Origin of the sequence: Pseudomonas moorei, assembly GCF_042846945.1 — a bacterium.
Lineage (GTDB): Bacteria > Pseudomonadota > Gammaproteobacteria > Pseudomonadales > Pseudomonadaceae > Aquipseudomonas > Aquipseudomonas moorei.
Genome location: NZ_AP035776.1, coordinates 560,405 through 616,371, shown reverse-complemented (window position 1 = coordinate 616,371; position 55,967 = coordinate 560,405). Strand labels below are relative to the sequence as shown.

General features: G+C 61.3%; 55 protein-coding genes (2 of these 55 running past the window's edge). 32 read left to right on the top strand and 23 right to left on the bottom strand.

The genetic code is table 11. The features are described 5' to 3' along the window. Positions 1-145 carry the beginning of a DUF2796 domain-containing protein gene (locus ACGJAX_RS02975; protein WP_390957382.1) on the bottom strand. 440 nt of this gene lie to the left of the window's left edge, so 145 of the gene's 585 nt are visible here — the first part of the coding sequence; it begins with the start codon at positions 143-145; the stop codon falls past the left edge of the window. 135 nt (positions 146-280) lie between these two features. Here ACGJAX_RS02975 and ACGJAX_RS02970 point away from each other — a divergent pair, with 135 nt between their 5' ends. Next, positions 281-619, top strand: coding sequence for a hypothetical protein (locus ACGJAX_RS02970; protein WP_390957381.1), 339 nt, complete (start codon positions 281-283; stop codon positions 617-619). A 104-nt stretch (positions 620-723) separates the two neighbouring features. Here ACGJAX_RS02970 and trxA read toward each other — a convergent pair whose 3' ends face one another. From trxA to ACGJAX_RS02955, 3 genes are all read right to left on the bottom strand, one after another. Then, complete coding sequence (gene trxA / locus ACGJAX_RS02965) at positions 724-1,596, bottom strand: thioredoxin (RefSeq protein ID WP_390957380.1); 873 nt, start codon at positions 1,594-1,596, stop codon at positions 724-726. A 158-nt stretch (positions 1,597-1,754) separates the two neighbouring features. Beyond that, positions 1,755-2,411 carry a methyltransferase gene (locus ACGJAX_RS02960; protein WP_090325561.1) on the bottom strand — a complete coding sequence of 219 codons (657 nt, stop codon included), beginning with the start codon at positions 2,409-2,411 and terminating at the stop codon, positions 1,755-1,757. Beyond that, on the bottom strand, positions 2,408-2,872 hold the full coding sequence (locus tag ACGJAX_RS02955) for a hypothetical protein (RefSeq protein WP_390957379.1): 465 nt from the start codon (positions 2,870-2,872) through the stop codon (positions 2,408-2,410). Before ACGJAX_RS02955 ends, ACGJAX_RS02960 begins: the two co-directional genes overlap by 4 nt. 127 nt (positions 2,873-2,999) lie before the next feature. Between ACGJAX_RS02955 and nrdR the strand changes: the two genes are divergently transcribed. The 12 genes from nrdR to ACGJAX_RS02895 all read left to right on the top strand — a co-directional run bounded on the left by nrdR (position 3,000) and on the right by ACGJAX_RS02895 (position 11,731). Further along, complete coding sequence (gene nrdR / locus ACGJAX_RS02950; RefSeq protein WP_003228656.1) at positions 3,000-3,464, top strand: transcriptional regulator NrdR; 465 nt, start codon at positions 3,000-3,002, stop codon at positions 3,462-3,464. Further along, a complete protein-coding gene (ribD, locus tag ACGJAX_RS02945; protein ID WP_248915645.1) occupies positions 3,461-4,594 on the top strand; it encodes a bifunctional diaminohydroxyphosphoribosylaminopyrimidine deaminase/5-amino-6-(5-phosphoribosylamino)uracil reductase RibD in 1,134 nt (377 codons plus the stop codon). Before nrdR ends, ribD begins: the two co-directional genes overlap by 4 nt. Positions 4,595-4,641: 47 nt before the next feature. Further along, entirely contained in the window at positions 4,642-5,307 is a 666-nt protein-coding gene (locus ACGJAX_RS02940; protein WP_008059524.1) for a riboflavin synthase, read from the top strand. A 16-nt stretch (positions 5,308-5,323) separates the two neighbouring features. Further along, positions 5,324-6,415: a bifunctional 3,4-dihydroxy-2-butanone-4-phosphate synthase/GTP cyclohydrolase II gene (gene ribBA, locus ACGJAX_RS02935; protein WP_090325554.1), complete on the top strand. Its 1,092-nt coding sequence runs from the start codon at positions 5,324-5,326 to the stop codon at positions 6,413-6,415. 91 nt (positions 6,416-6,506) lie between these two features. Then, on the top strand, positions 6,507-6,983 hold the full coding sequence (gene ribE / locus ACGJAX_RS02930; RefSeq protein ID WP_003228649.1) for a 6,7-dimethyl-8-ribityllumazine synthase: 477 nt from the start codon (positions 6,507-6,509) through the stop codon (positions 6,981-6,983). After that, on the top strand, positions 6,980-7,480 hold the full coding sequence (gene nusB / locus ACGJAX_RS02925) for a transcription antitermination factor NusB (protein WP_008000432.1): 501 nt from the start codon (positions 6,980-6,982) through the stop codon (positions 7,478-7,480). Before ribE ends, nusB begins: the two co-directional genes overlap by 4 nt. 23 nt (positions 7,481-7,503) lie before the next feature. Then, the gene (thiL, locus tag ACGJAX_RS02920; RefSeq protein WP_390957378.1) at positions 7,504-8,469 is read left to right on the top strand and encodes a thiamine-phosphate kinase; all 966 of its coding nucleotides are present in this window, start codon (positions 7,504-7,506) and stop codon (positions 8,467-8,469) included. Beyond that, entirely contained in the window at positions 8,466-8,969 is a 504-nt protein-coding gene (locus ACGJAX_RS02915; RefSeq protein WP_390957377.1) for a phosphatidylglycerophosphatase A, read from the top strand. Before thiL ends, ACGJAX_RS02915 begins: the two co-directional genes overlap by 4 nt. 43 nt (positions 8,970-9,012) lie before the next feature. Next, positions 9,013-9,750, top strand: a complete 738-nt coding sequence (locus ACGJAX_RS02910; protein ID WP_390957376.1) for a substrate-binding periplasmic protein — start codon at positions 9,013-9,015, stop codon at positions 9,748-9,750. Positions 9,751-9,897: 147 nt separating this feature from the next. Then, a complete protein-coding gene (gene ribA, locus ACGJAX_RS02905) occupies positions 9,898-10,515 on the top strand; it encodes a GTP cyclohydrolase II (RefSeq protein WP_090325547.1) in 618 nt (205 codons plus the stop codon). Continuing rightward, positions 10,512-10,931, top strand: a complete 420-nt coding sequence (locus tag ACGJAX_RS02900; RefSeq protein WP_390957375.1) for an MFS transporter — start codon at positions 10,512-10,514, stop codon at positions 10,929-10,931. Before ribA ends, ACGJAX_RS02900 begins: the two co-directional genes overlap by 4 nt. After that, on the top strand, positions 10,931-11,731 hold the full coding sequence (locus ACGJAX_RS02895) for a helical backbone metal receptor (protein ID WP_390957374.1): 801 nt from the start codon (positions 10,931-10,933) through the stop codon (positions 11,729-11,731). Before ACGJAX_RS02900 ends, ACGJAX_RS02895 begins: the two co-directional genes overlap by 1 nt. A gap of 86 nt (positions 11,732-11,817) precedes the next feature. Here ACGJAX_RS02895 and ACGJAX_RS02890 read toward each other — a convergent pair whose 3' ends face one another. The 5 genes from ACGJAX_RS02890 to ACGJAX_RS02870 form a co-directional block, all read right to left on the bottom strand. Further along, positions 11,818-13,701 carry a TonB-dependent receptor domain-containing protein gene (locus ACGJAX_RS02890; protein WP_390957373.1) on the bottom strand — a complete coding sequence of 628 codons (1,884 nt, stop codon included), beginning with the start codon at positions 13,699-13,701 and terminating at the stop codon, positions 11,818-11,820. Positions 13,702-13,851: 150 nt separating this feature from the next. After that, a complete protein-coding gene (dxs, locus tag ACGJAX_RS02885) occupies positions 13,852-15,750 on the bottom strand; it encodes a 1-deoxy-D-xylulose-5-phosphate synthase (RefSeq protein ID WP_390957372.1) in 1,899 nt (632 codons plus the stop codon). 91 nt (positions 15,751-15,841) lie between these two features. Next, complete coding sequence (gene ispA / locus ACGJAX_RS02880) at positions 15,842-16,729, bottom strand: (2E,6E)-farnesyl diphosphate synthase (protein WP_248915638.1); 888 nt, start codon at positions 16,727-16,729, stop codon at positions 15,842-15,844. Next, positions 16,726-16,968 (bottom strand): exodeoxyribonuclease VII small subunit, encoded by a 243-nt coding sequence (locus tag ACGJAX_RS02875; RefSeq protein ID WP_007894317.1) that lies wholly within the window; start codon positions 16,966-16,968, stop codon positions 16,726-16,728. The genes ispA and ACGJAX_RS02875 overlap by 4 nt, the downstream gene beginning before the upstream one ends. Positions 16,969-17,077: 109 nt before the next feature. Beyond that, positions 17,078-18,238, bottom strand: coding sequence for a Fic family protein (locus ACGJAX_RS02870; protein WP_090325536.1), 1,161 nt, complete (start codon positions 18,236-18,238; stop codon positions 17,078-17,080). A gap of 277 nt (positions 18,239-18,515) precedes the next feature. On the opposite strand from ACGJAX_RS02870, the gene ACGJAX_RS02865 reads away from it, so the two are divergent. Genes ACGJAX_RS02865 through ACGJAX_RS02840 form a run of 6 tightly spaced genes read left to right on the top strand, consistent with a single transcriptional unit; the run spans position 18,516 to position 28,683 of the window. Then, positions 18,516-19,307: a YfaP family protein gene (locus tag ACGJAX_RS02865; RefSeq protein ID WP_248915637.1), complete on the top strand. Its 792-nt coding sequence runs from the start codon at positions 18,516-18,518 to the stop codon at positions 19,305-19,307. 35 nt (positions 19,308-19,342) lie between these two features. After that, positions 19,343-21,055, top strand: coding sequence for a DUF2138 family protein (locus ACGJAX_RS02860; RefSeq protein WP_390957371.1), 1,713 nt, complete (start codon positions 19,343-19,345; stop codon positions 21,053-21,055). Beyond that, positions 21,040-21,690 (top strand): DUF1175 domain-containing protein, encoded by a 651-nt coding sequence (locus tag ACGJAX_RS02855; RefSeq protein ID WP_090325533.1) that lies wholly within the window; start codon positions 21,040-21,042, stop codon positions 21,688-21,690. The genes ACGJAX_RS02860 and ACGJAX_RS02855 overlap by 16 nt, the downstream gene beginning before the upstream one ends. Further along, complete coding sequence (locus ACGJAX_RS02850) at positions 21,687-26,246, top strand: MG2 domain-containing protein (RefSeq protein WP_390957370.1); 4,560 nt, start codon at positions 21,687-21,689, stop codon at positions 26,244-26,246. The genes ACGJAX_RS02855 and ACGJAX_RS02850 overlap by 4 nt, the downstream gene beginning before the upstream one ends. Position 26,247: 1 nt before the next feature. Further along, positions 26,248-27,867: a DUF2300 domain-containing protein gene (locus ACGJAX_RS02845; RefSeq protein ID WP_390957369.1), complete on the top strand. Its 1,620-nt coding sequence runs from the start codon at positions 26,248-26,250 to the stop codon at positions 27,865-27,867. 3 nt (positions 27,868-27,870) lie between these two features. Beyond that, positions 27,871-28,683, top strand: coding sequence for a DUF2135 domain-containing protein (locus ACGJAX_RS02840; protein ID WP_390957368.1), 813 nt, complete (start codon positions 27,871-27,873; stop codon positions 28,681-28,683). A 377-nt stretch (positions 28,684-29,060) separates the two neighbouring features. On the opposite strand, the gene ACGJAX_RS02835 is transcribed toward ACGJAX_RS02840, so the two are convergent. The 9 genes from ACGJAX_RS02835 to ACGJAX_RS02795 all read right to left on the bottom strand — a co-directional run bounded on the left by ACGJAX_RS02835 (position 29,061) and on the right by ACGJAX_RS02795 (position 38,516). Beyond that, on the bottom strand, positions 29,061-29,807 hold the full coding sequence (locus ACGJAX_RS02835; RefSeq protein WP_390959798.1) for a S24 family peptidase: 747 nt from the start codon (positions 29,805-29,807) through the stop codon (positions 29,061-29,063). A gap of 229 nt (positions 29,808-30,036) precedes the next feature. Then, complete coding sequence (gene ppa / locus ACGJAX_RS02830; RefSeq protein WP_003228599.1) at positions 30,037-30,564, bottom strand: inorganic diphosphatase; 528 nt, start codon at positions 30,562-30,564, stop codon at positions 30,037-30,039. 111 nt (positions 30,565-30,675) lie between these two features. Further along, positions 30,676-31,488, bottom strand: coding sequence for a zinc-dependent peptidase (locus tag ACGJAX_RS02825; protein ID WP_090325528.1), 813 nt, complete (start codon positions 31,486-31,488; stop codon positions 30,676-30,678). Positions 31,489-31,494: 6 nt separating this feature from the next. Beyond that, positions 31,495-32,151 carry a DedA family protein gene (locus tag ACGJAX_RS02820; RefSeq protein WP_090325526.1) on the bottom strand — a complete coding sequence of 219 codons (657 nt, stop codon included), beginning with the start codon at positions 32,149-32,151 and terminating at the stop codon, positions 31,495-31,497. Between the two features lie 269 nt (positions 32,152-32,420). Beyond that, the gene (locus ACGJAX_RS02815; RefSeq protein ID WP_390957367.1) at positions 32,421-32,882 is read right to left on the bottom strand and encodes an N-acetyltransferase; all 462 of its coding nucleotides are present in this window, start codon (positions 32,880-32,882) and stop codon (positions 32,421-32,423) included. A 116-nt stretch (positions 32,883-32,998) separates the two neighbouring features. Continuing rightward, positions 32,999-33,823 (bottom strand): ethanolamine ammonia-lyase subunit EutC, encoded by an 825-nt coding sequence (gene eutC, locus ACGJAX_RS02810; RefSeq protein WP_390957366.1) that lies wholly within the window; start codon positions 33,821-33,823, stop codon positions 32,999-33,001. Positions 33,824-33,831: 8 nt separating this feature from the next. Then, complete coding sequence (locus tag ACGJAX_RS02805) at positions 33,832-35,226, bottom strand: ethanolamine ammonia-lyase subunit EutB (RefSeq protein ID WP_390957365.1); 1,395 nt, start codon at positions 35,224-35,226, stop codon at positions 33,832-33,834. 133 nt (positions 35,227-35,359) lie between these two features. Further along, positions 35,360-36,730, bottom strand: coding sequence for an ethanolamine permease (eat, locus tag ACGJAX_RS02800; RefSeq protein ID WP_247254599.1), 1,371 nt, complete (start codon positions 36,728-36,730; stop codon positions 35,360-35,362). A 265-nt stretch (positions 36,731-36,995) separates the two neighbouring features. After that, complete coding sequence (locus ACGJAX_RS02795; RefSeq protein ID WP_390957364.1) at positions 36,996-38,516, bottom strand: aldehyde dehydrogenase family protein; 1,521 nt, start codon at positions 38,514-38,516, stop codon at positions 36,996-36,998. Between the two features lie 299 nt (positions 38,517-38,815). On the opposite strand from ACGJAX_RS02795, the gene ACGJAX_RS02790 reads away from it, so the two are divergent. The 4 genes from ACGJAX_RS02790 to ACGJAX_RS02775 all read left to right on the top strand — a co-directional run bounded on the left by ACGJAX_RS02790 (position 38,816) and on the right by ACGJAX_RS02775 (position 43,124). Continuing rightward, positions 38,816-40,729: a sigma 54-interacting transcriptional regulator gene (locus tag ACGJAX_RS02790; RefSeq protein ID WP_390957363.1), complete on the top strand. Its 1,914-nt coding sequence runs from the start codon at positions 38,816-38,818 to the stop codon at positions 40,727-40,729. Between the two features lie 139 nt (positions 40,730-40,868). Next, a complete protein-coding gene (mpl, locus tag ACGJAX_RS02785; RefSeq protein WP_390957362.1) occupies positions 40,869-42,218 on the top strand; it encodes a UDP-N-acetylmuramate:L-alanyl-gamma-D-glutamyl-meso-diaminopimelate ligase in 1,350 nt (449 codons plus the stop codon). Next, complete coding sequence (gene ubiX / locus ACGJAX_RS02780; RefSeq protein WP_095057270.1) at positions 42,215-42,847, top strand: flavin prenyltransferase UbiX; 633 nt, start codon at positions 42,215-42,217, stop codon at positions 42,845-42,847. Before mpl ends, ubiX begins: the two co-directional genes overlap by 4 nt. Further along, positions 42,840-43,124 carry a YceK/YidQ family lipoprotein gene (locus ACGJAX_RS02775; protein ID WP_090325509.1) on the top strand — a complete coding sequence of 95 codons (285 nt, stop codon included), beginning with the start codon at positions 42,840-42,842 and terminating at the stop codon, positions 43,122-43,124. Before ubiX ends, ACGJAX_RS02775 begins: the two co-directional genes overlap by 8 nt. Before the next feature lie 54 nt (positions 43,125-43,178). On the opposite strand, the gene ACGJAX_RS02770 is transcribed toward ACGJAX_RS02775, so the two are convergent. The 3 genes from ACGJAX_RS02770 to ACGJAX_RS02760 all read right to left on the bottom strand — a co-directional run bounded on the left by ACGJAX_RS02770 (position 43,179) and on the right by ACGJAX_RS02760 (position 46,134). Then, positions 43,179-43,820, bottom strand: a complete 642-nt coding sequence (locus ACGJAX_RS02770) for an oxidoreductase (protein ID WP_090325507.1) — start codon at positions 43,818-43,820, stop codon at positions 43,179-43,181. Between the two features lie 27 nt (positions 43,821-43,847). Continuing rightward, a complete protein-coding gene (locus tag ACGJAX_RS02765; protein ID WP_390957361.1) occupies positions 43,848-45,566 on the bottom strand; it encodes a C13 family peptidase in 1,719 nt (572 codons plus the stop codon). Positions 45,567-45,678: 112 nt separating this feature from the next. Continuing rightward, positions 45,679-46,134: a MaoC family dehydratase gene (locus ACGJAX_RS02760; RefSeq protein ID WP_090325503.1), complete on the bottom strand. Its 456-nt coding sequence runs from the start codon at positions 46,132-46,134 to the stop codon at positions 45,679-45,681. 194 nt (positions 46,135-46,328) lie between these two features. On the opposite strand from ACGJAX_RS02760, the gene ACGJAX_RS02755 reads away from it, so the two are divergent. From ACGJAX_RS02755 to ACGJAX_RS02745, 3 genes are read left to right on the top strand one after another with little or no spacing between them, the layout of a single operon-like run. Beyond that, a complete protein-coding gene (locus ACGJAX_RS02755; RefSeq protein WP_390957360.1) occupies positions 46,329-46,694 on the top strand; it encodes a CidA/LrgA family protein in 366 nt (121 codons plus the stop codon). Beyond that, positions 46,691-47,407, top strand: a complete 717-nt coding sequence (locus ACGJAX_RS02750) for an LrgB family protein (RefSeq protein ID WP_390957359.1) — start codon at positions 46,691-46,693, stop codon at positions 47,405-47,407. Before ACGJAX_RS02755 ends, ACGJAX_RS02750 begins: the two co-directional genes overlap by 4 nt. 11 nt (positions 47,408-47,418) lie before the next feature. Next, on the top strand, positions 47,419-48,009 hold the full coding sequence (locus tag ACGJAX_RS02745; protein ID WP_090325497.1) for an LON peptidase substrate-binding domain-containing protein: 591 nt from the start codon (positions 47,419-47,421) through the stop codon (positions 48,007-48,009). A gap of 6 nt (positions 48,010-48,015) precedes the next feature. Here ACGJAX_RS02745 and ACGJAX_RS02740 read toward each other — a convergent pair whose 3' ends face one another. Then, on the bottom strand, positions 48,016-49,332 hold the full coding sequence (locus ACGJAX_RS02740; RefSeq protein WP_390957358.1) for a VTT domain-containing protein: 1,317 nt from the start codon (positions 49,330-49,332) through the stop codon (positions 48,016-48,018). 118 nt (positions 49,333-49,450) lie between these two features. Further along, positions 49,451-50,149: a DNA-3-methyladenine glycosylase gene (locus ACGJAX_RS02735; RefSeq protein ID WP_090325492.1), complete on the bottom strand. Its 699-nt coding sequence runs from the start codon at positions 50,147-50,149 to the stop codon at positions 49,451-49,453. 188 nt (positions 50,150-50,337) lie between these two features. Between ACGJAX_RS02735 and ACGJAX_RS02730 the strand changes: the two genes are divergently transcribed. The 6 genes from ACGJAX_RS02730 to rodA form a co-directional block, all read left to right on the top strand. After that, a complete protein-coding gene (locus tag ACGJAX_RS02730) occupies positions 50,338-51,609 on the top strand; it encodes a glutamate-5-semialdehyde dehydrogenase (protein ID WP_247254606.1) in 1,272 nt (423 codons plus the stop codon). Between the two features lie 46 nt (positions 51,610-51,655). Beyond that, entirely contained in the window at positions 51,656-52,300 is a 645-nt protein-coding gene (gene nadD / locus ACGJAX_RS02725) for a nicotinate-nucleotide adenylyltransferase (RefSeq protein ID WP_390959796.1), read from the top strand. Between the two features lie 73 nt (positions 52,301-52,373). Then, positions 52,374-52,868, top strand: a complete 495-nt coding sequence (rsfS, locus tag ACGJAX_RS02720; protein ID WP_247254608.1) for a ribosome silencing factor — start codon at positions 52,374-52,376, stop codon at positions 52,866-52,868. A 9-nt stretch (positions 52,869-52,877) separates the two neighbouring features. After that, a complete protein-coding gene (rlmH, locus tag ACGJAX_RS02715) occupies positions 52,878-53,345 on the top strand; it encodes a 23S rRNA (pseudouridine(1915)-N(3))-methyltransferase RlmH (protein ID WP_007937439.1) in 468 nt (155 codons plus the stop codon). A 10-nt stretch (positions 53,346-53,355) separates the two neighbouring features. Further along, complete coding sequence (mrdA, locus tag ACGJAX_RS02710) at positions 53,356-55,251, top strand: penicillin-binding protein 2 (protein WP_090325484.1); 1,896 nt, start codon at positions 53,356-53,358, stop codon at positions 55,249-55,251. A gap of 31 nt (positions 55,252-55,282) precedes the next feature. Further along, positions 55,283-55,967: the 5' portion of a rod shape-determining protein RodA gene (gene rodA, locus ACGJAX_RS02705; protein ID WP_090327560.1), read on the top strand. Its footprint extends 419 nt past the window's final position; only the first 685 of its 1,104 coding nucleotides appear in the window; it begins with the start codon at positions 55,283-55,285; its stop codon lies off the right edge, out of view.

The window sequence follows — 55,967 nt, the reverse complement described above, 5'->3', positions numbered from 1 at the left end:
CGTCCAGCGCTGCGTTCAAGCGACCGACACCGTGTTCGTGGGCGCCGAGGCTACCGTGCTCATGGTCGTGGTCATGTTCATCAGCCGCGTGGGCGACAGCCAGCGGCAACAGGGCAAATGGCAAGGCGAGCAGCAGACGATGCATGGGCGTAACTCCGAAAGTAAAATGAAGAATTTGTTATGTAATCTTATAACGTTATGGCGGAGAGTTTGACCGTCTGCTTGGCGTTGCACAAGTCCCGTGGGAGCATGCCGGACAGAAATGTGCAGGAGCTGACTCATGTTGCGAATTCGCGGAAGCATCGGCGACTGGCCGGTGGATTTGACGCTGGAGATGGACGACGCCGACTGGGCGCGGCTGGGGGCGCAGTTGACCGTGGAGAAAACCGGGGTCACTGCCGCGCCGGCTAAACCGCAGAGTCAGGATGATGCGCTGTGGCAGATCGCCAGGGACCTGCTGCGCAAGGCTGGACAGTTGAGTGGGCCGGATCTGCTGGAGCAACTGGAAGGGCTGACCGGCAATGCGTCGGCGGGCAAACGACTGTTGGTGCGTTTGCGCCATAGCCCGGACGTGAAGGTGGAGAGCGGCGGGGATACGCCGCTCTATCGCTGGTTGTAGGAGCGAGCTTGCTCGCGAAGGACGTCAATCCTGACGCGGGCTACCTGCATAACTGCGGCGCCCTTATGTCCATCGCGAGCAAGCTCGCTCCTACAGGGCCGCGCTTAATAAAGCGCGGCAAACAACTTGCGACGGTAAGTGGTCACCAGCGGGTGATCGTTGCCGAGCAGTTCGAACACCTGCAGCAAGGTCTTGTGCGGCAAGCCTTCGCTGTAGCTGCGGTTGCGGATGAACAGCTTGAGCAGGCCATCCAGCGCGGCGTCGTATTGCTGGCGGGCCAGTTGCTGGACCGCCAGTTGATAGACCGCCTCATCGTCCTGCGGATTTTTTGCCAGGCGCGCCTTCAGGTCGGCGGCATCCGGCAAGTCCTTGGCCTGGCCGAGAAACTTGATCTGCGCCTTGGCACCGGCCAATGCAGCTTTGTGTTCATCAGTCTTGACCGCGTCGAGCACGGCTTGTGCCTCGCCCAGTTCACCGCGTTCGGTGAGGCAGCGGGCATAGAGGATCAGCGCCTTGGCGTTGGTGTTGTCTTCACCCAGCAGCACTTTGAGGATGGCTTCGGCGTCGGCGAAACGGCTGTCTTCGAACAGTGCCTGAGCCTGTACGAACGGGTCGGCAGCGGCCGGCGGCGGCATTTGCACGTGAGGCTCGAGCAGCGCGCGCACGGCTGATTCCGGTTGGGCCCCGGCAAAACCGTCGACGGGCTGACCATCCTTGAACAGCACCACGGTTGGCAGACTGCGAATGCCGAAACGGGCGACGATGTCCTGTTCGATGTCGCAGTTGACCTTGGCCAGCAGCAACTCACCCTGATAGCTCTCAGCAATGGTCTGCAGCATCGGCATCAGCACTTTGCACGGCGCACACCATTCGGCCCAGAAATCCACCAGCACCGGTTTGTGGAAAGAATTCTCGATCACCGACTGGTCGAAGTCGGCGGTCGTGGCGTCGAAGATGTACGGCGTTTCCTGACTCATGGGGGATCTCGTAGAAGCGTGAATGAGGCAACTATACGGCCTGGCGGGGTGTGGCCGGAAGCGGGGGGCGTGAAAGGTGCGTTGGGTGACAGGCTCGTTCCTACAGTGGTTGTGTGTCGAATACAAATCCTGTGGGAGCGAGCCAGCTCGCGATGCTTTCAGGCGCGCCGCGCATGGTAGAGGCTCACATGCCGAAACTCTTCCGGCTCGGCCAGATCCGGCAGGGTCATGGCTTCGAGCATTTCGATTCGACGATACAGCGGATGGCGAAAATCTCTGACTCGCGAATCGGCCACCAGCGCTTCCTGGCCACGACTCAAGAACTCATCGAGCAGCGGCAGGTTCGCGCGGTCGTACAGCACATCGGCGACCAGGATCAGATCAAAGCGATCGGCTTCGGCGAAAAAATCCGTCGAATAGCTGAGCTGCACGTCATTGAGTTCGGCGTTCGCCCGACAGGCGGCAATCGCCAGCGGGTCGAGGTCGCAAGCCACCACTTCCAGCGCTCCGGCCTTCACCGCGGCAATCCCGGCGACGCCGGAGCCGGCGCCGAAATCCAGGACACGCTTGCCTTTGACCCACTCGGGAAATTGCGCGAGATAACGGGCTACGGCCAAACCGCTGGCCCAGCAGAAACACCAGTAAGGCGGTTCATGCAGAATCCGTCGGGTTTCTTCCGGGGTGAAGGCGCGGTCCATGTTGTCGCCGTCGATCAACCAGAGCTTCAGGTCGGTGCCCGGCAGCTCACCGGCTACCAGGCGCGCGTCACCGAGCAATTCACCCAAGGCCTGTTGCAGGTCGAGCGGTGTACTCATGGGGCTGTGACGAATTGCAGTTGACCCAGCACCTGGGTGGTCGGTTGGCTAATCAATTGCGATGGCAGATGCAGGATCAATTGGCCGGACTGACTGGCGCGGCCACGCAGTTCGACCCGGGCGCCGGCCGGGAAGGATTCCGGATTGAAGCGCAGGTGAAACGGCAGCACCTGGTTGTTGCCGATCAGGCTCGAACTGGCGAGTAACTGTTGCGGACGGCCTTTTTCGTCGATCACCAGCAGCGCCAGTTCGACTTCGGCGCCCGCCGGCACGCCTTGCAGGGTGCCGCTCAATTCACGTTGATAGGCCGGCAGCGGACCGAGATTGGCAGACTCCCTGGCTTTCTTCTGCGCCTGCTCCGGCGCGGGGCCTGGTGTCGGTGGCTGGGGTTTGGGCGCATTGCTGCCGCAAGCCACCAGCAGGCTGAACAGACTGAGCAAAACGAGCGGTCGTAGCGACATTGGCAGCTCCGTAAAGGTAAATTCCATGGATCTAAAGATCATGGCGTCTGTATACCGCAAACCCTATGGCTTGTCTTGCCACGGGGATGCGCTACCATGGCCCTCCCTTTTTTTGTTGCCTGCCACCATGCACTGTCCCTTCTGCGGTGCCAACGACACCAAGGTCATCGACTCGCGTCTGGTCGCCGAGGGCGAACAGGTGCGCCGCCGGCGTGAATGCCTGGCCTGCGGCGAGCGATTCACGACGTTCGAGACCGCCGAACTGGTGTTGCCGCGCCTGATCAAAACCGACGGCAGTCGTCAGCCGTTCGACGAAGAAAAACTCCGCGCCGGCATGCAGCGCGCGCTGGAAAAGCGCCCTGTGAGTGTAGAACGCCTGGAATCATCGTTGGTGCACATCAAGCACAAACTGCGTGCCACCGGTGAGCGAGAGGTCAAATCCCTCGTGGTGGGTGAACTGGTGATGGCCGAGCTGCAGAAGCTCGACGAAGTCGCCTACATACGTTTCGCTTCGGTGTATCGCCGCTTCCAGGACCTCAACGAGTTCCGCGAAGAGATCGATCGCCTGGCCCGTGAGCCGGTAAAAGAATGAGCCTGCCCGCAGAACAAGCCATCCTCGACGCCCATTTCATGACCCGTGCCCTGGAACTGGCGCGCAAAGGTCATTACACGACCCATCCCAACCCCCGGGTCGGTTGCGTGATCGTGCGGGACGGGCAGATTGTCGGCGAAGGCTGGCACGAACGCGCCGGCGAACCCCACGCGGAAGTCCACGCCTTGCGCGCGGCCGGTGAACTCGCCCGTGGCGCCACCGCTTACGTAACCCTCGAACCCTGCAGCCACCACGGTCGGACACCACCCTGTGCCGATGCACTGGTCAATGCCGGTGTGGCGCGGGTGGTCGCGGCCATGCAGGACCCGAACCCGGAAGTCGCCGGTCGTGGCTTGCAACGCCTGGAGCAGGCCGGTATCGCCACCGAAAGTGGCGTACTGGAAGGCGAGGCGCGCGCACTCAATCAAGGTTTCTTGAAACGCATGGAGCACGGCTTGCCGTTCGTGCGGGTCAAGCTGGCCATGAGCCTCGATGGCCGCACGGCGATGGAAAGCGGCGAAAGCCAATGGATCACCGGCCCGGCGGCGCGTTCGGCGGTGCAACGTCTGCGTGCCCAGGCCAGTGTGGTGTTGACCGGTGCCGACACGGTGCTGGCGGATAACGCCCGCTTGACCGTGCGTGCCGACGAGTTGGGGCTGGACGCCGGGCAAACCGCACTGGCCATGAGCCGTCCGCCGCTGCGCGTGCTGGTCGACGGTCGTCTGCGCGTGCCGCTGGATGCGCCATTCTTCAAGGCCGGTCCGGCGCTGGTGGCCACGTGCATGGCGGTGGAGGAGCAATACGCCAACGGCCCAGAATGCCTGATCGTGCCGGGCTACGATGGCCAGGTCGATTTGCGCCAGTTACTGGTCGAACTGGCCGCTCGCGGTGTCAACGAAGTGCTGGTCGAGGCCGGGCCGCGCCTGGCCGGGGCTTTTGCTCAGCAAGGTCTGGTCGACGAGTTTGTGATCTTCATGGCCGGCAAGTTCCTGGGCTCCTCGGCGCGTCCGCTGCTGGACTGGCCGCTTGCGCAAATGAAGGATGCGCCGTCGCTCAAAATTACCGAAATTCGCGCGGTTGGCGATGACTGGCGAATCACTGCCATTCCTTTGCCAGCAGCGAGCGTATAATTTTCGGCCATCGCTATAGCGCTGGCTTTGTTCTCGAGGAGAACCCCATGTTCACCGGCATCATCGAATCCATCGGCAGTATTCGTGCATTGACCCCAAAAGGCGGAGATGTGCGGGTCCATGTAGAAACCGGCAAGCTCGACCTGAGCGACGTCAAACTGGGCGACAGCATCGCGGTCAACGGCGTGTGCCTGACCGCCGTTGAGTTGCCGGGCAACGGCTTTGCGGCCGACGTCAGCCGCGAAACCCTCGACTGCACCGCCATGAACGACCTCAAAAGCGGCAGTCCGGTGAACCTGGAAAAAGCCCTGACCCCGACCACCCGTCTTGGCGGGCATCTGGTCAGCGGGCATGTCGATGGCGTGGGTGAAGTGGTGGCCCGCACCGAGAATGCCCGTGCCGTGGAATTCCGCATCCGCGCGCCGAAAGAACTGGCCAAGTACATCGCCCATAAAGGCTCGATCACCGTCGACGGCACCAGCCTGACGGTGAACGCGGTCGATGGCGCCGAGTTCCTGCTGACCATCATTCCGCACACCCTGAGCGAAACCATCATGGCGTCGTACCAGCCGGGTCGTCGGGTGAATCTGGAAGTGGACTTGCTGGCACGTTACCTGGAGCGCCTGTTGCTGGGCGACAAGGCCGCAGAGCCTACGGCTGGCAGCACCATTACTGAAAGCTTTCTGGCCGCCAACGGCTACCTCAAATCCTGACTCAAGGGGGTGCCTTGTGGCGCTCAATAGCATCGAAGAACTGGTTGAAGACATCCGCCAAGGCAAGATGGTCATCCTCATGGATGACGAAGACCGCGAGAACGAAGGCGACCTGATCATGGCCGCCGAGTGCTGCAAGCCCGAGCACATCAACTTCATGGCCAAGCACGCCCGTGGCCTGATCTGCATGCCGATGAGCCGCGAGCGTTGCGAGCTGCTGAAGCTGCCGCTGATGGCGCCACGCAACGGTTCCGGCTTCGGCACCAAGTTCACCGTGTCGATCGAAGCGGCCACCGGTGTGACCACCGGCATCTCCGCCGCCGACCGCGCACGCACCGTACAAGCGGCTGCCGCCCGTGATGCCAAGGCTGAAGACATCGTCAGCCCGGGCCACATCTTCCCGCTGATGGCCCAGGCCGGTGGCACCCTGGCTCGCGCCGGCCACACCGAAGCCGCCTGCGACCTGGCGCGCATGGCCGGTTTCGAGCCGAGCGGCGTGATCTGCGAAGTGATGAACGATGACGGCACCATGTCCCGTCGCGCGGAACTGGAAGCTTTCGCTGCCGAACACGACATCAAGATCGGCACCATCGCCGATCTGATTCACTACCGGATGATCCACGAACGTACCGTTCAGCGGATTGCCGAGCAGCCGCTGGACAGCGAACTGGGCCAATTCAACCTGGTGACCTATCGTGATTCGGTGGAGGGCGACGTGCACATGGCACTGACCCTGGGCAATGTCTGCGCCGAGGAACCGACCCTGGTTCGCGTGCACAACATGGACCCGCTGCGCGACCTGCTGATGGTCAAGCAACCGGGTCGCTGGAGCCTGCGCGCCGCCATGGCCGCGGTTGCCGAGGCCGGCAGCGGCGTGGTGCTGTTGCTCGGGCACCCGCTCGATGGCGACGTGTTGCTGGCGCACATCCGCGAAACCGCGGACCACGCGGCCGTGAAAAAACCGACCACCTACAGCATTGTCGGTGCCGGTTCGCAGATCCTGCGTGACCTCGGTGTGCGCAAAATGCGCCTGATGTCTGCACCGATGAAATTTAATGCGATATCCGGTTTCGATCTGGAAGTTGTAGAATACGTGCCCTCCGAATAATGACCGGTTGTTTCCGGCCTTGAATTCGCGGTTCAAATATCACTGAGGGGCGCGTAGAAGACGCGTCCCGGCTCTTTAAGAGATCTAACGAATGACCCTGAAGACCATCGAAGGTACCTTCATCGCCCCTAAAGGCCGCTACGCTCTGGTAGTGGGCCGTTTCAACAGCTTCGTCGTTGAAAGCCTGGTCAGCGGTGCAGTTGATGCCCTGGTTCGCCATGGCGTGAGCGAAAGCGACATCACCATCATCCGTGCGCCTGGCGCCTTCGAAATCCCGCTGGTTGCGCAGAAAGTCGCTCAGAAGGGTGAGTTCGCGGCAATCATCGCCCTGGGCGCGGTCATTCGTGGCGGTACTCCGCATTTCGAATACGTGGCAGGCGAATGCACCAAGGGCCTGGCCCAGGTGTCCATGGAGTTCGGCGTTCCGGTTGCCTTCGGCGTCCTGACCGTTGATTCCATCGAGCAAGCCATCGAACGTTCCGGCACCAAGGCCGGTAACAAAGGTGCTGAAGCTGCCCTGTCCGCTCTGGAAATGGTCAGCCTGCTGGCGCAGTTGGAGGCCAAGTGATTAGCGACGAAAGCGATCGTTTCAACCCGCGCGATCCAAAGCCTGCGGATGCCGGCAAGCCATCGAAAAGCGTCAAGCGTCGCGAAGCCCGTCAGCTCGCGACCCAGGCGCTGTACCAATGGCACATGGCCAAGCAGTCGCTGAACGAGATCGAAGCGCAGTTCCGGGTCGATAACGATTTCACCGATGTCGATGGTGCTTATTTCCGCGAGATCCTCCACGGGGTTCCGCAGTTCAAGACCGAAATCGACACCGCACTCAAGCCTTGCCTGGACCTGACCATCGAAGAGCTCGATCCGGTTGAACTGGCGGTTCTGCGCCTGTCCACCTGGGAGCTGCTCAAGCGCGTCGACGTGCCGTACCGCGTTGTGATCAACGAAGGTATCGAACTGGCCAAGGTCTTCGGTTCCACCGACGGCCACAAGTTCGTCAACGGTGTGCTCGACAAACTGGCCCCGCGTCTGCGTGAAGCTGAAGTGAAGGCGTTCAAGCGCTAACCTGCGCTTGAACTGCCATTGCCATGGGTGAGTTTGAGCTGATCCGCAATTTCTTCGCCGCCGCGCCTTGTGCGCAGGGCGGCGAAGGCGTTGCCCTCGGGATCGGTGACGATTGCGCCTTGCTGGCTATTCCCCCAGGGGAACAGCTGGCGATTTCTACCGATACGCTGGTGGCCGGTGTGCACTTCGCCGACCCTTGCGATCCCTTTCTGCTCGGCCAGCGCTCGCTGGCTGTGGCCGTCAGTGACCTGGCGGCCATGGGCGCCACCCCCATCGCCTTTACCCTTGCCCTGACCTTGCCGACGGTGACTACCGATTGGTTGCAGGCCTATGCCCGTGGTTTGAGCCTGATGGCGCAAAGCTGCAGCGTGGCGCTCGTCGGCGGTGACACCACCCGCGGGCCGCTGAGCATGACCATGACCGTGTTCGGGCGCGTGCCCAACGGCCTGGCCCTGACCCGCAGCGGCGCACAACCGGGCGACTTGTTGTGCGTCGGCGGTGAACTGGGCAATGGCGCTGGCGCCTTGCCGCTGGTGCTCGGTGAGCGCACCGCCGAACCTGCCATCGCCGATCCGCTGTTGGCGCACTACTGGTCGCCGCAACCGCAGTTGGCGCTGGGTCAGGCACTGCGTGGCAAGGCAACGGCGGCGCTGGACATCTCCGATGGCTTGCTCGCTGATTGTGGGCACATTGCCCTGGCATCGATGGTCGCCGTTCAAGTCGAGTGCGATCGCTTGCCGTTGTCCAGTGCGCTGGTCGCTTTCCTCGGGCAGGCAGGGGCGCAGAACGCGGCGCTCAGCGGTGGCGATGATTACGTATTGGCTTTCACGCTGCCGTCCGTCGAGTTACCGCCATTGCTGGCCGAGGGCTGGCCGATTCATGTGGTCGGGCGGATTGTGGCGGGGCAGGGCGTGACGCTGCTCGATAGCGATGGGCAAGACATCACCCCGCAAACCCGGGGTTATCAACATTTTCGGGAGTCACCGTGACAGATCATCCCAAACAGGTCCCGGGGGAATTCGTACCGCCGTCGGTCTGGCGCAACCCGTGGCATTTCCTGGCGTTCGGCTTCGGCTCGGGCACCTTGCCAAAGGCCCCAGGCACCTGGGGTTCATTGGTGGCGCTACCCTTTATTCCGTTGTGGCAGATGCTGCCGGACTGGGGATACTGGCTGATGCTGGGCATCACCATGCTGTTCGGCTTCTGGCTGTGCGGCAAAGTCGCTGACGATTTGCGGGTGCACGACCATGAAGGCATCGTCTGGGACGAAATGGTCGGGATGTGGATCACCCTGTGGCTGGTGCCGGAAGGCTGGCAGTGGTTGCTGGCGGGTTTCCTGATGTTCCGTTTCTTCGATATTCTCAAGCCGTGGCCGATTCGCTGGATCGACCGGCACGTGCATGGTGGCGTCGGGATCATGCTCGATGACGTTTTGGCGGGTGTGTTTGCGTGGCTGGCGATGCAGGGACTGGTATGGATTTTCGCCTGACCTGACCGCAGAGGTCATGAGGCGCCAACTGGGAGAACTAAGGATGGCTCTACGCGGGTTGATAGGGATGGTGCTTGCCGTGTTTTGCTCCCTCGCGCAGGCGCAGGAGACCGGGACGCCACCGGCGGTCATTCACCTGGCCAGCGAAGACTGGGAGGATTACACCGCCGCCGACGGCCATGGACTGGGCTGGGACGTGCTGCGACAAGTCTTCGAACCGGCGGGCGTCAAGCTCGACATTCGCACTGAACCCTACCTGCGCTCGGTAGGCCTGGCCGAGCGCGGCGAGGTCGACGCCTGTGTCGGTTCCTATCGCGACGAATCCAGCGAGCTGCTTTATCCCCGCTGGAACTTCGATACCGACCACATCTACGCCTTGGGGCTGACCAGCAGCCCGGTGCCGACCCCGGAAACCCTGGGCAATTATCGGTTGGCCTGGGTGCGTGGCTACGATTACCAGCATTACCTTCCCAATGTGCAGCACTTTGCTGAAGTGCAGCGGCGTACCGGCATCGTGTCGATGCTGACCCACAAGCGTACCGACTTTTACATCGACGCCCTGACCGAGGTCGATTACGTGCTCAATCGGGCCAAGGATCCGTCGCAGCTGCGACGCACCCATATCGCCGAACTGCCCCTCTACCTGTGCTTCGCCAAAACCCCGCAGGCCCGCACGCTGATGGCCTTGTTTGACCAGCGCATGGAACAGCTGGTGAAAAGCGGCGAGCTCAAGCCCATCTTCGAACGCTGGAAACAGCCTTACCCGTTTGATGAGAACTGAAGGGCTCCCACAGGGGCGGTGTCGTCAGGGGGGGCATATCAAACTTTTTGATAGTTATCCCCGATAATTCAGCCTAAGCGCCATCCGGAACCTGCTGTTACAATGCCGGCCTGCGAATCTTCAGACTTTTAGATCAGGAGCACACAGGTGCCTGTCGTTTTTGTCGCCGCTTGCAAGCTGCCAACGCCTTTTGCGCAATTCACCATGCATGGCTTTCTTGATGAAGCCACCGGCCGTGAGCACGTTGTGCTGAGCCTGGGCGAGATTGCCGACGGTGCTCCGGTACTCGGCCGGTTGCACTCCGAATGCCTGACGGGCGATGCCTTGTTCAGCCAGCGTTGCGACTGCGGCTCGCAACTCGAGGCCGCGTTGCAGGCGATTGCCCGCGAAGGTCGCGGCGTATTGCTGTACTTGCGTCAGGAAGGCCGTGGTATTGGCCTGCTGAACAAGATCCGCGCCTATGAGCTGCAGGATGGCGGTGCCGATACCGTTGAAGCCAACGAGCGCCTGGGCTTTGCCGCTGACCAGCGCGACTACGCCATGTGCCTGCCGATGCTGGAGCACCTGGGCGTGAAATCCCTGCGTTTGATGACCAACAACCCGCGCAAGGTCAAAGCCTTGACCGACATGGGCATCGTGGTTGCCGAGCGCGTACCGTTGCACACCGGTCACAATCCCCATAACAAACTCTACCTGGCGACCAAGGCCAGCAAACTTGACCACATGATGGGCAATGAGCATCAGGGCGAGGTTGACCGGGCGTGACACGCGGTCAGGTGCGGCGGCGACTGGCCGTCAACTGGTGGCAATACCTGGCGCTGGCCTTGTTGCCGCTGTTCGTGATCAACGGCGTGTTCGGCCAGAGCGAGGCGATCTTGCCGGTGCTGGCGATGCCATTGTTCGTCGCCGGTGTGGCTTCGATGTTTGTCAGCCTGAAATTTTTTGGTGGGTACAAACACGCATTGATCGCCACCCAGAAAGCCCTCGATACCCCTGAAGAACCTGCCGCCTGGATCAGTCTGGCCGCCACACGGCGCACGGCATTTCTCGCTGCCGGCCTGCCGGCGTGGATCGGTGCCCTGGCCGTGTTCGTCGGTCTCGAAGCCGTGCCGCTGGTGCTGCTGGCACTGTCAACCACGGTGCTGTTCTACCTCTACCGCATTCCGCGTCAACTCGGCTGATGCGTGCAGCCTGGCTGGCGGTTCTGTTGCTGGCCATCAGCGGCTCGGCAGCAGCGGTCGAGCGGGTGGTCAGTCTGGCGCCGTCGCTCTCTGAAATCGTTGTCGAACTGGGTTCAGCCGACCTGCTGGTGGGGGTGCTGGATGCCGGTGAGCGTCCTGCCGAACTCAAAGACCTGCCGTCCGTTGGCCGCTACGGCCAGTTGGACATGGAGCGGCTGCTCAGCCTGAAGCCCGACTTGCTGCTGCTGTGGCCCGACAGCGTCGGCCCGGCCCAGCGTGAACAACTCAAGCACCTGAACATCCCGACCTACGTCGCCGAGCCACATGACCTGGACCAACTCGCCGCGCAAATCGAGGCGATTGCCACGCAACTCGGTCGGCCGGAGCGCGGTGTCTCACTGGCGACGGGGTTAAGGCAGCGGCTGACGGAATTGCGTCAACGTTATCGCCGCGATCAACCATTAGGGGTGTTTTATCTGGTCTGGGATCGGCCGCTGTACACCATTGGGGGTGGGCAGATCATCAGTGATGCGCTCGAAGTCTGTGGGGCGCGGAATGTCTTCGGCGACCAGACGCTGGCCGCGCCGCAGATCAGTGTGGAGGCGGTGCTGCAGCGCAATCCGCAGGTGATCCTGGCCGGCGATCAGGCGCAACTTGATGCGTGGAGGGCATGGCCGCAGGTGGAGGCGGTGGCGAAGGGGCAGTTGCTGTTGGTGACGGATAAAGGCCTGGAGCGACCCAGCGGGCAAATGATCGAAGCGACGGCCAAGCTTTGCCGGTTGATTGCACCTGATCGTTGAGACCGAGGCGTCAGCAATTACAGCGCAGATCCCCTGTGTGCGAGCTTGCTCGCGATAAGGCCAGCCCGAACACGGCTCATTTCAGATCAGATCTCCGGGGTCCACGTCACCCCGAACATCCAGGTTTGACCTTCCTCTCGATACCCATACTGACTGCCTTCATGGCTATACAGTACCCGGGTGTAGTCCTTGTCCAGCAGGTTATCGACTTTTAGCTCCAGCTTGATCTCGTGATTGAGTTCCCAACTGCTGCGCAGCCCCAACAAGGCATAGCCGCCCAAGGGCTGTTGATTGTTCAGATCGTCATAGCTGCTGCTCACCGCTTGCCAGCTGGCGCCGAGGCCCAGCCGGTCGAACTGCCGATCCAGATCCAGGCTCAAGGTGCGCCGGGCACGCCGCGCCAGGGTATGGCCGGTGTCGCGATCGCGGGGATCGATGATTGCCACGCCGAGATTGCTCTGCCAGCCGAAAAGCTCTTGTTTCAACGCCGCTTCGAAGCCGTTGATCCGTGCCGAAGCCACGTTCTGCGGGCGTGAATTGCTGCCGAAGATGATCGCGTCTTGCAAATCGGTGCGGTACAGCGAGGCTTCCAGGCGACTGTCCTCGGTCAACTGGCTGCGCCATTGCAGCTCATAGCTCTTTGACGTTTCAGGCTTCAGGTCCGGGTTGCTGAAGTCCGGGTAATACAGGTCGTTGAAGGTCGGCGCGCGGAAGCCTTCGCTGTAACTCAGCAGCACATCGTTATCCGGGTTCAACGGCAGGGTGAACGTGCCGCTCCAGCTGTTCTGGCCGCCAAACTGCTGATTGTCATCGTGACGCAGGCCCAGCTCGGTGGAGAAACTGTCCGCCTGATAGCGGTGCTGGATGAACGCCGCCCGGTTCCAGCGGCTGTCTTCGTCGAAGTCCGTGCTGCTGTTGATCCGGTCTTCGTACCAGTCGCCGCCGAGGATCAGGCTGTTGCGCTCGTTGAGCTTCAGATCGTTCTGCCAGGTCAGTGAGTCGCGGTATGTGTTGAAAACGCTGCGTTCATCGCTGAGTTTGTCGAGGGTCTTGTCGCGGTTTTCGCTGTGGCCGAATTCGACGCGGGTTTTCCAGAGGTCATTCACCCGCGCGTCGATGTAGCTGCTGACACTGCTCACGTCGAATTCGCTGTAGGGCTGCTGCTGCAGCGACTCGAAGGTAACGGGGTCAAAGCGCCCGAACGGGTTGTCGAACGCGCTTTTGCCGTGGTTATCCAGCAGGTTGGCGCCGACTTCGATGTCGTCGGTGAGTGCGTGGCTCAGGCTCAGGCTCAGCGACTTGTTGCGGTATTCGTCGTGATCGCCATCACTGGGATACGACTCGTGGGTGCGGTTGATCCCGGCGGTTTCATCAAGGCTGGTGCCAAGGTTGAAACGGGTACGCTCATCGCCGCCGGACAGGCCAAGGCTGCGCTCCCAGATCTGGTTGCTGCCAAAGCCCATGTGCAAGCGCGGTTGCAGGCCTTGCTGGTCGCCGCGACGGGTAAAGATCTGGATCACACCGCCAATCGCATCGCTGCCGTAGATCGCCGAGCGGGAGCCGCGCAGCACTTCCACGCGCTCGACCTGCTCGATGTTGATGTGTTGCAGGTTGCTGTCACCGGAGGTCGAGTTGCCGATCCGTTGGCCGTCCACCAGTACCAGGCTCTGGGCCGATTGAGTGCCGCGGATATACACCCCGGGCAAGCTGCCACGACCACCGGTTTGCGCCACTTGCACGCCCGGCACTCGACGCAGCAGGTCTGTGACGCTGTCCGGTTGCAGGCGGTCGATGTCTTCGCGGGTGAACACCGTGTTGGCGGCGCTGCTGTCGTTGCGCGCTTCGACCTGGCGGTTGGCGCTGATCAGCACGTCGGGCAGTTTCAGGGCTTGATCGCGTTCGAAAGTGTCGGCGAGGGTTTTGGCGGCGGGTAGCAGAAGCAGGGGCAGGGCGACGCGGTAGAGCTTCATGGGTAGTCCGAGGGTATTTCGCGGAGCACAAAAATCAATTGTGGGAGCGAGCCTGCTCGCGATTACGGTATATCAGTCAATATTTGAGTCGACTGACAGTCCGCTATCGCGAGCAAGCTCGCTCCCACACTATGTTGCGTGTATCCAGAATTAGACGTTAAGCAGTTGCAGCCGTTCGCGGATCGCGGCTTCGATTCCGGCCTCGTCCAATCCACACTCGGCCAGCATTTGCGCAGGCTTGGCGTGTTCGACGTAAAGGTCCGGCAAGCCCAGGTGCAGCATCGACTTGAGGATGTTTTCCCGGGCAAGGAACTCGCTGACCGCACCGCCGGCGCCGCCCATGATTGCGTTCTCTTCGACGGTCACCAGCAGCTCATGGCTGGCGGCGATTTCGCGTACCAGTGCTTCATCCAGTGGTTTGACGAAACGCATGTCGACCACGGTGGCATCCAGCGTCTCGGCCACTTTCATCGCCTCGGCCAGTTGCACACCAAACACCAGCAGGGCGACTTTACTGCCTTGACGGCGCACCACGCCCTTGCCGATTTCGATCGGTTCGAGGTTCTTCTCGATGGTCGCATTCGGGCCGGTGCCGCGCGGGTAGCGCACAGCCGCCGGGCCTTCGTACAGATGGCCGGTGGTGAGCATTTTGCGCAGCTCGTTTTCGTCGCTCGGGGTCATCACCAGCATGCCGGGAATGCAGCGCAGGAACGACAGGTCGAAGCTGCCAGCGTGCGTCGGGCCGTCTTCGCCCACCAGACCTGCGCGGTCAATGGCGAACAATACGTCGAGGTTCTGCACTGCCACGTCATGGATCAGTTGGTCGTAGCCGCGCTGCAGGAAGGTCGAGTAGATCGCCACCACCGGTTTCGCGCCTTCGCAGGCCATGCCGGCGGCAAGGGTCACGGCGTGTTGCTCGGCAATCGCCACGTCGAAGTAGCGCAGCGGGAAGCGCTCGCTGAAAGCCACCAGGTCGGAGCCTTCCTTCATCGCCGGGGTAATGCCCACCAGGCGCGGGTCGGCCGCGGCCATGTCGCACAGCCACTCACCGAACACACCGGAATACTTCGGTCCGCTGGCCTTTTTCGGCGCAGCGGCGGGGGCGTCCAGCGGTTCGAGCTTGGTGATCGCGTGGTAGCCGATCGGATCGACTTCAGCAGGCGCGAAGCCCTTGCCCTTCTTGGTGACGACGTGCAGGAACTGCGGGCCTTTCAGATCGCGCATGTTGCGCAGGGTGGCGATCAGGGTCGGCAGGTCGTGGCCATCGATCGGGCCGATGTAGTTCCAGCCCAGTTCTTCGAACAGGGTACCGGGTACCAGCATGCCTTTTGCGTATTCTTCGGTGCGACGGGCGATTTCCCAGGCGCCGGGCAGGCGCGACAGCACTTTCTTGCTGCCTTCGCGCATGCTGGCGTAGGTGCGGCTGGACAGGATCTTCGCCAGATAGTTGGACAAGCCACCAACGTTGCGCGAAATCGACATGTCGTTGTCGTTGAGGATCACCAGCATGTCGGCGTTGACTTCCGGCGCGTGGTTCAGCGCTTCGAACGCCATGCCGGCGGTCAAGGCGCCGTCGCCGATCACCGCGATGGCCTTGCGATCATTGTTTTGCAGGCGCGAGGCAATTGCCATGCCCAGCGCTGCGCTGATCGAGGTACTGGAGTGACCGACGCCGAAGGTGTCGTATTCGCTCTCGGAGCGGCGCGGGAAGGCGGCAATGCCGTCCTTCTGGCGCAGGGTGCCCATGCGCTCGCGACGACCGGTGAGGATCTTGTGCGGATAAGCCTGATGACCCACGTCCCACACCAGCCGGTCGTCCGGGGTGTCGAAGACGTAATGCAACGCGATGGTCAGCTCGATCACGCCCAGGCCGGCGCCGAAATGCCCACCGGTCTGACCGACCGTATAGAGCAATTCCAGGCGCAACTCATCGGCCAGGGTTTCCAGCTCGGCTTCGCCTAACCGGCGCAGGCCGTCCGGCGTGTTCGCGCGGTCGAGCAGGGGCGTGGTCGGGCGCTTGCGGGGAATCTCATGAAACGTCGTGGGCATCAGGCGAATCGTTATAGGTATAAAAGATGCGGCAGTTTACCTGATGCATCGGTCCCTGCCCACGCGTTGGTCTTTTTTGACCGATTGGCCGTCAGTTGCGGCGCTCGACGATATAGCGGGCCAGATCGCGCAGAGGCTCTGCCGCCGCGTCAAACGGTCGCAGCGCGTGCAGCGCCTGATCGCGCAATTCCAGGGCGTAGGCCTTGGCGGCTTCAAGGCCGAGCAGGGCCGGGTAGGTCGGCTTGTCGCGGGCAATGTCGGCGCCCTGGCGTTTGCCGAGGGTTTCGGTATCGCTTTCAACGTCGAGAATGTCGTCCTGGACCTGGAATGCCAGACCAATGGCCTGTGCATAAGTCTGCAGGGACTTCAGTTCGTCCTTTTGCGCGTGACCACTGGCCAGGGCGCCGAGCTTGACGCTGACTTCGATCAGCGCACCGGTCTTGTGCCGGTGCATGTATTCAAGGGCTTTTTGATCGAGCTTCAGACCGACCGAACCCAAGTCGATGGCCTGGCCGCCGACCATGCCCGCCGGGCCTGCGGCCAATGCCAGGGCGCTGACCATCTGCAGGCGAATCTCTGCGTCGGCGTTGCTCAGACGCGGGTCGAGCAGGGCGCTGAAGGCCAGGCTCTGCAAGCCGTCGCCAGCGAGGATCGCGCACGCTTCATCGAATTTTTTGTGCGTGGTGGGCTGACCGCGACGCAGGTCGTCGTCGTCCATGGCCGGCAAATCGTCATGCACCAGCGAGTAGGCGTGGATCAACTCCACCGCGCAGGCCGCGCCGTTGGCTTGCTCGGCCTTGCCGCCCAGGGCTTCGCACGCGGCGTAGGCCAGCAGCGGGCGCACGCGCTTGCCGCCGTTCATCACGCTGTAGCGCATGGCTTCGTACAGACGCGCCAGCTCAGGGCCGGGTGCGGTGAACAGGGTTTCCAGAGCCGCATTGACTCGAGCCTGGCTGGTCGCTGAATACGCTGCAATCATTCTGGTTGATCCGCGTCGAAGGGTTCCTCGGCCAACTCGCCATCACGCTCGAGCAGCACCTGAACCTTTTGCTCGGCCTGGGCCAGCGCCGCCTGGCAATCGCGGGTCAGACCGATGCCTTGCTCGAAAGCGGTCAGCGAGTCTTCCAGCGACAATTCACCATTCTCCAGGCGCTCGACCAGCGTTTGCAGGTCAGCGAGAGATTGTTCGAAATCCAGTGCAGCTTTTTTGCGGGCCATGGCGGCGATTTCCGGTTGACGTTAAACCGGCGCGACACTAGCAGACATGGGGTTTATGGGCAAATGAGCGGGGCATTTGGCGGCTAAACCCTGTGGCGAGGGAGCGAGGTCACTTGCCATAGGGTGATGGAGTCGAGCCATCCGGATCACGGATTTTATAGCGGGTACTGCGCCCGCCACCCGGCAGGCGTTGCAAACAGCCTTTTTCCAACAGTTCGGCCAGATGGCGGGTTGCAGTGGCTTTGGACACTTTCGCCACAGCCTGATACTGAGCTGCGCTGATCCCGCTTTCGAAACCGCGCTCTCCGCCATCGAGCATGCGATTCAGTACTTTGGTCTGTTCGACCGACAGTTCGGATTCCCGGTGCGCCTGCCAGAAACGCGCTTTGGCCAGCACCGACTCGATCCTCGCCATTGCCTGCTGCAGGCTGCGCAGCAAGGTGTGTAAAAACCATTGCAGCCATTCGGTGATGTCCAGCGTCGCTTTCTGGCTGGTTTCCAAGACGCGGTAGTAGCCTGAGCGATCCTCGAGAATGCTCGCCGACATGGCGTAGAAACGGATTGCCTGAGCCTCGCCTTGAGCCAGCGCAAGGTCGGTGATGGTTCGCGTCAAGCGACCATTGCCATCGTCAAAAGGGTGGAGCGTGACAAACCAGAAGTGCGCGACGCCGGCACGCAACAGCGGATCGAGCGCGGCCTGATGACGGCTGCTTTCAAACCAGTCGAGGAAGGTTTCGAGTTGTTGTTCAAGGCCCCGGCGGGGCGGCGCTTCGAAGTGGACTGTGGGCTTGTCGAGACGGCCCGACACCACTTGCATCGGATCATCGCCGCGCAATGCGCCAACACGGATACTCCGTGCGGCGAGATCAGTGTCCTGATCCGGGAACAGCCATGCATGCCAATCCAGCAAGCGCTCAAGGGTCAACGGCTCGGCGAAATGCTGCGTTGCATCAAGCATCAGGCGGGCCAGGCCTTCGCTGCGTTGGCTGACGTTATCGCCACCCATCACTTCAAGCCCCAAACGCCGCGCCAGTGAAGAGCGGACCGAGCCGACATTCAACTGTTCACCTTCGATGGCGGACGAGGTGACGATGTTTTGCAGCAATGCATCCAGCTCGCTCTGCGCACTCAGCGAACTACCGACGGAACTGACCATGCCCATCAATCGACCTTGTGCCTGGACGCACTCGCGCAGCAACGGTGCCAAGCGCTCGGCGTGCCAGGTGAAATTCGGCCAATCAGGCTGTTGCCAGATCCAGTGAGGTGCCATGTATTTGATGCTCTGGGGTGAGTGAGCCGATTAGAAGAGATATTCGGCTCATATAATGAGCCGAATATGACCCTTATTCGGCTCACCGTCCACTCACTCGCGTGATTTGCGCCGCATTTTCAGAGGGATGTGATTGTTAGCTGCGGCCATGGCGGCTAACCTTCGCGCCGTGTACGACCCGACAGTCACGGGTCTTTCAGACGAAACGCAGTATCAACCTCTGTAACGCGCCGAGGATCGGGCGCAAGGTTTCGTCATGCATGGCAGGAGGCATCACATGCGTTCAATTCTTTTGCTGCTGTTCGGCTGGCTCTGTGCGCCTGCACTCCTGGCCGCGCCGAGTGCCGAGGTGTCGGAGCCCATTGGTGGTTGGCGCTACAACGGCCTGCTGGACCGGACGGAAAACCCGCAAGTGGCCTATCCTACGCCGCCCATCGACCGGGGTGTGCAGCGCAATCGCACGATGATCGAGGGCCAGCTCAAGGCCCTCGGCACGCAACGCGGCCCCCACACCCTGGCGGTCAACGGCAATCCGTTGAACCTGTACACCGACGATCAGGGGCGTTTCGCCCGACCCTATGCGTTCGGCGCCGGCTCCAACAGCGTCGAAGTGCGCAGTGCCGAGGGGCAGTCGCTCAAGCGGGTTCAGTTCTATGAAGCCAACAACCTGCGCACCCCGGCGCGGATTCGGGTGGTGCTCGGTTGGGACGACCCGAAAGCTGAGCTCGACCTGCACATCATTACCCCGGATGGTCAGCATGCGTTCTGGGCTCATACGGCGCTGACCAACGGCGGCGGCCTGGACCCTGATGGCGTCGATGGTCCCGGCCCGGAAATGTTCACCATGACCGCGCCGCTGCATGGCACCTATCTGGTTTACGTGAACTATTGGGGCAACTTTGGCAGTGGCGGCTATAACTTCGATGAGGCCAGCAACCAGAACGAGGTGATCACCTCGCAGATCAACCTGGTGCTCAACGAAAACACCGTCGACGAAAAACGCGAAACCTTCATCGTGCCCTTGCGTGCGATCGGCGACCTGCTGCTGGTCAAGACTTTCAACTATTAAACATCCCGCACCACGGATGAATTGGGCTTTGTGAAATGAGTGAAAACATCGTGTCCCCAGCCGCCGATGCATCGGCCGCCAAACCTTCCCGGCGCTGGCCGGCGCTATTGCTTGGGTTGGGCCTGGCCGCCGTTGTGGCGGGCGGGGTGGGGTGGTTCCTGCACAAACCCAAGGTGCCTGCGCCCGTATTGGCCAGCGACAAGCTGGGCATGAGCCGGCCGGATGGCCTGTTGGAAACCCACTCCTTGAGCCAATTGCCCAAGGATCTGCTGGCGGTGCCCTTCCTCAAGGAAACCCTCACCGAAGATTTCGTCTTCTATTACGAAACCCACGCCGATCGCCTCGGGCTGATCGGCAGTCTGCGGCGGATCATTTACGAGCATGACCTGAAGTTGCAGGACAGCCTGATCGAACAGCTCTTCGATCAACCCGCCGACGTGGCGCTGTGGCGCGGGGCGGATGGTCGGCTCAAGGATTTCCTGCTGGTGATGGATCGCGGCGGACTGGCCAAGGTGCTGGAACCACTGGCCAAGGTGGCGCTGGATGATTCACAGCTGAGCAAAATTGCCGATGTGAAGGTTGGCAGCGACGATGTCGCGCTCTATCAGCTCACCTACAACGCCAGCAAGGCGCTGGTGTTTGCCTCCCATGGCGACAAACTGGTGGTGCTGTCCAATCCATCGAAACTCTACGACCCGCAAAGTGGCCAGGCCGAGGAGCCGGGCAGTGTCTCGATAGCCGCCATCGCCGCGCTGCTCAACGGCGACAAACTGTTCCCCGAAGCATTCGGCCTGCCGCCGCGCGCGCCTGAAGTGAAGCAACGCCTGTCGGTCAACGCCAGTGTGCTGGCGATGGGGTATCAGCGTTTCATTCCGAACTTCGCCGGGCTGCGGTTCGACATGGACGACAAGGGCTGGCACAGCTTCCTCGCCATGGATGAACTGGACGATCAGCCGGGCTTCGATTTCAAACCGATCTGGCAAGCCATGCCCATGGGTGCCAGCGCCTGCGTGGCCTTGCCGCTTGCGGCCGAACAACAGAAACCGCTGCTGGTAAAACTCGGCGCCGACGAGAAGGTGGCGCAGGCCTTGACCGAACACATGGCCGGAGCCGCGGGCCTGTGCTGGTACGCCGATTCGCGGCTGTACACGCCGCTGCTGGTGGCCGGCCTGAACGATAAGGACAGCGCCAGACTCGATGGTGATCTGGGCAAACTGTTCGGCTCGATGGTTGGCGCCTACGAAGGCAAGGTCGAAGATCACGCGTTCCCGGTGGTCGAAAAACAGGAGGGCCCGACCCATCAGTGGCAGCGCCAGGTCAGCTCAAACTTCGGTCCGTACGCGGCCAAAGACGCCGAAGCCCCGAACGCGATCACCGGCAAGGCTTTCATGCGCGTCAGCCTGGCGCGTCACGGTTCGACGCTGCTGTTCTCCCTCGACGACAAACTGGTGGACAAGGCGCTCGGCACCCTCGACAAGCGCTTTCCGCCGATGGCCGACGTGGTGCCGAAGGACCTGCTGATGCCGATCTACTTCGGCCCGGAGTCCATGGCCCAGCTGATGCAACAGGAAACCCTCGACAGCCTGCCCCAAGACATGGAGCCGGTGTTCTATAACGCCGCGCAAACCTACCTCATCCCGAAACTGCGCAAGCTCGGCGGTTATGGCAAGTACGCACTGACCTTGCCTGAAGGCAGCGAACCCGACGGCCACTGGCAATGGCTGCCACTGGAATGGAAAGCCCTGTGACTGGATTGATCCGAAGCCTCGGCCTGCTCGCGCTGCTGCTGAGCGCGGCTGCCCGGGCTGTCGAAACCCCGGCGCTCGACCCGCAGCAATCCCAAGTGTTCCGCGCCTGGTTCGTGCGCATCGCCCAGGAGCAACTGAGCCAGGGCCCGAGCCCGCGCTGGTATCAACAGGACTGCGCCGGGCTGGTGCGTTTCGCCGCCAACGAAGCGCTGAAAGTCCATGACGACAAATGGCTGCGCAGCAATGGCCTGTCCAATCGCTACCTGCCGCCAGAGCTGCCATTGAGTGATGCCCAGCGCGGTCTCGCCCGGCAATGGCAGCAGGGCGGCGGCAAGGTCGGGCCGTACGTCAACGCGATCAAGCTGATTCAGTTCAACAGCCATCTGGTCGGCCGTGATGTAGCCCAGGCGCGTCCCGGCGACCTGATGTTTTTCGATCAGGGCGACGACCAGCACCTGATGATCTGGATGGGTCGCTACATCGCCTATCACACTGGCACCACCACACCCACTGACAACGGCATGCGCTCCGCAAGCCTGCAACAACTCATGACATGGAAGGACACCCGATGGATACCCGATGCAGCCAACCCCAACTTCATCGGCGTTTATCGACTGAATTTTCTCTCCCAATGATCGGTGCCCGCATGTTGCGTTTTCTGCCTCTGCTGTTGCTAATGGCACTGCCTTTTTCAGTGGTGAATGCCGAAGACACCGTTGAACCGAGTGGCTATACGCCGGTGGCCGGGGAGAGTTTCTTTTTGCTGGCCGACAGCAGTTTCGCCAGCGACGAACAGGCGATGGTGCGTCTCGAAGCACCAGGCCGCGACTATCGCCGGTTCCGCATGGAGCCCTACGGCGGCGCCGACATTCGCGTGTATCGCATCGACAAGCCGCTGGATTTCCTCAAGCGCCAGAAGAACCTGCACCGGGTGGTCAGCGACGGCCAGTTCAAGGGCGAGGGCCTGTCCAATACCCTCGCGTACCTGTGGGACAACTGGTACCGCAAGTCTCGCCGGGTGATGCAGCGGGCGTTTTCCTACGAGTCGCGTAAACAAGTCACCGAGCACGTGCCGGAACTGAAGATGGGCAACGCCATGGCCGCGCCAACGCCTTACGACGCGCAGCCGCAATTCGCATTGATTCCGGGCCTGCCGGTGGTCAGTCAGTTCCGCTATCCGCTGTGGCAGGCCAAGCCGATCCAGCCACCGGAAGGGGTGAACCTTGCCGGTTCCTCCAGCGAGTTCGTCAGCGTCGCGCCGGGCAACGTCTATATCCCGTTGGGCAACCTGAAACCGGGCCTGTATCTGGTGGAAGCGCTGATCGGCAAGTACCGGGCAACCACCATGGTCTTCGTTTCCAACACCGTGGCCGTGAGCAAGATTGCCGGCGATGAATTGCTGGTGTGGGCGGCGCGCAAGCACGAAGGCAGTGCGGTGCCCAAGGTCAATGTGTTGTGGACCGACGGCCTCGGCGTGATGAGCAGCGGCGCCACCGATGCCGAGGGTCTGCTGCGGCTGAAACACGTCAGCCCCGAGCGCTCGTTCGCGATAGGCGAAGACGAAGAGGGCGGCGTATTCGTCTCGGAAAACTTCTACTACGACAGCGAAATCTACGACACCAAACTTTATGCCTTCACCGACCGGCCGCTGTACCGGCCGGGGGATTGGGTGTCGCTGAAAATCGTCGGTCGCGAGTTCAAGAACGCCCGGGATTCGGTGCCGCCAGGCGCCGCCGACATCAACATGACCGTGCTCGATGCCACCGGTACGGCCCTGCAAACCCTGGACTTGAAACTGGACTCCAAGGCCGGTACCCAGGCTCGTTTCCAGTTGCCCGACAATGCCGTGGCCGGTGGTTATGAGCTGCGTTTCAGTTACAAGGATCAAGCCTACAGCAGCGCCTTCCGGGTCGCCGAGTACATCAAGCCGCACTTCGAGATTTCACTGAACCTGGCCAAGCAGGACTACCGCACCGGCGAAGCGGTCAAGGGCAGTCTCGTGTTGCTGTATCCGGACGGCAAACCGGTAGCCAATGCCAAATTGAGCCTGAGCTTGCGTGCTCAGCAGCTGTCGATGGTCGACAACGAGCTGCAATACCTCGGTCAATTCCCGGTGGAGCTGACCAGCACCGAACTGACCACCGACGCCAAGGGCAACGCCACCCTCGAACTGCCGGCTGCGGAGAAACCGAGTCGCTACATGCTCACCGTGTTCGCCAGCGATGGCGCGGCGTATCGGGTCAAGACCACCAAGGAAATCCTCATTGATCGCGGCGCTGCGAATTTCCGCTTGAGCGCGCCGCAGCGTTTCAGCGCGGTGGGCGACAAGGTGGTATTCAGCTACGCCAATGAAAGCGAGCAGAGCCAGTCGGTCACGCCGAGCAGTTATGGTTGGGTGCGTCTGGAGGACCAGAGCACCGGCGAAGGCAAACTGACGGCCACCGACAAGGCTTTCACCCTGGCGTTCGAGCGCCCTGGTACCTACAACCTGACACTCAGGGATGACCACGGCCGAACCCTTGGCGCCACCGGTCATTCGGTCACCGGCGACGGCGTCAAAGCGGTGCCGGGCACCGTTGAAATCGTCCTCGACAAACCCGAGTACAAGGCTGGCGACGAAGCCCTGGCGTTGATGACTTTCCCCGAGCCGATCAGTGATGCACTGCTGTCGCTCGAACGTGACAAGGTCGAGGCCACCGCGTTGATGTCCAGGGGCGGTGACTGGCTGAAGATGGAAAAACTCAGCGACACCCAATACCGCGCGCGCATTCCGGTGAAGGACAGCTTCGCACCGAACCTGACCTTCTCGGTGCTGTACACCAAGGGTGGTCAGTACAGTTTCCAGAACGCCGGCATCAAGGTGATTGCGCCGCAGATAGACGTGGCCATCGCCACTGATAAAGACACCTATCAACCCGGCGATACCGTGTCGGTGGACCTGACCACCCAGTTCGCCGGCAAGCCGATCCCGGCGCACCTGACGGTCAGCGTGGTCGACGAAATGGTCTACGCGTTGCAGCCGGAAGTCGCGCCGACCATCGACCAGTTCTTCTACCATCCACGGCGCAATAACGTGCGTACCAGCGCCAGCCTGTCGTTCATCAGCTACGACGTGGCGTTGCCGGGCAGCCCTGGTGCACCGGGCAAGGCCAACCGCAGCGAACGTGGCGTGAAGGTGCTGGAACGGCCGCGCCGCGAAGACGTCGACACCGCTACGTGGCAGCCGGAGCTGGTGACCGATGCCAGTGGCAAAACCCGCTTCACCTTTAAGATGCCGGATTCGCTGACCCGCTGGCGCATCACCGCCCGGGCCATCGCCGATGACGGTCTGGTCGGGCAGAAAAAACAGTTCGTGCGTTCGGAGAAACCGCTGTACCTGAAATGGAGCGGGCCGAGCACATTCCGCACGGGCGATAAGCCGGATCTCGGCGTGTTCGCCTTCAGCCAGGCAGAAAACCCGGTCAAGGCCGAGCTGGTGACTCATTACGCGGGCAACGAGCAGCGCGTGCCCGTGACGCTGAGTAACGGCATCAACTACATCGCGTTGCCTGAGTTCTCCCTGGCCAGTGGCGAGTGGACCGCCGAGCTGGTGCAGGACGGCAAAACCGCTGATGCCTTGGCCGTGCGGCTGACCGCCACCGGTGAAGGATGGCAGGTCACGCAGAGCCAAAGCCTGGACGTGAGCGTCGGCGATACGCCGCTGACACTGCCGGCCGACGCCACGGATATTCGCCTACGGCTGGATGACAGCCCGCAAGCGCTGTTCCGTTCGGCACTGGATGATCTGCTGAGCTACCCCTATGGCGGCGTCGAACAAACCGCCAGTCGTTTGTTGCCACTGAGCATGGCCTATCCGACCTTGGCGTCGAACCCGCAGGTCCGCGACCGCTTGCGCCTGATCATGCAGAACAGCCGCTTGCGGCTGGTGCAAATGGCCGGGCCGTCAGCGAGTTTCACCTGGTGGGGCATGGACGGCGAGCCGGACGCGTTCCTGACCGCCTACGCCTATTACGCCGACTGGCACGCCAGCAAAGTGCTGGAGCTAAGCCTGCCGCCAGAGCACTGGCAGCGGGTGTTGGAGGTCTATTCGAAGCAGGCGAAAAACACGCCGCTGTTACAGCGCGCGCTGATTCTGTCGTTCGCCAAACAGATGCAATTGCCGGTGAACACCTTGCTCAGCGGACTGATGGATGACCTGGCGAAAGCGGGCGAGGGCAATGCCGCGAACCTGATGGACGATGGCGAAGACGGCATCGTCATGAGTGATCCGGATTCGGCGTTGGGTCTGGCCGCCGCCCGGGCGCTGACGGCGTCGTTGGCCAAGCAATCGAAGGTCACGCTGCCCGACGCTTTCAACCGGCAGCTGGCGGATGCACAGCAACGTCTGGCCGTCAGTTCCCAGCCGTTTGCAGAAGCCCTGAATCTGTCGCTGCAAGCCTTCGATCAGGCCCACGCGCAAGCGTTGCTGCAGCGCTTGCTGCCCCAGCAATCGACCCTGGAACGGGCGTTGGCGCTGACCTGGCTGCAGCGCAGCATCGAACAGGCTTCACCTGCCATTGCCCTGGCACCGGGTGAAGGCTGGAAGAAAAAATACGGTGATACCGGCGAGGTGTATTGGACCTGGCAAGGCGCTACGCCCGTGCCGACGGTGCTGTCGTTAAGCGGCACCCAGGAGCGTCCATTGCGGGCTGCGTTGAGCTTCCGAAGCCAGCAACCCACCGTCGATCCGATGGCCGTGACCATCACCCGTCGCCTGTCTCGGCTGGTGCCGGGGGAAGAAGCATTCACCTTCAAACTGGAGGCGGTCGGCAACGCGCCGTTGTCCAGCGACAGCCTGTACCTGGACGAAGTGATCCTCACCAGCAAAGCCGCCAAACCGCTGCGCTACGGCATGCTCGAAGTGCCGTTGCCACCGGGCGCCGATGTTGAGCGCACTACCTGGGGCATCAAGTTGATGGGCAAGGCCGGCACCGAACCCACGGCACTGGAAAAGGCCCGTTTCGAGCCGGGGCAATTGGCCTATGCCGTGCCGGTGGATGCGCTGAGCGGTGAGCTGCGCCTGCGTCATCTGGTGCGTTTCTCGCAGAAAGGCCAATTCAACCTGCCGCCGACGCGCTTCACTCAGGTGTATGCGCCAGAGCATCAGGCTCAAGAGCAGAAACCGGCGCTCGGTCAGGTCACGGTCCACTGACATGCCACGGCTTCTGGTCTGCTGGCTGTTGTGTTTGATCCCTGCGCTGGCCACGGCGCAGGACGAACCGCTGCATCTGGCGTTCAAGGGTGATTTGCTGTCCTTGAGCCGGACTCAGTTGCTGGCGCGCGAGCCGTTGCCCGATACCTTGCAGACCCCGCTGGGCAGTGTGTGGAAGTTGTTTGTCTACAGCTGGCTGGTGGACACCGGCGCACGCGAACCGGCTTATGAATGTCGTGGTCAGTCGAAGGAGGAAGTCTATTGCTGCACGGCGGGCGGCGAGATCGAACGTGATCAGGCGTTGGTCAAGTCCTGCGGGTTGTATTTCGAGCCGACGCGTCTGGGCATTTCCAGCGCCGATTGGCGAGCCTATTGGCAAACGCGACAGGCGCCGTCGTGGTTGCTGAACCTGACTTCACTGCAGCCTGACACTCGGGTTCCTGTGGCCGAGTTGTTGCGCTCCCTGGCGCTACTGCCGGCCCAGGATCAGGCGCGTCGGGTATTGCTCGATGTGGTGCTCAATGCCGCAGGCGGCAATGTGGTCGGCGAACTCGGCAGCCGGTTGCGGGTAAAAACCTGGAGCTGGCGGGGGGATCGGGATCCGGCGTCGCGCCAGGGTGGATTCGCCGGTTGGACGGCGGACGGTACGCCGATCTGGGCCGGTGGGCGCGGGACCAGTCAGCGGGTCTTGCGTGAGTATGGTCCTGCGTTGGCCACGGTGCTCCCGGCATCCTGGCCGGCCGAGACCGGAAAGTGCGTCGAGGTCAGCCTGTTCTCTCGTTATCCGTTGACGCGGGTACTGTCGGGAGGCCGCGTTGCAGCGTCCGGACCTTTACAGGGCGACTACCGCGTCGAATTCGCCAGCGGCAATCAGCTCGATATCCACAGCGATGGCGAACTGTTTTTAATGAAAGACCAACTGGTGGCGCGCCTGGACCGCGAAGAATACGTCGCTCGTGTGCTGCAACGTGAAGCCACCGCCGAACCCGCCGAAGCAGCCAAAGCCCTGGCCGTGGCCATTCGCACTTACCTGCTGCAAAACGCCACGCGCAACGGTGACTGTCTGAGCATCGACGACAGCAGTCAGCGCCAACGGGTCGCACCGCGTCCGGCCAGCGCCGAAGCGCGCAGCATCGCCGCCTGGACCAGTGATCTGGTACTGGCCGGCAGCACAGTGACCTACCATTCCGATCAACCCGGCCCGGACAAACTGTCCTGGCAGCAAGCCGTCGAACAAGCCAACGCCGGTCAACGCTACGACGCCATCCTGCTGCACGCTTACCCGCGCGCCAGCCTCAGCCGTTGGGACAATCCCGTCGCTTCCTGCGAAGCGCTGCCCGCCGCGCAAGACTGGCTGCAAAAGCAGCGTCGCGGCTGGCGTCCACGCCTGGAAAGCGAAACCGGCTACAACGAAGTCAGCACCTTCGCCGTCTGCCGCCTGACCTTCGGCCGCCCCTATGTCGACCGCGAACGCCAGCGCATCTACGTGCGCGGCGTGCTCTCGCTGCAAGACCGTCTCGACCTGACTCACGAATACCTGCACCTGGCCTTTGAAGCACACCCTAACGGCCAGGATGAAAACTACATCGAAGGGCTCGCCCGTCATCTTTTGCTGGAATAGACCATGACACTCCGTTATCCACAGGTCTTGCTATTGCTTTGCGCGTTGGCCATGTTATCGCCGACCATGGCCGCCGACAGCGTCAAGCTCGACACTCCCGTAGGCGGTTGGCGCACTGGTGCGGTCGAAGGCGAGGGGGAAAACTTCCGCCAGACCGTCAATTACCCGGCCTCCTCGGTGAACACCCCGCCAGGCCAGGCCAACACCGCGCGCATCACTGGACAGATCAAAGCCACGCCCAAGTCGGCAGAGCCCGGTCGGCTGATTGTGAACGGTGTCAGCATGCCGCTGAAAATCGATCCGGCGGGCCGCTTTGATCGCCCGTTTTCGTTTCCCAGTGGCAGCAACAGCGTCGAAGTCCGCAGCCCTGACGGCCAGCAACGCCACCGCACGCAATTTCTCAACGCCAGCGGCGGCGCCACCCCGGCCAAATTGCGTGTATTGCTGTCATGGGACAGCGACAACACCGACCTCGACCTGCACCTGATTACCCCTGATGGCGCGCACATCTGGTACGGCGACCGCGTCGCCCCCAACGGCGCGGCGCTCGATGTCGACGTGACCACCGGCTACGGCCCGGAAATCTTCGCCATGCCCGCACCGGTCAAGGGGCAGTATCTGGTGTATGTGAACTACTTCGGCGGTGGCTATCGCAGTGACGACGAGGGCCAGGAAGAAGCGGTTCAAGCACTGACCACCGCGCAGGTCACGGTGATTACCGAGGAAGGCACGCCGAGTGAGAAGATTGAGACGTTTCTGGTGCCGATGCGGGCGGTGGGGGAATTGACGTTGGTGAAGGCGTTTAGTTATCCGTGAGGGAAACAGTCGTATCACTTTCCTACAGGCATTAAAAAGCCGGCTTGTGGCCGGCTTCTCGGGGACTGGCTTGGTTCATTTTTGGTAAACCGCGCCAGCCTTCAAAACGTACACCCGGATCTTGCGTCCGGCTGTGGGACTCGGCGAGAAAGTCATCTGCCTTGTCGGTGCGATCGTCTCCGCAGGGCGGTTCGATGCGCAAATGTGGGGCGCAGCATACTGATTTTTTGAGGAAATTCCCAGTCCGGTGTGCGAGATAGAGCTATTGGGTGGTTCTTGTGTTGCGTCTGCCGACGCCTTCGCGGGCAAGCCCGCTCCCACAAATCTCGAGTAATCCTGTGGGAGCGTGACTAGCCCGCGATGAAAACGCCGCGGCGCTACAGAAATGGCACCTTCGGCCTGCGTTTGTTCAGCGTCGACCACCAGAACACCCAGCCGAGTACCTGAATGTTCTGTTCTTCGATCTGCGCGGCTCTGAAAATTTCGTCCGGGTATTCGACCCTGTTGTGGCTGCGCATGCGTATTGCATTGCCGGGGATGCGGTGCAGGTATTTGATTCGCAGCATGCCGTCATGTTCGATCGCGTAGATCTCGCCATCGACAATGTCCTTGAGCCCGCAATCAATGCCGAGCAGGGAGCCGTCCTCAATTCTTTCGCCCATGCTGTTGCCGATCATGCGGGCGCAGATGGCATCCGTATGTTTTATTTCCAGGGAATCAAGATAGTTGCGAGGCAACCGGAAGGATTGCTCAGGGTCTTTGACGACGTGGGTTTTGTGGGAGCCTGGAGTAATGGCCGCTTCTTTGTAGAAAGGCAGTTCGATGTCGGTAGGTTCGATAACCGTATAGACACCACGGATGGATTGAGCGTCGAACGTGTTGCCGGACTCGTCGAGCAGGCGCAGGTGCCTGGCATCTTTCGGGCCTTCGCCCGTTTTCAGCCATTCACTGTTTACCGATAGCTTTCTGGCAACCTCTTCCATGCAGTGGGCGGGCACGCCACGGGTGTACCAGTTGTGGACTTTTTGCGGGACTGCGTCCAGGAACTCGGCAAATCCCGTCGTGGTGATCTTGGCTTCTTCGAGGAGCGCTTTAAAGCGAGGGCCGCTAGTGTTCTTTTTCATAAACACGAGTCTAAAGACGCGGAATAAGGCTTTGAATAAACGAACCGTTCAAATTTCGAGGAAAATTAACGCTGGATGTAAGACGTTTTTAGGGAAAATTAAACAAGAAAAAACCAAAGCAGAATTAATTAAACAATTCGTTTAAACATCGGTTTCGAGCGCCCACAAAAAACCCCGGATCAACCGGGGCTTTTCTTGAAGCTTGTCGGTGGAAGCGTGCAGCCGCTTCTTAGCCTTTGTAGGCGGCAACCGACTTGGTGATCGCGGCGCGGGCAGCGTCTGCGCCGTCCCAGCCTTCGATTTTCACCCATTTGCCTTTTTCGAGATCTTTGTAGTTCGCGAAGAAGTGCTCGATCTGCTGAATCAGCAGGGGTGGCAGGTCGGTGTATTCCTTCACGTCGACGTACAGCTGGGACAGCTTGTCGTGTGGAACGGCGATGACTTTGGCATCGCCGCCGCCGTCGTCGGTCATGTTCAGAATGCCAACCGGACGAGCGCGGATCACGGAGCCTGGAGCAACCGGGTAAGGAGTCACGACCAGCACGTCGAGGGGATCACCGTCGTCGGCCAGGGTGTTCGGGATGTAACCGTAGTTGGCCGGGTAGAACATTGGGGTGGCCATGAAACGGTCAACGAACAGGCAATCGCTGTCTTTGTCGATTTCGTACTTGATCGGCGCGTGGTTGGCCGGGATCTCGATCGCGACGTAGATGTCGTTCGGCAGGTCTTTGCCAGCCGGAATCTTGCTGTAGCTCATTGGGCGTTGCCCCCGTTAGTTGACCAGAAACACTTGGCCGGATTGACCAAAAAGTGGCGGCGATTATAGGCATATTCCTGTGTCGACGCCACGTACCAGAGGTCGTAGACCTTAGTCATGTGCCTGATAGACCGGGTCCTCGGCGAGAAGTTGCTTGAGCCTCCTCAGCGGGTCCTGGCGATAGAACAGTTGCAGCTGCTCGTAGACCCGTGGATAGGCCTCGTGCAGCAAATCCGGGGCGCTGAAGAAATACTCGCTGGTCACCGCGAAAAATTCGGCCGGGTTCTCGGCGGCGTAGGGGTCTATCGCGGTCTCGGCGTCCGGGTTGCGATCCAGTTGCCGGTCAAGATCGTCGTAGGCTTCTTGCATGACCTTGGCCCAGTCGCTGACCCGCATGTCCGCGTGCAGCGGCGGCAGGCCGTTGGCGTCACCGTTGAGCATGTCGAGTTTGTGTGCCAGCTCGTGGATCACCAGGTTGTAACCTTCCCAGCCACCACTGGCCATGACGCCGGGCCAGGCGAGGATGATCGGCCCCTGCTGCCAGGCCTCGCCGCTGTGCTCGCCATCCCATTCATGCTCGACACCGCTGGCGTCGCGATGGCGCTGCGGACTGAGAAAATCGTCCGGGTAGAGGATGATTTCATGAAACCCCTGATACCAGTTCAGGTCGCCCAGGTGCAGCAGTGGCAATTGTGCCTGGGCGGCAAGCAGCAGGCGTTGCTCCTGATGGAGTTCAACGCCGGGCAGGGCGGTCAGGTGTTTGTCTTGCAGGAACAGCACACTGGCTTCACGCAGCCACTGGTCTTCGGCGGCGCTGATGCCATCCAGAAAACTCAATTGATGGCGCACCCGTTGCCACATGTCGTCGGCAATCGGGTGCTTGGCCAGGATGCGCTGGCGTCGCCAGGCGCTCAGGGACCACATCGTGAATCAGCGTGTTTCGGCTTTGGAGTTCGAGTTGCCGAAGCGGCTGCGGATCACGCCGATGATCATCGGCAGCAGTGACAGCAGAATGATGCCGACCACCAACAGTGACAGGTTTTTCTTGATGAATGGTACGTTGCCGAAGAAGTAACCGAGGGTCACCAGGCCGCCAACCCACAAAACAGTGCCGAAGACGCTGAAGGCGAAGAAGCGTGGGTAAGGCATCTTGCCGACGCCGGCGACGAACGGTGCAAAGGTGCGGATGATGGGCAGGAAGCGCGCCAGGGTCACGGTTTTGCCACCATGCTTGTCATAGAAGTCATGGGTTTGTTGCAGATAATCGCGGCGGAAGATTTTCGAGTTCGGGTTGCTGAACAGACGTTCGCCGGCCGTTCGCCCGATGATGTAGTTGGTACTGTCGCCCAGTATCGCCGCCAGCATCAGCAGCCCGCCCAGCAATACCGGATCCATACCGCCCCCGGCGGCCACGGCGCCGGCGATAAACAGCAGCGAGTCGCCCGGCAGGAACGGCATCACCACCAGACCGGTTTCACAGAAAATCACCATAAACAGAATGGCGTAAATCCAGGCCCCGTAGTTGGTTACGAGCATGTCGAGGTAGACGTCGAGATGCAGAACGATATCGATCGGGTTGAAATCCATGGTGAGCACCTGTGATGACGGCCCGACTCGGCAGGCCTGTGCAAATGACTTCGTGTAAGACTACGAACAGGGGTAGTTTTTCTTACAAGTAGGAGAGGTCGGGATTATACGGACTGAAAAGTGAAAAGAGCGTCGAGATTGTAGCGGGGCATTTCACTCGGACCGACGGTGGGCGCGCTATGAGTTACAAGCGTAGGCTCGCTCGCGATGGCGGTGCCAAATGGCACCCCGCCATTATGAGCATGCTGCGCCAGTACGTTTGACGCGGATCAAAGCTCTTCGCTGATCGGCAACACGTAGTTCTTGAACTCGGTGTCTTCCTTGAATCCGATGGACTCGTAGGTTTTCTGCGCAACTTTGTTGTTGCTGCTGGTGGAAACGCGCATGCGCACGGCATTGGTTTCCTTGGCCATTTTCTTCGCGGTGCGGATCAGGTTGTCGGCCACCAGTTGGCGGCGGGCGTCTTCGGCGACGTAGATGTCGTTGAGGATCCACACGCGTTTGAGCGATAGCGAGGAAAAGCTTGGGTATAACTGACAGAAGCCCATCAGCTTGTTGTTGTCGTCATCGGAAAGTGCCAGGTAAATCACCGATTCCTTGCGACGCAGGCGTTTTTCGAGGAACGCCCGGGACGAGTCCGGATACGGCAGGGAACCATAAAACTCGCGATATTTGACGAACAACGGGGTCAGCAGGTCCAGGTGTTCGAGGGTCGCTTGAATAATCCGCATGGTAGGTCTCGTCTTCAAGTGGCTGTCTTCACGTGCACTGACGGCAAAAGGTACTCACTGGCAGCCGTTCGTCGATCCTGCCTGAAATCCGCTCGAAAGTGCAATGCAGAAGCGGTTCAGGTAACCGGCGGGCTCAGCAGGAAATTACCCTTTGTGTCCGCGCCGACATCCGCTTCCAGTGTCTGAACCTGGGCTTCGTCCTTCAGGGTGACGCCCGAAAGTTGTCGCCGGCAGGCCTCGCGCATCAAATACAGCAAACGGTGTGCCGCCATGCCGTAACTCAGCCCTTCGAGACGCACATTGGAAATGCAATTGCGGTAGGCGTCCGTCAGGCCGACCTTGGGATTGTAGGTGAAATATAAACCCAGGCTGTCTGGCGAGCTGAGGCCGGGGCGTTCGCCGATCAGGATCACTGTCATTTTGGCACCGAGCAGTTCACCGACCTCGTCGGCCACTGCAACACGACCTTGCTCCACCAGAATCACCGGGGCCAGGGACCAGTTTTCAGCGCCCATCTGTTCTTCCAGGCGCGCCAGAAAAGGCAGTGTGTGCCTATGAACGGCCAATGCCGACAAACCATCGGCGACGACGATCGCCAGATCGACCCCGCCGGGATGGGCCGCTGCGTAATCGCGCAGGATTTGTGCGGACTCATCACTCAGCTTTCGCCCCAAATCAGGGCGCTGCAGGTAGCTGTTGCGATCGATCGCCGCACTGTGCAGCAAGATGCTTTCGCGCCCGCGTTCAGCCAATTGCGAGCTCAGGGCCTTGTGGTCAAACGGCAAATGCACCGCGTCCCGCGCCTGGGCATGGGCGTACTGGAAATCCAGCTGTGCACGGGTGGGCATGCTGGTGCCGGTGCGGCCCAGGGCAATTCGGGCCGGTGTCAGGCGTCGCAGTTCCAGCCAGGGGTTGTGCGGATCGAAAGGTGGTTTATCCATGGAGACACTCATCCCAATTGCGCCAAGGCCTGGCGGAAGGCCGGTGGCAGGCTGTTGCCGAAGAGAATTTTCCCGTCCGCTTGAGTGAAAATGCCCATCTTCGCCAGCCACTGTTCGAACTCCGGCGCGGGCTTCAGGCCCAGGGTTTGTCGGGCATACAGCGCGTCGTGGAAGGAAGTGGTCTGGTAGTTGAGCATGATGTCGTCGGAGCCGGGAATACCCATGATGAAGTTGATGCCGGCCACGCCCAGCAGGGTCAACAGGGTATCCATGTCGTCCTGGTCGGCTTCGGCGTGGTTGGTGTAGCAGATGTCGCAGCCCATCGGGACGCCCAGCAGCTTGCCGCAAAAGTGGTCTTCGAGGCCGGCGCGGATGATCTGCTTACCGTTGTAGAGGTATTCCGGGCCGATGAATCCTACGACGGTGTTGACCAGAAACGGGTTGAAATGTCGTGCCACGGCGTAGGCCCGGGTTTCGCACGTCTGTTGATCGACGCCATGATGGGCGTTGGCCGACAGGGCGCTGCCCTGGCCTGTTTCGAAATACATCAGGTTTTGTCCGAGTGTGCCGCGATTGAGGCTCAATCCGGCGTCGTAACCTTCCTTCAATACATTCAGATTGATGCCGAAACTGGCGTTGGCCGCCTCGGTGCCGGCGATCGACTGGAACACCAGGTCCAGCGGGACTCCGCGATTGACGGCTTCGATCGACGTAGTGACATGCGTCAGAACGCAGGCCTGTGTCGGGATTTCGTAGCGTTGAATGATGGCGTCGAGCATTTCCAGCATCGCGCAGATCGACGCGATGCTGTCGGTGGCCGGGTTGATCCCGATCATTGCATCGCCGTTACCGTGCAGCAAACCGTCAAGGATGCTGGCGGCGATACCGGCCGGTTCGTCCGTGGGGTGATTCGGTTGCAGGCGGGTGGACAGCCTGCCGCGCAGGCCAAGGGTGCCGCGGAACTGCGTGACGACGCGGATTTTCTGTGCGACCAGCACCAGATCCTGCACGCGCATGATCTTCGACACGGCGGCGACCATTTCCGGGGTCAGGCCGGGGGCGAGGGTGCGCAGGACGTGTTCGTCGGCGGCATCACTGAGCAGCCAGTCACGAAAACCGCCCACGGTGAGGTGGCTGACCACGCTGAAGGCGTGCTTGTCGTGGGTGTCGATGATCAGTCGGGTGACTTCATCGTCTTCGTAGGGAATCAGTACTTCCTGTAGGAAATGGCTCAGCGGAATGTCGGCCAAAGCCATTTGCGCGGCCACACGTTCGCCGTCATTGAGCGCGGCGACGCCGGCCAGAAAGTCCCCGGAGCGCGCCGGACTGGCTTTGGCCATCACTTCCTTGAGGTTTTCGAAGCGATAGGTCTGAGCGCCGACGGAATGGGCAAATGCGGCCATGGGGCGGTGTCCTCTGGTTCTGTACAAATCTTGATAACACAAACAGTCCCTGTGGGAGAGCTTGCTCCCACAAGGGATTTGCATGCACTTCAATCATGCAGGCGCCAGGCCAGGAGCCCGGCGCCGGTGCAACTCAGACGCCTTCGAGCATGGCGTCTGCCGGTGCTTCGGAGCGTTGTTTGGCGGTCAATTGGAAATACAGGTAACCGGCGGCCATGAACCCGACGAAAATCAGACCGATCAAGGTGTTGAACCAGGCCATCGCCACCAGGCACACCACGGCGAGAAACAGCGCGATCCCCGGCACGATCGGGTAACCCGGAGCACGGAAGGTGCGTTCCAGGTTTGGCTCGGTTTTACGCAGTTTGAACAGACTCAGCATACTGATGATGTACATCACAATGGCACCGAATACCGACATGGTGATCATCGCCGCTGTCAGGGTCATGCCTTGCAGGTTGACCAGGCCGTCGCTGTAAATCGCCGCGATGCCGATCACGCCGCCAGCAAGGATTGCCCGGTGCGGCGTCTGGAAGCGCGACAGCTTGGCCAGGCTGCGGGGCAGGTAGCCGGCGCGGGCCAGGGCAAAGAACTGCCGCGAGTAGCCCAGGATAATCCCGTGGAAGCTCGCCACCAGGCCGAACAGGCCGATCCACACCAGCATGTGCATCCAGCTCGAATTGTTGCCCACCACGGCCTTCATGGCTTGGGGTAGCGGATCGTTGATGTTCGACAATTGACGCCAGTCGCCAACGCCGCCGGCCATGACCATTACGCCGATGGCCAGGAACACCAGGGTCAGAATCCCGCTGACGTAGGCCTTGGGAATCGTGCGTTTGGGGTCCTTGGCTTCTTCGGCCGCCATGGCCGCGCCTTCGATAGCCAGAAAGAACCAGATCGCAAAGGGAATGGCGGCGAAAATGCCGGGAACGGCCGCCATCGTGAACTCGCTGGAGCCGGACCAGCCATTGAGCACAAAGTTACTGAAACTGAAGCCTGGCGCAACGACGCCCATGAACACCAGCAGTTCGGCGACCGCCAGCACGGTGACCACCAGTTCGAAGGTGGCCGCGATGCTGACGCCGAGGATATTCAGGGTCATGAACACGAAGTAGGCGCCTACCGCCGCGATCTTCGGGTCCAGTTCCGGGTATTGCACGTTGAGGTAGGCGCCGATGGCCATTGCGATCGCCGGTGGCGCAAAGACGAACTCGATCAGGGTGGCAATGCCGGCGATCAGGCCGCCTTTCTCGCCAAAGGCCCGCCGGCTGTAGGCAAACGGCCCGCCCGCATGGGGGATGGCGGTGGTCAATTCGGTGAAGCTGAAGATGAAGCAGGTGTACATCGTCGCCACCATCAGCGCGGTGACGAGAAAACCCAGGGTGCCTGCTGTGCCCCAGCCGTAACTCCAGCCGAAGTATTCGCCGGAAATCACCAGGCCGACGGCGATGCCCCATAAATGCAGGGTGCCGAGTGTGGGTTTGAGCTGTGTGGTAGAAGTCATAAGTCCTCGCTGTCTTTTTTATTGTTTGATCTTTTGGACTTTCGTAAGCGGCGCTTGCGTGTAATGCGGGCACGCAAGGGCCGTGCCAGAGCGGCCAGGCGTTGGGTTGTGTGTCATTGGAGGCGCCATCGCGAGCAGGCTCGATCCCACAGGGTTCCGTGTCAGGTCCCGATAGGTGGATTCACCACAAAAACCTGTGGAAGCGGGCTTGCCGGCGATGACGGTTTGGAGGGCGACACAGAAACCCTGTGCCGCCCTCCGGTTTTTAGAAGAAGCCCAACGGATTGATGTCGTAGCTCACCAGCAGGTTTTTGGTCTGCTGATAGTGATCAAGCATCATCTTGTGGGTTTCACGGCCGACGCCGGACTTCTTGTAACCGCCGAACGCAGCGTGCGCCGGGTACAGGTGGTAGCAGTTGGTCCACACACGACCGGCCTTGATGGCGCGGCCCATGCGGTAGGCGCGGTTGATGTCGCGGGTCCAGAGGCCGGCGCCCAGGCCGAACTCGGTGTCGTTGGCGATGGCCAGGGCTTCGGCTTCGTCCTTGAAGGTAGTGATGCTGACTACCGGGCCAAAGATTTCTTCCTGGAACACGCGCATTTTGTTGGTGCCCTTGAGCAGGGTCGGCTGGATGTAATACCCGGTCGCCAGATTGCCCTCGAGTTTTTCCACCTTGCCGCCGGTCAGCAGTTCAGCGCCTTCGCCCTTGGCGATTTCCAGGTACGAAAGGATTTTGTCGAATTGCTGCTCGGACGCCTGGGCGCCGACCATGGTGTCGGTGTCCAGCGGGTCGCCACGTTTGATCTGCAGGACCTTCTTCATCACCACTTGCATGAATTCGTCGTAGATCGACTCTTGCACCAGCGCACGGGACGGACAGGTGCAGACTTCGCCCTGGTTGAAGAACGCCAGGACCAGGCCTTCGGCGGCCTTTTCGATGAAGCTTGGTTCGGCCTGCATGATGTCTTCGAAGAAGATGTTCGGCGACTTGCCACCCAGCTCCACGGTGCTTGGGATGATGTTTTCGGCGGCGCATTTCATGATGTGCGAGCCGACCGGGGTCGAGCCGGTGAAGGCGATTTTGGCGATGCGTTTGCTGGTGGCCAGGGCTTCGCCGGCTTCTTTACCGAAACCTTGCACAATGTTCAGCACGCCCGGTGGCAGCAGGTCGCCGATCAGTTCGACCAGCACGGTGATGCCCAGCGGGGTTTGTTCGGCGGGCTTGAGCACCACGCAGTTGCCGGCGGCCAGGGCCGGGGCGAGTTTCCAGGCGGCCATCAGGATCGGGAAGTTCCACGGGATGATCTGACCGACCACGCCCAGCGGTTCATGGATGTGATAGGCCACGGTGTTGCCGTCGATCTCGGCAGCGCTGCCTTCCTGGGCGCGGATGCAGCCGGCGAAGTAGCGGAAGTGATCGGCGGCCAGCGGAATGTCGGCGTTGAGGGTTTCGCGCACGGCTTTGCCGTTGTCCCAGGACTCGGTGATTGCCAGCAGTTCGAGGTTCTGCTCGATGCGGTCGGCAATTTTCAGCAGCACCAGCGAGCGTGCCTGGGCGGACGTGGCGCCCCAGGCATCGGCGGCTGCGTGGGCGGCGTCCAGGGCCTTGTCGATGTCTTCGGCGGTGGAACGCGGGAATTCGGCAATCGGTTGGCCATTGACTGGCGAAGTATTGGTGAAGTACTGACCTTTGACAGGCGCGACGAACTCGCCGCCGATGTAGTTACCGTATTTGCTCTTGAACGAAACGATAGCGCCTTCAGTACCGGGGTGAGCGTAACGCATGATAGTTCTCCTTGGCTTTTGTATTTATAAGAGAGACGCGCATGTGCGCTTGCTATAAGCGTAGAGCAAGGGTCGGGCCAGTGCCTTGCAGGTCAGGCAAATCAAGGCCTTGGGCGATTTTTGTCGGACGGGCGGGCGGTGTCTGTGACGCTTTCGGTACAGTGCCTGTGACACTTTGTACCGGTTGTGGAACAGCCTGTGACTGGCGGGTCTTGCCGGCATTGCAATGCAGACTAGGCTGGAGGATGCTCGGCATCACCTCAACACGGGTCGCCGAGCCCCGGGGAGAAAAATAAGAAATGCACGACAACCATTTGAGTCGCCATGCCCAGCAAGTGCTGACTGTGACCCAGGGCAAAGCCCATCTGCACGGTCCAGGCAGCGACCCGTCCATCGCCCGCTCCTGGCTGCGCTGCCTTGAGGACTATCACCTCGATCCGGCCCTGAACATGGCGCCGACCGTGCTGGAACATGGACGCGTCCTCGAAAGCCGTGAACGCCTGCAGCAAGTGCTGCACATCGCCGGCAATGAAATGACCAGCCTGCATCAACAGCTTTCCGGTGCCGGCCACGCGGTGCTGCTGACCGATGCGCGCGGTGTGATCCTGAACTGTGTAACGGCGCCCGCCGAACGGAAGATTTTCGAGCGCGCCGGGCTCTGGCTCGGCGCGGACTGGAGCGAGGCCTGCGAAGGCACCAATGGCATCGGGACCTGCCTGGTGGAGCGTCAGTCGCTGACCATCCATCAGGACGAGCACTTCCGCGGCCGCCATACCGGCCTGACCTGCTCGGCGAGCCCGGTGTTCGACCCTCACGGTGAGCTGCTGGCGGTGCTCGACGTCTCGTCGGCACGGCATGAGGTGTCGCGTCAGAGCCAGTTCCATACCATGGCCCTGGTCAATCTTTCGGCGAAGATGATCGAGAGCTGCTATTTCCTGCGTTACTTCGACAATCAATGGCTGCTGCGTTTTCATTTGCAGGCCGAGTCTGTCGGGCTGTTCAGCGAAGGGTTGCTGGCGTTCGACGGAGAAGGGCGGATCTGTGCGGTGAATCAGAGTGCGCTCAATCTGCTGGGACTTGTTCGCGGTGGTTTGCTGGGTAAGCCGGTGGAAGCCTTTTTCGACTGCTCGCTGGATGAGTTGCTTGGCCGCGCCAGCGCCAATGCCAGCGCCAGTTGGCCGCTGCGCACCCGCGACGGGCGCAAGCTGTTCGCCGTACTGCGTGGGCAGCCGCGCCGCGTGCCGATGCCACTGGTGCCCAGTCCGGTGGTGGAGGAGCGTGCGCCGTTATCGGGCATCTGCCTGGGCGATGCCGGTTTGCAGGCGGACTTCCGCAAGGCCCTGCGGGTGTACGAACGGGACGTGCCATTGCTGATCAACGGTGAAACCGGCTCGGGCAAAGAAGCTTTCGCCAAAGCCGTCCATCGCGCCAGTCAACGGGCGGAAAAGGCGTTTGTCGCCCTCAACTGCGCCGCCATCCCGGAAAGCCTGATCGAGAGTGAGCTGTTCGGCTACCGCGGCGGCAGCTTCACCGGGGCGCGCAAGGAAGGCATGCGCGGCAAGTTGCAACAGGCCGATGGCGGCACGTTGTTCCTCGACGAGATCGGCGATATGCCCCTGGCGATGCAGACGCGCCTGTTGAGGGTGCTGGAGGATCGTCAGGTGGTGCCGATCGGCGGCGAGCCGGAGGCGGTCAACGTGCGGATCATCAGCGCCACGCACCGCAATCTGCTGGAGCGGGTGCAGGAAGGCAGTTTCCGTGAGGACCTGTACTACCGGCTCAACGGGCTGGAGGTCGCGCTGCCGGCATTGCGCGATCGCAGCGACAAATTGCAGCTGCTGGATTTTTTGCTGGCCGAAGAGGCGGGCGCAGAATCGGTCATGATCGACGCGCCAGCCCGCCAGGCTTTGCTGGGTTTCGCCTGGCCGGGCAACGTGCGGCAATTGCGCAATGTTCTGCGGACCTTGGCAGCGTTGTGTGAGGGCGGACGCATTGTTCTGGAAGATTTGCCGGCAATGATCCGCCAGGCCCGACCGGCGGTACTGCCGACCGTTGAAGAGCCTGCCGAACATCCGCTGGAGGATGCCGAGCGCCTGGCGCTGTTGAATGCACTGGAGCAAACGCGCTGGCACATGACCCATACGGCCGAACAGTTGGGGGTCAGCCGCAATACGCTTTACAGAAAACTGCGCAAGCACGGTATCGCCCGCTAGAGGGCAGCACAATCTGTGGGAGCACTCCATCGCTGGCAAGCGGTGCTCCTGCAGGTTCGGCCGTAAGCGGTGGCTGAAACACAAGGTGCGAATTTCCCCTCCCTAAGCTAACCTGCGGCCATGTTTTACGAGGTCGACTATGCACATTCATATTCTTGGTATCTGCGGCACTTTCATGGGTTCGATGGCGGTTCTGGCCAAAGAGCTGGGCCATCACGTGACGGGCTCCGATGCCAACGTCTATCCGCCGATGAGCACTCAGCTCGAGGCTCAGGGCATCGAGTTGACCCAAGGCTATGATCCGGCGCAACTGGACCCGGCCCCCGACCTGGTGGTGATCGGCAACGCCATGTCGCGTGGCAACCCCGCTGTGGAATATGTGCTGAACAAAGGCCTGCCCTACGTCTCCGGTCCGCAATGGCTGGCGGACCACGTGCTGCAAGGCCGCTGGGTGCTGGCCGTTGCCGGTACCCACGGTAAAACCACCACCAGCAGCATGCTCGCCTGGGTGCTGGAGCATGCGGGCATGAGCCCGGGCTTCCTGATCGGCGGCGTGCCGCAGAATTTCTCGGTGTCGGCGCGCCTGGGCGATACGCCATTCTTCGTCATCGAAGCCGACGAGTACGACAGTGCGTTCTTCGACAAACGCTCCAAATTCGTGCACTACCGTCCGCGCACGGCGATTCTGAACAATCTGGAATTCGATCACGCGGACATCTTCCCCGATCTGCCGGCGATCGAGCGGCAATTCCATCACTTGGTGCGGACCATCCCGAGTGAAGGCCTGATTATTCATCCGACCACCGAGCCCGCCTTGCAGCGCGTTATCGAGATGGGCTGCTGGACCCCGGTGCAAACCACGGGTGCCGGCGGCCAGTGGCAGGTCAAGCTGCTCAGTGAAGATGGCTCGAAGTTCGAAGTCATGTTCGAAGGCGATTCCCAGGGTGTGGTCGAGTGGGACATGACCGGCCAGCACAACGTCGCCAACGCACTGGCCACGCTGGCGGCGGCTCGTCACGTCGGAGTGGTGCCATCCATGGGCATTGCCGCATTGAGCGCGTTCAAGAGCGTGAAGCGCCGCATGGAAAAAGTCGCGGAAGTGCGCGGCATCACTATCTATGACGACTTCGCTCACCATCCGACCGCCATTGCCACCACCCTGGACGGCTTGCGCAAGCGTATTGGCGATGCTCCATTGATCGCCATCATCGAGCCGCGCTCCAACTCCATGAAGCTCGGTGCACACCGTGACGGTTTGCCGGAAAGCGTGGTCGATGCCGACCAGGTGATCTGGTACGCCCCGGCCAACCTGGGTTGGGACCTGGCGGGCACCGCCGCGTTGTGCACGGTGCCGTCGATCGTCAGCGATTCGCTGGAAGGCATCATCGAGCGCGTGAAGAGCCAGGCCCAGCCCGGTACTCACGTAGTGATCATGAGCAATGGCGGCTTCGGTGGCCTGCACGGCAAACTCGCCGAGGCGCTCAAATGAACAACGGCCCCGACCGCATCACACTGGCGATGACGGGCGCTTCCGGCGCCCAGTACGGCTTGCGCCTGCTTGACTGCCTGGTGCGTGAAGACCGCGAAGTGCACTTCCTGATTTCCAAGGCCGCGCAGCTGGTGATGGCCACCGAAACCGACGTCACGCTGCCGGCCAAACCGCAGATGATGCAGGCCTTTCTCACCGAATACACAGGTGCCGCCGCGGGGCAGATTCGGGTGTATGGCAAGGAAGACTGGATGTCGCCGGTGGCCTCGGGCTCCGGCGCGCCTGCCGCGATGGTGGTGGTGCCATGTTCCACAGGGACGTTGTCGGCCATCGCGACCGGCGCCTGCAACAACCTGATCGAACGTGCCGCCGATGTGACGCTCAAGGAGCGCCGTCAACTGATTCTGGTGCCCCGTGAGGCGCCGTATTCGAGCATTCACCTGGAGCACATGCTCAAGTTGTCGAACATGGGCGTGACGATTCTGCCGGCATCGCCGGGCTTCTATCATCAGCCGCAAACCATCGACGACCTGATCGACTTCGTCGTCGCGCGGATTCTCAACTTGCTCAACATTCCGCAAGACATGCTGCCACGTTGGGGCGAACACCATCTGACCAGCGATGAATAAGCTACTGACGATTGTGCTGGCCTTGCAGTTGGCCGGGTGCGCCACCGCGCGCACGCTGGATGCCGCGAAACCGGGTGCGCCCGTGGTGTATTCAGGGACCCGGCTGGATTTGTATGCGATGAACGGTGGTTGCTGCGCGATGGACCGCTTCGGTGCCGAAGCGCCGAGCTATCCTGGCGTCGACCTGCCTGCCAGTGCACTGCTCGACACCTTGCTGTTGCCCTTGTCGTTGCTGACGGTGATCGGGGTCAGTTTTCAGGCAACCGGTGGGCTGTAGGAGAACCGGCTTCTATGGCGAGGGGTCAAGCGCCCTCGCCACAAGCTGGTCGGTTTATTTGCCTAACTTGCGCAGTTCATCGGACTCGACAATCCGCACCCCATCCTGTTCTTCCAGTGCGAGCCGCCACATGGCGCGGGCCAGTTGGCAGGCTTCGATGCCGTGGTATTTGCCGGGAATCAATCGAGACAAGGGGCCGGCGACTCTCTCTGCCAGGCGCGGTTCGGTGCGCTCGCCCAGCAGCAGCGATGGACGGCAGATGGTCAGTTGCGGCCAGTCCTGCGCGCGCAAAGCCTGCTCCATCTCGCCTTTGACCCGATTGTAGAAAATCGGAGACTTCGGATCGGCGCCCAAGGCACTGATCACGATCAGATGACGGGCGCCCATCTCCCGCGCACGTTTGGCGAAGGCCACCACCATGTCCAGATCGACGGCACGAAACGCCTGTTCCGAGCCCGCCTGCTTGATGGTGGTGCCCAGGCAGCAATAGGCGATGTCGACGCGACCGTTCAATTGCGGCAGAAATGACGACGGGTCGCCGACCGGGTTTTCAAGGTGTGGGTGCTTGGCCAATGGCCGGCGCGAGGGAGCCAGAACCCGCGTAATCGTAGGCTCGTTGAGCAGGCGATCGAGTAAGTGTTCACCGGTCAGGCCGGTGGCTCCGGCAAGCAGCACGTGCTGAGGCGTCAAGTACATAGTGTCTCTCCCTTGATACTCATCAGCTTAGTTGCTCTTTGCATCCTTGCTTTCAATGGCGGCACTTTGCAATGCCTTTCGAGCCTGCTGCTTGCGTAACAGTTGCCAGTGGGACAAGACGGTCCTCGGTGCCCATATTTGCGGTTCCGAGGCTTCGAAGTTGTCCGCCAGCTCACGCTCGGCCACTGTGGCCTTGGCCAGTTTGAAGGCCTGTTCCAGGTCGTCGGTCTGGTTCAGGGCCTGGGCGAACAGGGCGTCGCCGAAGTAGGTGAAGTTGGCTTCTTCCGAACAGCCGAAGGACACGCGATCAGCCCGCGAGGCGGTCATGATCAGGGTGCGTTCGTCCTTGAGGGCAGGGATGAAACCGCCGGAGTAGCAGGATGAAATCACGATGATCTTGTCGCGGTTTTTCAGCGGGGCCAGGACCGCGGCCAGTTCGTCGGGGGGCAGGTCGGCCAGTTCCATGCGTGGCTGGTCGAGCACCAGTTCATTTTCGCTGGTGCCGTGACTGGTCAGGTAGATGAAAATCAGGTCTTCCGGCCCGCTGCGTTCAGCCAGGGTCATGGCGGCCCGGCGAAGGTTCTCCCGGGTGGCCATCGGCCGGTCGACGAGGTGGTCGCGATGGTTCACGAGGCGGATCTGGCCAAAGGCACCGAAGCGGCTGCTGAGCATGTTGGCGACGTAATCGGATTCGCGCAGGAAGACGCTCTGCTTGCCATCGCCGCCGAGGGTCAAGGTGTAGAGCTCCACGGCCGGGGTCGAGGCCGGCACGTTGTTGAGTGCCTCTTCCAGCAAACGGCCCTGGGCCAGCAGGCCGAGCTCGAGGGGGTCGGGGAGTAACTTGCCCTCGGCATCGCGCACGCGCTGGCCGTTGACCCAGGTGCCGCTTTGTACCGTGCCGTCCGTCAGTACCAGGGTGCCACGCCCGGAATAGCTGTCGTTGTCGAACTGGCCGATGTAGAAACTGCCGTCGGGCAGGTTCAAGCGGCCCTGGCCGACAAAGCGCCAGTCGCTGAATTGACCAATGTAATGACTGCCATCGGCGCCGATCAATTCGCCCTTGCCGTTCAACGAACCGTCCTTGAATTGGCCCAGCCAGACATCGCCGTCGGCGTTTTCATAGCGGCCCTTGCCGTTCAGTTGATTGTTCTTGAAGCCACCGACATAGATGTCGCCGTCGGCACTGTTGAATGTCCCGTTGCCTTCCAGCTGTCCGTCGACGAAGTGCCCGGTGAACTGATTGCCGTTGCCGTCGCTGCGCTGGCCTTCGCCATTGGGCTTGCCATGGGCGAACTGGCCCTGATACGCGCTGCCGTCGTCGAGTTCGAGTCGGCCAAGCCCTGAATATTGATCGGCCTTGAACTCGCCGCGGTAGGTCATGCCGTTTTCTTTGAGGGTGCCTTCGCCGTCGCGTCGGCCCAGTTTGAAGCCGCCGGTGTAGCTGCTGCCGTTGGTGCTCAAGCTGCCCTGGCCGTCGAACAACCCTTGCTTGAACAGCCCGCGATAGACCTCGCCGTTGCTGCCGTGCCATTCGCCCTGGCCATGCCATTGGCCTTTGTCGAACTCGCCGGCATACCAACTGCCATTCGGGTAATCGATGCGACCCTGTCCTTGCAGCAGCCCATTGACCAGATCCCCACGATAGCGTCCGCCATCCGGCAGGCGGGCGTCAGGGGGCAGCGGCGATTCGCCGTCGCCGCAAGCGGTGAGCATCAGGGTCAAGGCAAGGAGTGCAAGTGAGCGCATAGCGGGATCCGGGCAATTAGGCGACGGAGTATGCCGTAGCTATGTGACCTTATACAGCCGGTATAAAAGGAGGTGATGCGAAACAGTGCGACCTGCTTCGCATCCGGATGGTTTACACGAAGCAGAGCGACAATGGCTCGGCGATGTATGCCGGCTTGTCCGAACCTTCGATTTCCAGGGTGGCGGTGGCTTTGAGCAGCCATTGGCCGGGTTTTTTCTCGGTGACGTCGGTCAGGTCGACTTTGAGGCGCACTTTCGAATTGACCTTGACCGGTTGAATGAAACGCACGCTGTCGAGGCCGTAGTTGACCACCATTTTCAAGCCTTCAGGCATGACGAGGATGTCTTCCATCAGTTTTGGGATCAGCGACAGCGACAGGAATCCATGGGCGATGGTGCTGCCAAATGGCGTTTGCGCGGCTTTGACCGGATCGACGTGGATGAACTGATAGTCCCCTGTGGCTTCAGCGAACAGGTTGATGCGTTCCTGATCGATGGTGAGCCATTCGGAACGTCCAAGTTCCTTGCCGACATAATCTTTGAGCTCTGCAACTGGAACATAGGGCATTGAGACTCTCCTTGGGTTCATCGGTTTTATAGTGTTGAAGTAGAGGGAATTTGCCTCCCGGCTTACCACTTTAGATCAACATGGCAAAGTGCTCCGGTCAACCGACCATGCTTTTGGCGAATGCCGGTCTATAGCGCTGGCGTGCTTATAATGCCCGGGCCAATGCGGGTGACGGATTTTGCGGGAGATGAAAAATGTTGTTACGTGGCCTGACCTGGCTGGTGCTGTTCCAATTGCTCGGTACCGCGATCAACCATTTGTTTTTGCCGGTGCTGCCGGGGCCGATTGTCGGCCTGCTGCTGTTGCTGGTGTACCTGATCAGCCGTGGCCAGGTCGGTGAGCCGCTGAATCTGGCGGCCAGCAGTCTGTTGCGTTACTTGCCCCTGCTGCTGGTGCCTCCGGCCGTGGGCGTGATGGTTTACGCCAAGGGCATTGCCGCGGATTTCTGGGCCATCGTCGGTGCGCTGGTGTTGTCGCTGCTGCTGTCCATGGCCTTCGCGGGCGTGTTGATGCAGCGCTTGATCAAGCGTCACGTACATTCTTCCGGGGACAGCCAATGATCCTCGACTGGCACGGCGCCTGGACGTCGGTGATTCACCATCCACTGTTCGGTATCGGCATTACCCTCGGCGCCTATCAACTGGTGCTGGCAGCGTTCGAGAAAACCCGCTGGATCTTTTTGCAGCCGGTGCTGGTCTCCATGTTGCTGGTGATCGGTGTGCTGGTGGGCTGCGGGCTGACCTACGCCGAGTACCGCAAGAGCACCGAGATTCTCAGCATTCTGCTCGGCCCGGCGACGGTCGCGCTGGCCGTACCGCTTTACCTCAACCTGCGGCGGATTCGGCAGTTGTTCTGGCCGATTTTTACTACGCTGGTGATAGGCGGCGTGGTGGCGACAGGCATGGGTGTGCTGTTGGGCTGGTGGTTCGGCGCCGAACACATGATCCTGATGACCATGGCGCCGAAGTCGGTGACTTCACCGATCGCCATGCTGGTGGCCGAGCAAATCGGAGGCGTCGCGGCGCTGGCGGCGGTGTTCGTGCTGATCACGGGTGTGCTCGGGGCGATTTTCGGCCCGAGTCTGCTGACCCGGCTCGGTGTCCACAGCCCTGAGGCACGTGGCATGGCGCTGGGCATGACGGCCCACGCGGTTGGCACGTCGGTGGCCTTGCAGGAAAGTGAAGAGAGCGGCGCGTTCGCGGCGCTGGCGATGAGTTTGATGGGCGTGGCCACGGCGGTGTTCCTGCCGTTGGCGGTGTCGATGATGGTTTGAAGGAAATGTCTATGAGTCTGCCGCTTTTTCCGCTGAACACGGTGCTGTTCCCCGGTTGCATCCTCGACTTGCAGATTTTCGAGGCGCGCTACCTGGACATGATCGGCCGCTGCATGAAACAGGGCGGCGGATTCGGCGTGGTATGCATTCTCGACGGCGAAGAAGTCGGCATCGCTCCGGCGGGTTACGCGCTGGTCGGCTGCGAGGCGCTGATCACCGATTTCAAACAGCAGGACAACGGCCTGCTCGGGATTCGAGTCCAGGGCGGTCGGCGATTCCATGTCTTGCGCACTGAGGTTCAGCGCGATCAGTTGACTGTCGCCGAGGTCGAGTGGCTGGAGGATGAGCCCGAGCAGCCGCTGCAGGACGAGGACGCCGATCTGGTGGCCTTGCTCAAGGCGCTGGCCGAACACCCGATGGTCGAAGCGCTGAACATGGGCACGGAAGCAACGGGGCAACAATCGCTGGCCAATCAGTTGGCCTACCTGTTGCCGTTTGCCGAGGTGGACAAGATCGACCTCCTGCAGCTCGATGATCCGCAGCAACGACTGGATGCGATTCAGGCGTTGCTGGACGAGTTGCAGGGCGAGTTGTTTGCCTGAGCTTTCTTAATAGGCATACCGCAGCATCGTGTGCGGCAAATTCCGCAACACGAAGAATCCGAACAACGCCACCAGCGCCGGCAATACCAGCCACCACACCTTGGGCGGGAGGGCATTGAGCGAAGTCTGACGCTGACTCAACCCCAGGCTCACCGCGCAGACGCACGCCGCCAGCATCGCGCCGGCCAGGATATCCGTCGGCCAATGCGCGCCGAGGTAGACGCGGGAAAGGGAGATTGCCAGCGCCGGCAGGCATCCCACCAGCAGCCAGGTCAGGCGCATCCGTGGTGGGTGTCCGCGGCCGGCCAGCACGGCGAGGGTCAGGAACAGCGCGAAAGAGCCTGACGCATGGCCGCTCGGCATGCTGTAACTGGTCAACGGGTCGCTGAGCACTTCGGGGCGCAGGCGGGCGAAAAAGTGTTTGGTCAGGGTGTTGCCCAGTGCGGTGAACATCAGCGTGCTGCCGGCGAAGATCGCCTGACGCCATTGGCGGGTGACCAGCAGCAGTCCAACCAGCAAGGCACTGAACAGCAGCATGTTGCGGAATTCGCCAATCAGCGTGAAAACCACGGCCACTTCGTCGAGCGCCGGGCTGCGGTGTTCCTGGATCAGGGTCATCACCCCTTGATCGAGTGCCGTCAGGTGCGGGTAGCCGATAAACAATCCCACCAGTATCAGAAAACTCATGCCGGCAATGAACATCGTGGCGTTGCGGTGGCTGCGCAGGCTGCTGGTGGCGCTCAATCCCACCATGACCGCAATGCTGCCGACGACTATCCCGGTCTGTAGCCAGAAGCCCTCGGGCAATGGCAAGCGAATCGCCGCGCCGGTGGTCCAGCCCGGCAGCAGATACGCGACCGACCATCCCGCCGCCGCCAGCAGGCTGACGGCGAAGAAGCGTGGGAAGGGCATGTCGAACATCCCCGCGACCATCGGCAGCATTGGCCGCAAGGGGCCGATGAAGCGCCCGACCAGCAGGCTGGCGATGCCGTAGCGCTGAAAGTATGACTCGGCCCCGGCGATCCATTCCGGGTGATGGCGCAGCCCGGGCAGGCGCCGGATGTTCTGATGGAAATGGCGTCCCAGGAAATAGGACACGACGTCGCCCAGCACGCCAGCGAGAAATCCCAGCAACAGGGTCTCGCTCAAGGACAGCGCACCGCTGCCGGCCAGTACCGCGACGGCGAACAGTAAAACCGTGCCGGGTACGATGAGGCCGGCAATCGCCAGGCACTCCACGAACGCAACCATGAATACCGCCGCCGCCAGCCATTGCGGGTTGACCGTCAACCAGGCGGTCACGCTATCGAGCCATGGGCCCATAAAGACAACTCCATTGAATGTTCAATTGATCCTGTTGAATCCACACGTCACCGAACCCTGTGGGAGCGGGCAAGCCCGCTCCCACAGCAATAGGGTCGCATCAAAAATTTGTCAGCATTCAGGACAGCACAAAATAATCGCGACCTTCGACCTGCCCCCGTCTCAGCGGGTTCCGCGTGCAATGGGCGGCATAGGCACCGTCCACGAAGCGGTACATCAGGTGTTCGTCGCGCCCGTGCGGAATGCCCAGGCGGGTCGCCTGGATAATATGGGGGGGTGTCTGTCCGACGTCTTCCACCAGCAGCACTTCGTGATCGAAGCGTTTGGCGTCCCAGACGGGCACCTTCAGTCCCAGGGACTTGCACAGCAGCGTTTGCCCCGCGCACAGTTTCTGCGAGGGGCGAGGGTGGCCTTTGGCGTCGGGGTTGTTCAGCAGCATCTGCGCCAGGCTCGCCGGTCCGCTCAATTCGTCGACCCACGGGTAGGCTGATTTGATCAGTACGGCATTGCCCGGGCCTTGCGCGCTGAAGTTCAGGGAATCGCCACCTCGGGCGTAATACATATAGATGTGGCCACCATCCAGAAACAAAGCCTTACGCTTTTCTGTGTAGCCGAGGGATGCATGGCTGCCTTTTTCTTCGCAGTAGTAGGCTTCGGTTTCGATAATCCTGGCACTGAGCCACAGGTCGCCGACCCGATGGCGGATGACTTTGCCCAGTAGATCCCGGGCCAGAATTTGGGCGTCACGATCGAAAAAAGCGTCCGGGAGGCCCTTGGGCAGGCTCTCGGCGGACTCACGAACAGTCAGATTAGTCATGATGAACGGCGTTTATCAGGGCTGATTGAGTCGTGATGATAACAATTTGCGGCTTAATCCCGGCTTAACGTCGGCAAATTGCCCTCCATTTCGACCATCCGCCCGTCACCGCTGTTAGTCAGTGGACGCGACAGCTATAATCTGCCGCTTTATTCTTTACCAAGACCTCATAAAGACCCTTCCAGACCATGACTGAGTCCGTTCTTGACTACATGACCCGCTTGGGCCGCGCCGCCCGCGAGGCTTCCCGCGTCATCGGCCGTGCCAGCACCGCGCAGAAAAACCGCGCCTTGCAGGCCGCTGCCAATGCGCTGGACGCGGCTCGCGCCGAGCTGACGGCTGCCAACGAGCTGGATTTGGCAGCTGGCCGCGCCAATGGTCTGGAACCGGCCCTGCTCGAACGGCTTGCGCTGACCCCCGCGCGCATCGACGGCATGATCGTCGGTCTGCGTCAGGTCGCGGCGCTGCCGGATCCGGTCGGCGCGATCCGTGACATGAGCTACAGACCGTCGGGGATCCAGGTCGGCAAGATGCGCGTGCCCTTGGGCGTGATCGGGATTATTTACGAGTCGCGACCGAACGTGACCATCGACGCCGCAAGCCTGTGCCTGAAGTCCGGTAACGCAACTATCCTGCGCGGCGGCTCCGAGGCCATTCACTCCAATCGTGCCATCGCCGCCTGTATCCAGCGCGGTCTGGCCGAGGCCGATCTGCCGGCTGCCGTGGTGCAAGTGGTCGAAACCACCGATCGCGCCGCCGTTGGTGCATTGATCACCATGCCGGAATACGTGGATGTCATCGTCCCCCGTGGTGGCCGTGGCCTGATCGAACGGGTCAGCCGTGATGCCCGCGTGCCGGTGATCAAGCATCTGGACGGCATCTGCCACGTTTACGTCAGTGCTCACGCCGACCTCGCCAAAGCCCAGCGTATCGCCTTCAACGCCAAGACTTACCGCTATGGCATTTGCGGTGCGATGGAGACGCTGCTGGTCGACCAAACCGTAGCCGAGGATTTCCTGCCGCCGATGGCTGCCCAGTTCCGCGAAAAAGGCGTCGAGCTGCGTGGTTGCGATCGTACGCGGGCAATTATTGATGCGCTGCCGGCCACGGAAGCAGACTGGAGCACCGAATACCTGGCGCCGATCCTGTCGATTCGCGTGGTCGACGGGCTGGAGCAGGCCATCGAGCACATCAACCATTACGGCTCTCACCACACCGATTCGATTGTCAGCGAACACCAGGGCGACACCCGGCGTTTCGTGGCTGAAGTCGACTCGTCGTCGGTGATGATCAACACCCCGACGTGCTTTGCCGATGGCTTCGAATATGGATTGGGTGCCGAGATCGGCATTTCTACTGATAAGCTGCACGCCCGCGGCCCGGTCGGCCTCGAAGGTTTGACCTGCGAGAAGTATGTCGTGGTCGGCGATGGACAGCTGCGCGGACAGGAGTCGGCCTGACTTGGGCGACCTCGACCCGTCAGCCCCGGTCACTGCCAGCGAGCCTATTCCTCGCCGTATTGGCGTACTGGGCGGAACCTTCGACCCGGTGCACATCGGCCATTTGCGCGGTGCACTGGAAGTCGCCGAATCGCTGGCGCTCGATGAGCTGCGTCTGACACCCAGTGCCAGGCCGCCCCATCGGGATACGCCGCAGGTGTCGGCCAAAGACCGTCTGGCGATGGTCAAGTGCGCGGTGTCCGGTGTGGCGCCGTTGGTGGTGGACGCCCGCGAATTGCAGCGGGACAAACCGTCCTACACCATCGATACCCTGGAACTGATGCGCGCCGAACTGGCCGCGGATGACCAGGTTTTTCTGCTTTTGGGCTGGGACGCTTTTTGCGGCCTGCCCACTTGGCACCGCTGGGAAGAGTTGCTCCAGCATTGCCATATCCTGGTGTTGCAACGCCCGGATGCCGACAGCGAACCGCCGGATGCCTTGCGCAACCTGCTGGCAGCGCGCTCGGTGAGCGACCCGCTGGCCCTCAAAGGGCCGAGCGGACAGATTGCATTCGTCTGGCAGACACCGCTCGCGGTATCCGCCACCCAGATCCGTCAACTGCTGGCCAGCGGTAAGTCGGTACGTTTCCTGGTGCCCGACGCGGTCCTGGCCTACATCGATGCGCACGGGCTCTACCGTGCGTCGAACTGAATAGGAGTGCCTCAAGGCACGTAGCAACAACGTGTATTGAAGCGCCCGAACATACGAGCAAAACGAGTTTTTTATGACGAACAACGACGTAAACAAAGTAAAGCGCAAAGGCACATTCAAGAGTGCTCCGCTGCCGGAAAAGGTGCTCAGCGCTGAAGCGCCCAAAGGCGAAGATCTGGTCAAGATCGCCGTAGCGGCCCTGGAAGACGTCAAGGCCCAGGACGTATTGGTCATCGATGTCCGCGACAAGCAGAGCATCACCGACTACATGATCATCGCCACCGGTACTTCCAACCGCCAGATCGGCGCGATGCTGGACAAGGTCCGCGAAGCGGTCAAGGCTCTGGGCATCAAGCCGCTGGGCGAAGAAGGCAAGGGCGACAGCGACTGGGTGCTGTTGGACATGGACGACGTGATTGTCCACATGATGACTTCCAACGCCCGTCAGTTCTACGACCTCGAGCGTCTCTGGAAAGGTGCCGAGCAGAGCCGTGCCGCCGATGGCAAACACCACAGCCCTGAAGTTGGTCACGAGCATTTCAACAAGCTCAACAAAGACCAGGAATAAGGAACGGCTGTGCGACTGCGACTGATCGCCGTCGGTTCACGCATGCCCAAATGGGTGGAAGAGGGGTGGCATGAATATGCCAAGCGTCTTCCGTCCGAGCTGGCGCTGGAACTGGTGGAAATACCGCTCAACACCCGCGGCAAGAACGCCGACGTGGCGCGCTTCATCCGTCAGGAAGGCGAAGCCATGCTGGCCAAGGTCGGGCCGAACGAGCGTGTTGTCACCCTCGAAGTCCACGGCAAGCCCTGGAGTACCGAGCAACTGGCGGTCGAACTCGATCGCTGGCGGCTGGACTCGCGCACAGTGAACTTCATGGTCGGTGGCCCTGAAGGGCTGGCGCCTGAAGTCTGTGCCCGTGCCGATCAGCGCTGGTCGCTATCGCCGTTGACGTTGCCGCACCCGCTGGTGCGAATTCTGATCGGCGAACAGCTGTATCGTGCCTGGACCGTGTTGTCCGGCCACCCTTACCACAAGTAGTTCTGCCCTCATGTCTCAACCGATCCGCATCAAGGACCACGAAAAAGACGCCCGTCTGGTGCGTAGTCGTGTCGTGTTCGGCGCAATTGCGGTTGTGACACTGATTGGCGTGCTGATCGCGCGGCTGTATTTCCTTCAGGTGATCCAGTACGAGTACCACTCGACCCTGTCGGAAAACAACCGCGTCCATGTGCAGCCGATTCCGCCACCCCGTGGGTTGATTTACGACCGCAACGGCGTGGTCATTGCCGATAACCGGCCCAGCTTCAGTCTGAGCATGACCCGTGAGCGCTCTGGCGATTGGCAGCAAGTGCTCGATGTGATCGTCCAGGTGCTGGAGCTGACGCCCGAGGACCGGGTGATTTTCGAGAAGCGCATGCGCCAGGGGCGTCGGCCATTCGAGCCGGTGCCGATCATGTTCGAGTTGACGGAAGAGCAGATCGCGCGAATCGCCGTGAACCAGTTCCGCCTGCCAGGGGTGGAAGTGGTCGCGCAACTGGTTCGTCACTATCCGCAGGGCGCGCACTTTGCGCACTCGGTGGGCTACATGGGGCGGATCAACGAGAAAGAGCTCAAGTCTCTGGACCCGGTGAGTTACAGCGGCACCCATCAAATCGGCAAAACCGGCATCGAGCGTTTCTACGAGCCCGAGCTGCACGGCCAGGTGGGTTATGAGGAAGTCGAGACCAACGCTCGGGGCCGCGTGTTGCGGGTGCTCAAGCGTACCGATCCGATTCCCGGCAAGGACATCGTCCTGAGCCTGGACATCAAATTGCAGGAAGCCGCCGAAGCCGCGCTCGGCGGTCGCCGAGGTGCGGTGGTGGCGCTGGACCCGAAAACCGGCGAAGTGCTGGCGATGGTCAGCCAGCCGAGTTTCGACCCGAACCTGTTCGTCACCGGCATCAGCTTCAAGGCCTATTCCGAGTTGCGCGATTCCATCGATCGGCCGCTGTTCAACCGCGTGCTGCGCGGTCTGTATCCGCCAGGCTCGACGATCAAGCCGGCGGTGGCGATTGCCGGTCTGGATTCCGGCGTGGTCACGGCCTCGACCCGGGTGTTCGATCCCGGCTACTACATGCTGCCCAACTACGACCACAAGTACCGCAACTGGAACCGTACCGGCGACGGCTATGTCGATCTCGATACGGCCATCATGCGCTCCAACGACACCTACTTTTATGACCTGGCTCACAAGCTGGGGATCGATCGTTTGTCGTCGTACCTGAGCAAGTTCGGCATCGGTCAGAAGGTCTCGCTGGACATGTTCGAAGAGTCTCCGGGCTTGATGCCTACGCGCGAGTGGAAGCGTGCAACACGCCGCCAGGCATGGTTCCCGGGTGAAACACTGATTCTCGGGATTGGCCAGGGCTACATGCAGTCGACTCCGTTGCAACTGGCCCAGGCCACCGCGCTGGTGGCCAACAAAGGCGTATGGAACCGTCCGCACCTGGCCAAGACCATCGAAGGCAAGAAACCGGTGGATCCCAACCCGATGCCGGACATCGTCCTGCGCGACCCGTCCGACTGGAGCAAGGTCAACCACGGTATGCAGCAAGTGATGCACGGCGCCCGTGGTACGGCGCGCAAGGCCTCGATCGGTGCGCAGTACCGGATTGCCGGCAAGAGTGGTACGGCCCAGGTGGTCGCGATCAAGCAGGGTGAAAAGTACGACCGCTCCAAGGTTCAGGAACGCCATCGCGACCACGCCTTGTTCGTCGGCTTTGCGCCGGCCGATGACCCGAAAATCGTGGTGTCGGTGATGGTCGAGAACGGTGAGTCCGGCTCCGGCGTCGCCGCGCCGGTGGTTCGTCAAGTCATGGACGCCTGGCTACTGGATCAGGACGGTCGACTCAAAGCCGAATACGCCAGCCCTAACAGTGCGGAGGCTACCGCCCGTGATGAATAATTTTGATCGCATGCTCTCCAGTGAGGATGTGATGCGTCGTCGTGCGACGCTGCTGCAACGTCTGCACATTGACGGCCCGCTACTGATTCTGCTGCTGACCCTCGCCGCCGGCAGCCTGTTCGTGCTGTATTCGGCCAGTGGCAAGAGCTGGGACCTGCTGGCCAAGCAGGCGACTTCGTTCGGTATCGGCCTGGTGTCGATGATCGTCATTGCCCAGTTCGAGCCGCGCTTCATGGCCCGCTGGGTGCCGGTCGGTTATGTGCTCGGTGTGCTGTTGCTGGTGGTGGTGGACGTGATGGGCCACAACGCGATGGGCGCCACACGCTGGATCAACATCCCGGGGGTGATTCGCTTCCAGCCTTCGGAGTTCATGAAAATCCTGATGCCGGCGACCATCGCCTGGTACCTGTCCAAGCGCACGTTGCCGCCGCAGCTCAAGCATGTGGGCGTCAGTCTGTTTCTGATTGGCTTGCCTTTCATTCTTATCGTTCGGCAGCCGGACCTGGGCACCTCGCTGTTGATTCTGGCTGGCGGTGCGTTCGTGCTGTTCATGGGCGGGCTGCGCTGGCGCTGGATCCTCAGCGTGCTGGCCGCCGCCGTGCCGGTGGCCGTGGCGATGTGGTTCTTCATCATGCACGACTACCAGAAGCAGCGGATCCTGACCTTCCTCGACCCGGAAAGCGATCCGCTGGGCACCGGCTGGAACATCATTCAGT

What these genes read in the sequence shown, in the direction of transcription:
- ACGJAX_RS02845 (WP_390957369.1), top strand. Translation starts at nt 26,248, where the DNA reads ATGCCACGGCTTCTGGTCTGCTGGCTGTTGTGTTTGATCCCTGCGCTG.
- ACGJAX_RS02840 (WP_390957368.1), top strand. Translation starts at nt 27,871, where the DNA reads ATGACACTCCGTTATCCACAGGTCTTGCTATTGCTTTGCGCGTTGGCC.
- ACGJAX_RS02860 (WP_390957371.1), top strand. Translation starts at nt 19,343, where the DNA reads ATGAGTGAAAACATCGTGTCCCCAGCCGCCGATGCATCGGCCGCCAAA.
- ACGJAX_RS02955 (WP_390957379.1), bottom strand. Translation starts at nt 2,872, where the DNA reads ATGTCGCTACGACCGCTCGTTTTGCTCAGTCTGTTCAGCCTGCTGGTG.
- ACGJAX_RS02765 (WP_390957361.1), bottom strand. Translation starts at nt 45,566, where the DNA reads ATGCGCTCACTTGCACTCCTTGCCTTGACCCTGATGCTCACCGCTTGC.
- ACGJAX_RS02805 (WP_390957365.1), bottom strand. Translation starts at nt 35,226, where the DNA reads ATGGCCGCATTTGCCCATTCCGTCGGCGCTCAGACCTATCGCTTCGAA.
- ACGJAX_RS02855 (WP_090325533.1), top strand. Translation starts at nt 21,040, where the DNA reads ATGGAAAGCCCTGTGACTGGATTGATCCGAAGCCTCGGCCTGCTCGCG.
- trxA (WP_390957380.1), bottom strand. Translation starts at nt 1,596, where the DNA reads ATGAGTCAGGAAACGCCGTACATCTTCGACGCCACGACCGCCGACTTC.
- ACGJAX_RS02820 (WP_090325526.1), bottom strand. Translation starts at nt 32,151, where the DNA reads ATGGATTTCAACCCGATCGATATCGTTCTGCATCTCGACGTCTACCTC.
- mrdA (WP_090325484.1), top strand. Translation starts at nt 53,356, where the DNA reads ATGTCTCAACCGATCCGCATCAAGGACCACGAAAAAGACGCCCGTCTG.
- ACGJAX_RS02755 (WP_390957360.1), top strand. Translation starts at nt 46,329, where the DNA reads ATGTTGTTACGTGGCCTGACCTGGCTGGTGCTGTTCCAATTGCTCGGT.
- eat (WP_247254599.1), bottom strand. Translation starts at nt 36,730, where the DNA reads ATGACTTCTACCACACAGCTCAAACCCACACTCGGCACCCTGCATTTA.
- ACGJAX_RS02835 (WP_390959798.1), bottom strand. Translation starts at nt 29,807, where the DNA reads ATGAAAAAGAACACTAGCGGCCCTCGCTTTAAAGCGCTCCTCGAAGAA.
- ispA (WP_248915638.1), bottom strand. Translation starts at nt 16,729, where the DNA reads ATGATTGCAGCGTATTCAGCGACCAGCCAGGCTCGAGTCAATGCGGCT.
- ACGJAX_RS02740 (WP_390957358.1), bottom strand. Translation starts at nt 49,332, where the DNA reads ATGGGCCCATGGCTCGATAGCGTGACCGCCTGGTTGACGGTCAACCCG.
- ACGJAX_RS02870 (WP_090325536.1), bottom strand. Translation starts at nt 18,238, where the DNA reads ATGGCACCTCACTGGATCTGGCAACAGCCTGATTGGCCGAATTTCACC.
- ACGJAX_RS02770 (WP_090325507.1), bottom strand. Translation starts at nt 43,820, where the DNA reads ATGTACTTGACGCCTCAGCACGTGCTGCTTGCCGGAGCCACCGGCCTG.
- nrdR (WP_003228656.1), top strand. Translation starts at nt 3,000, where the DNA reads ATGCACTGTCCCTTCTGCGGTGCCAACGACACCAAGGTCATCGACTCG.
- dxs (WP_390957372.1), bottom strand. Translation starts at nt 15,750, where the DNA reads ATGCCCACGACGTTTCATGAGATTCCCCGCAAGCGCCCGACCACGCCC.
- ACGJAX_RS02735 (WP_090325492.1), bottom strand. Translation starts at nt 50,149, where the DNA reads ATGACTAATCTGACTGTTCGTGAGTCCGCCGAGAGCCTGCCCAAGGGC.
- ppa (WP_003228599.1), bottom strand. Translation starts at nt 30,564, where the DNA reads ATGAGCTACAGCAAGATTCCGGCTGGCAAAGACCTGCCGAACGACATC.
- ACGJAX_RS02775 (WP_090325509.1), top strand. Translation starts at nt 42,840, where the DNA reads ATGAATAAGCTACTGACGATTGTGCTGGCCTTGCAGTTGGCCGGGTGC.
- ACGJAX_RS02890 (WP_390957373.1), bottom strand. Translation starts at nt 13,701, where the DNA reads ATGAAGCTCTACCGCGTCGCCCTGCCCCTGCTTCTGCTACCCGCCGCC.
- ribE (WP_003228649.1), top strand. Translation starts at nt 6,507, where the DNA reads ATGACCCTGAAGACCATCGAAGGTACCTTCATCGCCCCTAAAGGCCGC.
- rsfS (WP_247254608.1), top strand. Translation starts at nt 52,374, where the DNA reads ATGACGAACAACGACGTAAACAAAGTAAAGCGCAAAGGCACATTCAAG.
- ACGJAX_RS02730 (WP_247254606.1), top strand. Translation starts at nt 50,338, where the DNA reads ATGACTGAGTCCGTTCTTGACTACATGACCCGCTTGGGCCGCGCCGCC.
- ACGJAX_RS02795 (WP_390957364.1), bottom strand. Translation starts at nt 38,516, where the DNA reads ATGCGTTACGCTCACCCCGGTACTGAAGGCGCTATCGTTTCGTTCAAG.
- ACGJAX_RS02745 (WP_090325497.1), top strand. Translation starts at nt 47,419, where the DNA reads ATGAGTCTGCCGCTTTTTCCGCTGAACACGGTGCTGTTCCCCGGTTGC.
- ubiX (WP_095057270.1), top strand. Translation starts at nt 42,215, where the DNA reads ATGAACAACGGCCCCGACCGCATCACACTGGCGATGACGGGCGCTTCC.
- ACGJAX_RS02790 (WP_390957363.1), top strand. Translation starts at nt 38,816, where the DNA reads ATGCACGACAACCATTTGAGTCGCCATGCCCAGCAAGTGCTGACTGTG.
- ACGJAX_RS02850 (WP_390957370.1), top strand. Translation starts at nt 21,687, where the DNA reads ATGATCGGTGCCCGCATGTTGCGTTTTCTGCCTCTGCTGTTGCTAATG.
- ACGJAX_RS02970 (WP_390957381.1), top strand. Translation starts at nt 281, where the DNA reads ATGTTGCGAATTCGCGGAAGCATCGGCGACTGGCCGGTGGATTTGACG.
- ACGJAX_RS02750 (WP_390957359.1), top strand. Translation starts at nt 46,691, where the DNA reads ATGATCCTCGACTGGCACGGCGCCTGGACGTCGGTGATTCACCATCCA.
- ACGJAX_RS02910 (WP_390957376.1), top strand. Translation starts at nt 9,013, where the DNA reads ATGGCTCTACGCGGGTTGATAGGGATGGTGCTTGCCGTGTTTTGCTCC.
- eutC (WP_390957366.1), bottom strand. Translation starts at nt 33,823, where the DNA reads ATGGATAAACCACCTTTCGATCCGCACAACCCCTGGCTGGAACTGCGA.
- ribD (WP_248915645.1), top strand. Translation starts at nt 3,461, where the DNA reads ATGAGCCTGCCCGCAGAACAAGCCATCCTCGACGCCCATTTCATGACC.
- ACGJAX_RS02825 (WP_090325528.1), bottom strand. Translation starts at nt 31,488, where the DNA reads ATGTGGTCCCTGAGCGCCTGGCGACGCCAGCGCATCCTGGCCAAGCAC.
- ACGJAX_RS02895 (WP_390957374.1), top strand. Translation starts at nt 10,931, where the DNA reads ATGCGTGCAGCCTGGCTGGCGGTTCTGTTGCTGGCCATCAGCGGCTCG.
- ACGJAX_RS02865 (WP_248915637.1), top strand. Translation starts at nt 18,516, where the DNA reads ATGCGTTCAATTCTTTTGCTGCTGTTCGGCTGGCTCTGTGCGCCTGCA.
- ACGJAX_RS02760 (WP_090325503.1), bottom strand. Translation starts at nt 46,134, where the DNA reads ATGCCCTATGTTCCAGTTGCAGAGCTCAAAGATTATGTCGGCAAGGAA.
- ACGJAX_RS02875 (WP_007894317.1), bottom strand. Translation starts at nt 16,968, where the DNA reads ATGGCCCGCAAAAAAGCTGCACTGGATTTCGAACAATCTCTCGCTGAC.
- mpl (WP_390957362.1), top strand. Translation starts at nt 40,869, where the DNA reads ATGCACATTCATATTCTTGGTATCTGCGGCACTTTCATGGGTTCGATG.
- ACGJAX_RS02960 (WP_090325561.1), bottom strand. Translation starts at nt 2,411, where the DNA reads ATGAGTACACCGCTCGACCTGCAACAGGCCTTGGGTGAATTGCTCGGT.
- ACGJAX_RS02815 (WP_390957367.1), bottom strand. Translation starts at nt 32,882, where the DNA reads ATGCGGATTATTCAAGCGACCCTCGAACACCTGGACCTGCTGACCCCG.
- ACGJAX_RS02940 (WP_008059524.1), top strand. Translation starts at nt 4,642, where the DNA reads ATGTTCACCGGCATCATCGAATCCATCGGCAGTATTCGTGCATTGACC.
- thiL (WP_390957378.1), top strand. Translation starts at nt 7,504, where the DNA reads ATGGGTGAGTTTGAGCTGATCCGCAATTTCTTCGCCGCCGCGCCTTGT.